Genomic DNA, 57,671 nt, shown 5'->3' on the forward strand with positions numbered 1-57,671 from the left:
CGGTCCCGGCGGCCACCGCTCCCACCGCCACGGACCTCCGAGCAGGGTCGGGAGCACTCCCAGCGACGTCCCGTGATGCACGAAACTCACGGCCTCGTCGCGGGACGGGACGCGCATGCCCGTCTCGGCGACGGAGAGGTACACCCCCGCCCACACCGCGACGACGGCCGCCGCCGGGAGCCACAGCCGACGACCGGTCCGCCACGCGGTCCGCAGCGGCGCGGCGACGCCGTCGACCCGCGACACGAGCGCCACGACCGCGAAGGCGACCAGCGGCACCAGTACCGACTTCTCGAAGAAGGCCAACGCGACCGCGGTGACGACCGTGCCGCTCAGCGCGTACCGGCGCCGGCCGGTCCGGGCGAGGAGCAGCGCGTCGCCGGCCACCCAGGCGAGCGCCGCCTGCATCGGCAGCGAGTTCAGCCCGGCCGCCCACCACGCGAACGACGGCACGGTCAGCGGCGCGAAGAGGTACAGCGCCAGCACGGCGAGCACGGCGGGCCGCGGTCCGAGCAGCAACCACAGCACGCGCAGCACGGCCAACGCCGCCACCACCTGCAGGACGATCAGGGTCGTCGCGGCCGCCCACCACTGCAGCGGTGCGAGCGCCGTCGTCACCCCGGCTGTCAGGAATGCGGCCGGCATGAGGTGGCCGTCGTGGTTGTAGAGGAGGAACTCGGGCGAGAGCAGCGGCAGCGCCGCCGACCGCCCGGTCAGGATCAGGTCGTCCCAATACAGGTCGCCGCCGAGCGCGAGCACGCCCCGTACCACCGTCTGGACGGCCACCAGGATCACGGCGGCCGCCAGGATCCGGCGCGCGTGTCGGGAGGTCGGACGAGGTGACGGGTCGGCGGCAGCGCTCGCGCGGTCCGTCCCCACCGCCACCACCGTGTCCACACCACCTTCCGTACCGGACGGCGTCCACCGCCGGATCGTGAGGGAGCCTAACGTTGATCGTCGACGGGTTCCGTGAACACGGGAGCGGCCCGGTACCCCTCGAGTCGCTCGACGAGTTCGTCCGGCCGGGCCAGCGCGGGCAGGTGGCCGCAGTCGATCTCGTCGGGTTCGATGCCCAGGCGGTCCCGCACCAGCCGACGCAGGAAGTCGGCGGGAAACATCCGGTCCCGGGTGCACAGCAGGAACCGCGTCGGCACGTCGGGCCACGGCGGCATCGGCAGCGTCTGCTCGAACGGCGTGTTCGACTGGCGACGGGCACCGGTCATCGCGAGGGCCCGGGTCTCGGGCGGAAGATCGTGCAGGAACGTCACCATCGGATCGAACTCGGCGTCCGGGTCGCGGCCGTCCCGCTCGTCGAGGGCGCGCTGCGCGGCCGCCTGCTCGGTGTTCGCCCACCAGTCGCCCGCGGATTCGCCGGCGGTCGGCACCATCGCCGCAACGAGCACGACGAGGTCCACCGCGATGCGCGAACACACCAGCGGGACGAGGAAACCCGCCATCGACTGCGCCACCAGGATCACCCCCGGGCGGTCGCCGACCGCGGCCACCACGACGTCGGCGTACTCGACCAGCCCGGCCGAGTCGTCGTCGCTGGGCAGGTCGGGTGCGATCACCTCGTGCCCGCGCGCACGCAGGAGCGGCGTCACGAACTGCCAGTACGACGAATCCGATCCGGCGCCGGGAAGCAACAGGTACGTCGCCATGCGCCGACGCTACCGCGGCTGCGCCGCCCGTGAGTCCTTCTGGCCCGTACGGGGGCCACGAGAACTCACGGGCGCGGAGCGCCTACACCGCCCGGGCCGAGCCCTCCCAGTACCGGGCGCGCAGGGCCTTCTTGTCCAGCTTGCCGATCGGCGTGAGCGGCAGGCTGTCGACGAAGTCCACCGACTTCGGGGCGTGCACGGCGCCCTTCGCCTCCTTCACCATCCCGGCGAGTTCCTCCGCGGACGCGGTCTGTCCGTCGCGGAGCACGACGCACGCCTTGACCGCCTCGCCCCACTTCTCGTCCGGCACACCGACAACCGCGACCGACGCGACCGCGGGGTGCGCGGAGATGACGTCCTCGATCTCGCGGGGGAAGACGTTGAAGCCGCCGGTGACGATCATGTCCTTCTTGCGGTCGACGATGAACAGGAAGCCGTCGGCGTCGGCGCGGGCGATGTCGCCGGTGTGCAGCCAACCGCCGCGCAGCGCCTCCTCCGTCTCGGCGGGCTTGTTCCAGTACTCCTTCATCACCAGCGGGCCGCGAACGCAGATCTCGCCGAGTTCGCCCTGCGGGACCTCGTTCAGGTCGTCGTCGAGCAGCTTGACGTTCAGCCACGGCACCGGCCGACCGCACGACGCGAGCCGATCGAGGTCCCCGCTGTTCGACGATTCCACGACGTGCTCCTCCTTGCGCAGCACGGAGATCGTCATGCCGCACTCGGACTGGCCGAAGTACTGGAAGAAGATCGGCCCGAGCTTCTCGATGCCCTCCCGCAGTCGCGCAGGCGACATCGCCGAGGCGCCGTAGTAGAGGGTCTGCAGGCTGGAGACGTCGCGGGTCTTCAGGTCGGGGTGGTCGAGCAGCATGTAGATCATCGTCGGCACCAGCATGGTGGCGGTGATCTTGTGCTTCTCGATGGCCTCGAGCACCGCGCCGGGCTCGAAGGCGGGCAGCACGACGAGCGAGCCGCCCCGCATCAGCGTCGGCACGAAGAACGCCATGCCCGCGTGCGAGAGCGGGGTGCAGGCAAGGAAGCGCATCTCGTCCGGCCACTGCCATTCGGCCATCTGGATCTGCGGCAGCGTCACACCGGACGCGAAGGTGTTCACCACGCCCTTCGGCTTGCCGGTGGTGCCGCCGGTGTAGACCATGCTCGACGGGTCGTCGCCGTCGACGTCCGCGGCGACGAGACGGGTGGGCTGGAATCCCTCCGCGAGGGCGAGGATGTCGGTGCCGACCTCGGACGGGCCCAGGGAGAAGAAGTTCTTCAGGGTGGGGACGGTGGCCTTGAGCTCGGCGGCCCGCTCCTCGAATGCGGTGGGGTCGAAGATCAGCGTCTCGATCTCCGCGTCGCCGAGGATGTAGGCGTGGTCGTCGATCGACCCCATCGGGGCGAGCGCGGTGTTGCGGCAGCCGAGGATCATCTGCGAGCCGACGCTGATGAGCACCTCGGGCCGGTTCTTCGACAGCATCGCCACCGTCGACCCCTTGCCGACACCCTGCGAGGCCAGCGCCTGGACGAAGCTGCTGATCTGGTCACGCATCTGTCCGCCCGTCAGGACGACGTCACCGAGGTACAGCGCCGGACGGTCGGCGTTGCGCTCGAGCGCCGTGATCAGCAGATCCGCAAGGAACTGCGGCCGATGCAGGACGTCGGTGGTCATGAATGCTCCGCTCTCGTGGGCGCCGGTGCGCGTGGTGTGCCTCACACAGTAGATCGAAAACTGACACATGTTCTAGTGCCAGTTTCGTTTGTGCTGAGCGGGGCCACGATCCGACTACCCTGAGACCTCATGCAGACCGCGGACGAGCAGCAGGTGGAACTGACTACGGTGACAGTGGTGCAGCACCACCGGCTGCGTGAGGACCTGGCCGTCATCCGCCTCGAGGGCGAGTTCGTCCCGTTCGCCGCGGGCCAGTCGATCGGCGTGATCGTGCCGCAGAACCCGAACCTGGGCCGGCGCTACTCCCCGGCCCTGCCGCCGTCGCTGGACGGCAAGCTCGAGTTCCACGTCCGGACCGTGCCCGCCGGATGGCTCAGCGGCGCGATCGTCGCGGACACCGCCGTCGGGGACGAGTGGCAGGTCGGCGCACCGAGCGGACGACTGTCGATCGACCCCGATGCCCGCGAGGTGATCATGGTCGCGGGCGGCACCGGCCTCGCCCCGCTGCGGGCCCTGATCCTCGACCTCACGCGGCGCCCGCAGCCGCCGCGGGTCTTCCTGTTCATCGGCGGCCGGTACCCGCGTGACCTGTACGCCTCGGACATGCTGTGGCTGCTCGACGAGCAGCTCGAGTGGCTGACCGTGATCCCGGTGGTCGAGGAGATCGTCGACCCCGCCTGGGCCGACCAGTGGTACGAACGGGTCCGCGGCGCCGCCGGGTACGGCGAGGACCACTACATCCAGGGCACCCTCGCCGAGGTGGTGAGCTCGTACGGCGCCTACGTCGACCACCAGGTTCTCGTCGTCGGGTCGCCCGCGATGGTCCGCTCCACCGTCCGTGCCCTCGTCGACACCGGCACCCCGGCCGGCGCCATCCAGGTCGGCTGACCCGCCCCCCGCCCCGCGGACGATCAGAAGAGCGGATCGTGCCGGATGTTCTCCATCGGCGTTCCCTTGGCCTGCAGCCGGTACTTGACGGTCTTCACCATCGACGGCGATCCGACGATCTGGATGTCGCGGTCCTCCCAGGCCCCGAACTCCGCGACGACCTCGCCGAGCTTGCCGGTCAGGCGCTGGTGCATGCCCGGCGGTGGCGTCGGGACCGGGTCGAAGTGCCACCACGGGTCGGTGTCCTGCTCGGACACCGGGATCACCGTCAGCCACGGGTTGGTCCGCGCCAGCTGCCAGAGGGTTTCCAGGTCGTACAGGTCGCAGGGGTAGGTGCCGCCGACGAACAGGTGCACGCGGGGGTTGCTGCCCCGCATCGCCATCTCCATCACCTGCGCGCGCAGGGGCGCGATGCCGGTGCCGGAACCGATCATCAACTGGTCGCGCCCGGACGCCCGGTCGATGCCGAGCGCGCCCAGCGGCGAGGCGATCAGCCACTCGTCACCGAGCGCGGTCTGCCCCACCATGGCGGGGCTGACCCAGCCACCGGAGACGCGGCGGATGTGGAACTCGATCTGGCCCTCGTCGTTGGCCGGGATCGACGGCGACAGGTACCGCCACATCCTCTGCCGTCCCGGGACGCTGACGCTGACGTACTGGCCGGCGCTGTAGTGCATCGGCTGGTCGAGTTGGAGCCGGACCACGGCGACGTCCCGAAGCACCTGGTTGTGCTCGACGACCCGACCCACCCAGGTCCGCGGTCCCGACTCCGAGTGCGCGGCCTCGATCATCACGGACGCGATCAGTGCGATCGCCTCGCGCCAGGCCTGGTCGACCTCCTCGGTCCACAGCTCGTTGCCCGCGAAGTCCTCGAGCGCGGTGATCAGCGCGTTGCCGACGGCGATGTAGTGCTCGTCGGTTACGCCGTACTTGCGGTGGTCGCGGCCGAGCTGGGCGAGGAACGGCACGATCTGGTCGGTCTCGTCGAGCTTGCCGACGACGTAGCCGATCGCCCGCAGCAGCCGGTCGCGCTGGACGTCCATCGCCGCGGGAAAGAACTCGCGTGTGCCCGGGTAGTGCGAGAAGAGGATCGCGTAGAACGAGCGGGCCAGCCGCTCGGGTCCGTCGTCGACCGCGGCGACTGCCTTGAAAGTCGTCCGGACTAGCGAAATCTTCGTTGCGTCCACCGCACTGTCCCCGTTCCGCGCGCGAACGGCGACCGTCGGCGTCCTGACAGAGCGCAGACTCGGCGGCCGCCGATTGGGTTTGAGTGATTCTATGCGGCGGATCTCACAAAATCGAAGGGGCCCCCACGCTGGATCGACGGTTGTGAGCGATCCCACTAGGCTGCGCCCGACGTTGTTTCGGACAGCGTAAGAAAGGAGCTTCGGGGTCGTGGCCATTGCCGTTGGGGACGAGTCACTGAACAGCGAACGAACAGCGATCGGGACGCAGGCCGTACAGGAGTCGGAACGCCGGCTGCGTGAGTGCGCGGAGTTCTACGCCCTGCCCGAACTGTCCCATCTGCCCGCTACGCGGGCGCGGGAGGCGATCAACGAGTTCACGCTGACCGGACGCTACGAACACACCACCGAGGAGCTGCTGGTCGGCGCCAAGCTCGCCTGGCGCAACCACGCCCGCTGCGTCGGCCGCAAGCACTGGCGCACGCTGAAGCTGATCGATGCTCGCGACGCGGCAACGGCGGAGCAACTGGCGGAAGCGTGCTGGGAGCACCTGCGCGTCGCGACGAACGGAGGTGCGCTGCAGTCCGTCATCACGATCGGACCGCGCCCCCTCGACGACGGCCGCGAATACCGCATCCTCAGCCCTCAGCTGATCCGCTACGCGGGCTACCGCCACGCCGACGGTTCCGTGACCGGCGATCCCGCGCACGTGGAGCTGACCGAACTGGTCACCCGGCTCGGCTGGCGGGGCGAGGGCACCCGGTTCGACGTCCTCCCGCTGCTGATCTCCACACCGGACGAACCGATGCGCTGGTTCGACGTGCCCCGCGAGCTGGTGCTGGAGGTGCCGCTCACCCACCCGAACTACAAATGGTTCGCCGACCTCGGGCTCAAGTGGCACGCGGTGCCGGCGGTGTCGAACATGGACCTCGAGGTCGGCGGCCTCACCTACCCGTGTGCACCGTTCAGCGGCTGGTACGTCAACACTGAGGTCGGGGCGCGCAACTTCTCCGACACCTACCGGTACGACATGCTGCCGACGATCGCGGCCAAGCTCCGCCTGGACACGAGTTCGCACCGCACGCTGTGGCGCGACCGCGCCCTGGTCGAGCTGAACCGGGCCGTCATCCACAGCTACCGCGAGGCCGGCGTGATCATGGTCGACCACCACACCGTCGCCGAGCAGTTCCTCGACTTCGTCGGGCGGGAGGAGGCGGCCGGTCGAACCTGCCCGACCGACTGGTCCTGGATCAATCCGCCGATGTCGGCATCGCTGACGCCGACCTACCACCGGCTCTACGACGCGCCGGACCTGGACGTGCGGCCGAACTTCGTGACCCGGACGGGCGCCTCGGGCTGCCCGGTCACCGGCGGCTGACGGCGCGAGAGGGCCTCGTCGGTCCCGGGTCGGTTCACCCGCCGCCGTCGGGCACCCGCACCTCGACGCGTGTTCCCGCGCCGGGCGCAGACACCACGTCGAGAGTGCCGCCGACCGCCTCGACGCGCAGTGCCGCCGACGCGAGGCCGATGTGTCCCTGTCCCACCCGTTCCGGGAGGACGGCGGGGTCGAATCCGACGCCGTCGTCGGCGACGACCAGTCCGATCGAGTCGGCATCCCGGGTCAGGCGCATCTCGACGGTGCCGGCACTGGCGTGCCGCTCCACGTTCGCCAACGCCTCCCGCGCGGTGCGGTAGAGCAGCGCCTCGCCTTCCGGGTGGCGCCCCACGTCGTCGAGGTCCAGGCGCACGGCGTGTCCCGACCGACGGGCGGACGCCTCCCCCAGCTCCCGGAGCGCGGCCGCCAGTCCCAACTGCTCGAGCACCTGGGGATGCAGCGTGGTGACCGTGGAGCGCAGCTGCCCGGCCGCCACTCGCAACGCCGCCTCCGCCGTGGCCACCGCCGGGTCCGCGGTCCGTTCCAGCGCCTCCTCCAGATCCATCCGGGCCGCGAGCACCGTTTGCAGCGGACCGTCGTGCAGGTGCTCGGCGAGCCGCCGACGCTCGCGTTCCTCGGCATCCATCGATTCCGCCAGCAGTCGGCGACGGACGTCGAGCAGCCCCACCACGGTCCCGGAGCGGTGCACCAGCACCGTGCAGAGCGCGGTCGTCGCGGCGGTCAGCCACAGCAGGAACCCGACGTAGAGGTAGACGACGCCGGGCAGGTCGACGGTGTCGTCGCGCACCGCGTAGAACAGCCACACCACGTAGAACCCGGCGGCCGTGCACAACCCGAGCGCCGCGGTGAGTCCGGGGCGGTACTGGAACGCCACCGCCACCGGCAGCACGAAGAACACCGGCAGCAGCTGGGCGGTCCCGGCGCCGGACGCCACGCACAGCGCAAGCAGCGCGGTGATGTCGACGGCCGTCGAGACCCAGCCCGCCCAGGATCCGACCCGCCCACGCCACACCATCGCCAGCCACACCACCGCCACGACGGCGTAGCAGGCCAGCACGGTCCAGAACACCGCCGGCATCCAGTGCTCCACCGGGACAACGGGACCCAGCGTCGCGATCAGGACGATCAGCGGCAGCCGCAGCACCGCGGCGACCCGGACGGTCTGCGCCTCGTACCGTCCGATCACCCGGTCCGCGAACTCGGTCACTCCAGCAACCCTCGACGCATCGCCTCGGCGACCGCAGCGGCCCGATCCGAGACGCCGAGCTTCTCGTACAGCCGCTGCGCATGGGTCTTGACGGTCGAGGGGGCCAGGAACAGGTCGGCGGCGATCGCGGGGAGGCTCTGCCCACGGGCGATGCCGGCGAGCACCTCCCGTTCGCGAGCACTCAGTGCCGGCCCGGACGGCTCGGCCCGACGGTGCACCTCGCCGACCAGGCCCGCGGCGACATCCACGGGCAGCACGTCGCGGCCCTTCGCGCAGTCGAGGACTGCGGTGACGATGTCCGCACGGGTCGATTCCTTCGGCAGGAACCCGGAAGCCCCCGACTGCAGCGCGTGATAGACGATGGCCGACTCGTCGTGCGCCGACAGCAGCAGCACCCGCGTGCCGAGCTCGTCGCGTCGGACCGCCGCCGCGACCTGCGCGCCGTCCAGGTGCGGCATCCGGTAGTCGAGCAGTGCCACCTGCGGGTGCTCGGCGCGGATCAGGTCCAGTGCCGCGATGCCGTCGTCCGCCTCCCCGACCACCTCGACCAGGCCGCTGCCGGTCAGTGCCCGCACCACGCCCTCACGGAACATCGGGTGATCGTCGCCGACGACCACCCGCACCTTCGCGACGTTCGTTCCCGCGGAGCCGGAACCGGCCATGGCTCACTGTCTCACGGTCCCGTCGGACAGGCACCCGATTGGACGGATGCTCGTCCTCCCCCGATCGGGGGACACCGATGTCGTCCCGAACGTGGACCGGACGGCGGACGCGCCGGGCGCGCGGTCCGGCGCACAGTTGGTCACATCGCCGGGAACGACAGTCCGGCACCAACCAAGAGACCACGGCACCACAGGAGCTGTCATGAAAACCACCACCGGTCGGGTCACCCGATTTCTCACCCAGCCCGCCGCCGCGCTCGCGGCCACCGGCGCCGCGGTCGCGTTCGGTGGGGTCGCGACCGCGAGCACACGTCCGACGATCGCGATGGCGATCACCAACCGCTCGGCGGTCCCGATCCACCTCGTGGACCGGTCACCGGGGTTCGGCTGGTGGCGCTCCGCCCCGCCCGACACGATCCCGCCCCACACCACGGTGGTCGTCACGGCACTCACCCAGGATCCGGGCGGCGCGATCTCGGCGACCTACCAGCTGCCCGGGAATGCGCGGGCCACGTTCGCCGCCAACAACTTCGGGACGGGCGTCGACCTCGACGGCACCGAGGTCACCGGCGGCGACCGCTGGAGCCTGGGCCGCACGGTGCATGCCGGTCACCCCGACATGTCCGCCACCTACACCCTCGTCGGGACGCCGTGACGACGAGACAGACCAGCAGGCCGGAGGGGGCGGCCGTGCGACGCAGGTGCGCGCGGCTGCTTCCTCACCCCTCGATCCCGAAATCCTCACCACTGCAAAGGAAGAAGACATGATCAGCACCCCGTCCCGCCACCTCGCCCGCTATGCGGTCCTGCCGTTGGCCGCACTCGTCGCGGTCGGCACCGCCGTCGCCGTCGGCGGCACCGCAACCGCGGGCACCCTCCCCGCCACCGGCCCGACCGTCGCGATGACCATCACCAACGACACGAACGACCCGATGATCCTGCAGGGGTCGGACAACCCGTACGGGCGGTGGATCAACGGGCCGCAGGCGATCATTCCGGCGCACTCGCAGTCGATCGTGACCGCGGCCAACAGCGATCCGGGCGGCATCGGGGTCGACGTCACGTACTCGGTGCCGGGTGGTGACGCGGTCTTCATGGCCAACAACTACTCGTACAACGGCGGGGACCTGAACGGCACCCGGCTCGAGGGGCAGGCCGCAGGCCGCTACCGCCTCGACAGCCGGATGGACACCGGCTTCCCATACCTCAACGCCGGGTACACCGTCGGCCCGCGTCCCCTCTTCGGTTCCAGCTAGCCGCCACCCCTATCCAAGAATGACCGAATGTGGGATTCGATCAGTTGGACTGATCGAATCCCACATTCGGTCATTGGTGGGCGGTGGTGTCAGCGCTCGTGGCGCGGCTTCCAGACGACGATGGAGTTGTTGCGGGGCACGGGCACCAGGTCGCGGCGGTAACCGGTGGCGAGCCGGGCGATCTCCGCGGCCATCTCGGTGACGCGGCTCTGCAGTGCCTGCACCTCGTTGGTCAGTTCGATGATCCGCTTGATCCCCGCGAGGTTGACGCCCTCGTCCTGGGACAGCCGCTGCACCTCCCGCAGCAGGGCGACGTCCCGCGGCGAGTACCGGCGTCCGCCGCCGGTGGTGCGGTGCGGGGTGACCAGTCCGAGCCGGTCGTAGTTACGCAGCGTCTGCGCGTGCATCCCCGCCAGTTCGGCCGCCACCGAGATGACGAAGACCTGTGCATCGGGGTCGAGCGCGCCGTCCTGGTTCTGATCCTTGGCCATGACTCACCTCCGCACGGTCCTGGGTGTGGTGTCGGTACGGTACCGGGCCATCAGGCACCGGCCCAGCCTGCGCGCGGATCGAATCCGCTCGCCTTCTCGACCTCGAGGTACGAGGCCAGTGCCTCGGTGGCCTTCTCGTCGAGATGCGTGGGCACCGCGACCTTGACGGTCACCAGCAGGTCGCCGGCGCCACCGGAGCGCTTGGGTACGCCGCGCCCGCGGACCCGCAGGATGCGGCCGTCGACGGTGCCGGCGGGGACCTTCACCCCGACGCGTCCCTCCAGGGTCGGGACCGACAGCGTGGTACCGAGCACCAGTTCGCCGTAGCTGACCGGCACGATGACGGTCAGGTCGTCGCCGCTGCGGCCGAACACCTTGTCCGGGTTGACGTGCACGGTGACGTACAGGTCGCCGGACGGTGCGCCCCGCATGCCGGCCTCGCCCTGGCCGGCGAGGCGGATCTTCTGCCCGTCGCTGACGCCGGCGGGGATGCGGACGGTGAGGGAGCGGGTGCGGTTCTGCACGCCGGTGCCGTGGCAGTCGGAGCACGGGTCGTCGATGATCGAGCCGGTGCCGCGGCAGTCGTCGCAGGGCTCGCTGAATCCGAAGGCGCCCTGGTTGCGGCTGACGATGCCGGAACCGTTGCAGCGCGGGCACACTCGCGGGCTGGTGCCCGGCTTGGCGCCGCTGCCGTGGCAGGTGGTGCACGACGCGGGGCTGGTCAGGCGCAGCGGCACGGTGACGCCGGTCGCCGCCTCGCGGAAGGGCAGGGTGGTCTCGGCCTCCACGTCGGAGCCGCGTTGCGGCCGGGCCGCGGTGGTGCGGGTGCCCCCGCGCCCGCCGAACAGGCCACCGAACAGGTCGCCGAGGCCGCCGTCACCGCCGGCGCCGCCGCCGAACAGGTCGCCGATGTTGAACTCGCCGCTGAAGCCGGTACCGCCGGTGGTGTATTCGCCGCCGGGCGCGAAACCGCCGCGACCGAAGCCGCCGCCACCGCCTGCGAACAACCGGCGGGTCTCGTCGTACTCCTTGCGCTTGGCGGGGTCCGACAGCACGGCGTTGGCCTCGCTGACCGCCTTGAAGCGTTCCTCGGCGGCGGTGTCACCGGGATTGGCGTCGGGATGCAGGTCCCGCGCCAGTTTCCGGTAGGCCTTCTTGATCTCGTCGGCCGAGGCGTCGGAGGAGACACCCAGGTCCTTGTAGAAGTCCTTCTCGATCCACTCCCGTTGGCTCACCGGGTGCCTCCTCCTCTCACTGTTACTTGTGTGATTACTGTGCGGACTCGTCCGCGGCGGGCTCGCCGTCGGTGACCGTCACCATCGCGTGCCGGAGCACGCGATCGCCGAGCTTGTATCCCTTGCGCAGCACCGTGCCGAGCACCGGGTTGTGGCCCTCGCCCTCCATCTGCACGGCCTCGTGCAGATCCGGAGCGAAGACGTCGCCCTCCTGCCCGAACGCGATCAGCCCGATGCCGTCGAACACGCCGGACAGCTTGTCGGACAGTGCCTTCAGCGGACCCGACTCGAGGTCGCCGTGGGCGCGGGCCCGGTCGAGGTCGTCGGCCACGTCGAGGAACTTGGTGACGATCGCGACCTTGGCGTTGTCCACCGCCTCGGCCTGACGGATCTTGAACTTGCGCAGGTCGTTGGCGTGATCGGCCTTCGCGTAGCCCAGGTCCTTGACAGCCTGGTCCCGCTCCACGATGGCCTTGGCCAGCTCGTCGACCTCGATCTCCGCCGCGGGCCCGGCCGCCGCGTCAGCGGCGGCCGGGGTGGTGTCGGCGTCGACGACGGGCGCGTCGGCCGACTCGCGGTCGGGGTTCTCCGCCGTCACTTCTTGTCCTGGTCGCTCGGCTCGTCCACGACCTCGGCGTCGACGACGTCGCCGTCCTGGGCCGGGCCGGCACCGTCACCGGCGGCGGCGGACTCTGCGGCCTGCGCGTCGTAGATCGCCTGCCCCAGTGCCTGGGACTCGGTGGCGAGCTTCTCGACCGCGGACTTGACTGCGGCGATGTCGCTGCCGGCCAGGGCGGTGTTGGCCTCGGTGATCGCGGCCTGCACCTTCTCCTTGACGTCGGCCGGGACCTTGTCCTCGTTGTCCTTGATGAACTTCTCGGTCTGGTGCACCAGCGACTCGGCCTGGTTGCGGACCTCGGCCTCCTCGCGGCGGGCCTTGTCCTCCTCGGCGTGCGCCTCGGCGTCCTTGACCATCCGGTCGATCTCCTCCTTGGACAGGCCGGAGCCGTCCTGGATCTTGATCGTGTTCTCCTTGCCGGTGCCCTTGTCCTTCGCGGTGACGTGCACGATGCCGTTGGCGTCGATGTCGAAGGTGACCTCGATCTGCGGCACGCCGCGCGGGGCCGGCGGGATGCCCGCGAGCTCGAAGGAGCCGAGGAGCTTGTTGTGCGAGGCGATCTCGCGCTCACCCTGGAAGACCTGGATCTGCACGGACGGCTGGTTGTCGTCGGCAGTGGTGAAGGTCTCGGACCGCTTGGTCGGGATGGTGGTGTTGCGCTCGATGAGCTTGGTCATCACGCCACCCTTGGTCTCGATGCCGAGGGACAGCGGGGTGACGTCGAGGAGCAGCACGTCCTTGACCTCGCCCTTGAGGACGCCGGCCTGCAGGGCGGCGCCGACGGCGACGACCTCGTCCGGGTTCACGCCCTTGTTGGGCTCACGGCCACCGGTCAGCTCGCGCACCAGGTCGGACACGGCAGGCATGCGGGTGGAGCCGCCGACGAGCACGACGTTGTCGATGTCGCCGACGGAGATGCCCGCGTCCTTGATGACGGACTGGAACGGTGCGCGGGTGCGGTCCAGCAGATCGGAGGTGATCTTCTGGAACTCGGCGCGGGTGAGCTGCTCGTCGAGGAAGAGCGGGTTCTTGTCCGCGTCGACGGTGATGTAGGGCAGGTTGATGGAGGTCGACTGCGAGGACGACAGCTCGATCTTCGCCTTCTCCGCGGCCTCGCGCAGACGCTGCAGGGCCATCTTGTCCTTGGTCAGGTCGATGCCGCTGGACGCCTTGAACTTGTCGACGAGCCAGTTGACGACGCGCTCGTCCCAGTCGTCGCCGCCGAGGTGGTTGTCACCGGAGGTCGCGCGGACCTCGACGACACCGTCGCCGATCTCGAGCAGGGACACGTCGAAGGTGCCGCCACCGAGGTCGAAGACCAGGATGGTCTGCTCCTTCTCACCCTTGTCGAGGCCGTACGCCAGCGCGGCCGCGGTGGGCTCGTTGACGATGCGGAGCACGTTCAGGCCGGCGATCTGGCCCGCTTCCTTGGTGGCCTGTCGCTGCGCGTCCTCGAAGTAGGCGGGGACGGTGATGACGGCGTCGGTGATCTCCTCACCGAGGTACGCCTCGGCGTCACGCTTGAGCTTCATCAGCGTGCGCGCGCTGATCTCCTGCGAGGTGTACTTCTTGTCGTCGATGGCGACGGTCCAGTCGGTGCCGATATGGCGCTTGACCGAGCGGATCGTGCGGTCGACGTTGGTGACCGCCTGGTTCTTCGCGGGCTGGCCGACGAGCACCTCGCCGTTCTTGGCGAAGGCGACGATCGACGGGGTGGTGCGCGAGCCCTCGGAGTTGGCGACCACTACGGGCTCGCCGCCTTCGAGCACTGCCACGACCGAGTTGGTGGTCCCGAGGTCGATACCGACCGCACGAGCCATAGTGATTCCTCCTACGTGTTGCAGCACTCCGGCCAGGGTTCGGCCGGATTGTCGTGCTGGCGTTTCTCAGCTTCCTCACCCTAAGTGAGTGGCACAGGCTCAAGTTTGCAATGCCCGGTTTCGGGAGTCAAGCAAAACTTGAGTCATCCACACTCAAGGCTGTCGAGAGGGTCAACGGGCACCCCCGCAGGTTTGTTCCCGGACAGGGCGCTTCATCGCGATGTGATCCCCACCACTCCAGGGGAGGTCGGCGGGAGCGCGGCGCGTGGCCGGATCGGCGGGCGCCCCGGCGTGGATCCTCCGGGACCCGCAGGGCGGACGCCTACGATCCCGGAATGGACAACACAGGCGAGCAGGACCCGGGCGCGACCGGCCACCCCGGGGTCTCGCACCGCCCGCCTCCCCCGCGACCGGAGTTCCACGTCGAACCCCGCCGCCCCGCCACCGGCGACGCGACACCGCGACCGTTGCGGGCGGCGGTCGGGTGCTGGATCGCCTCGCTCGCGGTGCTGATCGGGATCGCCGCCGCCACCGCCCTCGACCTCGCCGACGTCCGCGAGGCCCTCGAGTCGTCGCTCGCCGGGGAGAGCCCGGACACCTCCAGCGCGGACATCGCGGACGCGGTCTCGCTGACGCTGCTCGGCTGCGCGGCGGCAGGCGCGGTGCTGTTCGTGACGGCCCTGATCGGGCTGCAGGTGTTGCGCGCACGGCGGGCCGCCGGCCGGATCGTGCTGGCGGTCGTCGGCGCGGCGTCGGTCGCTGCGGCGTTCGTGTTCTGGTCGCTGCTCGCCGACGCGACGGACGCGACGGGCGGTGTGCTGCAGTGGGCGCCGACGGTCTACGTGCTGCTGGTGATCGCCGGCGTGGCATTGCTCTTCACCCCCGCCGTCACGGACTGGCTGCGCGGGCGGCGCTGACGGTCACACCGACAGGTGCAGTTCGGTGTGCCTGCGCACCAGCAGGCTCGGCGCCCTGGCCGCGTCGACCAGCTCGATGCGATCGCTGCGGTCGAGCAGCATCCGGATCGCGATCTGTGCCTCCGCGCGGGCCAGCGCCGCCCCGACGCAGAAGTGGGCGCCCTTACCGAATGCCAGATGCGCCTTGAGGTTCGGCCGGTGCAGCCGCACGTCGTCCGGATCCTCGAACACCGCGGGGTCGCGGTTGGCCGATCCCCACAGCAGCAGCAGATGATCGTCCGCGGCGAGCCGGACGCCGCCGAGCGTGGTGTCGCGGGTGACATGCCGGTGGTGCCCGCGGAACGGTGACTCGAACCGGAGCACCTCGTCGAGGAACGGGGCGATCAGGTCCGGGTCCGCACGAAGCCGCGCCTGCAGGTGCGGACGGTCGGCGAGCAGGCGGGCCGACGATCCGATCAGCCCGGCGGTGGACTCGCCTCCGGCGCCGACCAGTTGCACCAGGATCAGGACCGCCACGTCCACGGTCAGGGCGCCGGCCGCGCACGCCCCGGCCAGGTCGCCGAGCAGACAATCACGGTTGCCGTGCGGATCATGCTGCGCCCGTTCGAAAGTCGTGTACAGGTGGCCGGTCAGCCGCGCCGCCGCGGCCGTCAGCCGGGGCAGTTCGGCCTCGCCGATCACACCGCTGAGCATCTCCGTGCTGTCGTAGGACCAGGTCAGCAGCTGCGGCACGTCGTCCTCGGGCAGACCGATCAGCCGCGCGACCATGGTCATGGGCAACCGGTCGGCGACCGCGGCGGCCCAGTCGATGCGGCGGCCGTGGAGTCCCTCGTTCCACAACCGGTTCGCGAGTGCGCGCATCTCCGGCTCCAGCGCACGGATCCGCTTGGCCACCAGTGTCGGCAGCACGAGTTTGCGGTGCGCGGCGTGGGCGGGGTCGTCGGCGGTGGCGAGGACGTGAACCGCGCGACCGTCCCCGCTCATGTCGAAGGGCGCCGGCCCGATCGGCCCGTGCGCGAGGGCGCCGGTCAGGTTCGACGAGAAGTCGTCGGTGCGAGTGGTGGCGTCGGCGACCAACTCCGCGGTGGACACCAGGTGGAAGCGGGTACCGGGGATCCGGAACACCGGAGCCTCCCGCCGCAGCCGCGCGTACAGCGGGTACGGGTCGTCGAGCGTCTCCGGGGCGAACACGTCGATCGTCGGTGCGTCGGTCACGTCTGCGGCCCTCCCGTTGTCCTGCGGTTCCGGGCCACCGTGGCAGCCACGGATCGGCACCGTCAAGACCTCGACGGAAAGTGAGAATCCGCGGGACAGCAGGGGCCGCACTGCGTCTCACCGCGGCCGGCGTCCGCGCAGGCCGGGCGCGAACCGGGCTGGACGAATCGGTGCCTGGCGTCTCACACTGAGACGGTTTCGGCACCCGGGTTTCAGGAGATTTCGATGGCGGATCGCACCGACTGGCTCACCGGATCGACCCGGCGGACCGCCGCCACCGAGCGCATTCTCGTCGCCGCGGCGGCGGTGCTCGCCGAGCGTGGATTCGACGCGGTCACGGTCGACGCCGTCGCGGACCGGGCCGGCTGCTCCCGCGCGACGCTGTACCGGCACGTCGGCGGCAGGCAGGCGATTCTCGACGGGGTCCTCGCCCGCGCGGCGACCGACGTCGCGCGTCAGGTGTCCGCGGCGGTCGCCGGACTGGACGGGGCGGACCGAGTGGCGGAAGCGATCCTCACGTCGGTACGGGCGGTCCGCGGCGACGCGGCCCTGCACGGCTGGTTCAGCGGATCGCGCACCCGCGACGTCGACGACCACCTCGCCGGTTCACCACAACTCGAGTCCCTGTCCGCGACACTCAGCGGACTCTCACCGTCCGACGAGGGTGTGCAGTGGACGGTGGGGGTGGTGCTGATGCTGCTGTCCTGGCCGGTGCCCGACCCGGACGCCGAACGCCGGCTGGTGCGGCGCTTCGTGGCGCCGGCATTCGCGTGAGGTCCTGACCGGAAAGGTCATGTTCCTCGCCGGGCAACGAAAGGACGTCGAACGGCGCAACGACGACTACCGGTGCAGTCGACGCGGACCGGCTACATCCGCGCGGGCGTCTCCCACTCGGCGATCTGCGTCTCGAGATCGCGCTCCTCCTGCGTACTGGCAACCATCAGCGCAACGGTCACCGCAGCGAGGACCACCATGCCGATGCCGAAAGCGGGAAACAGCAACGTCGTCACCGACATTCCGGTCGGTTCGGGCGCGCTCGGGTCCACGTGCACCCGCACACCGGCCATCCCGGTGTAGTGCAACGACACCACCGCCAGACCCATCACCAGCGCCGCAGGCACCTGCAGGAACCATCGATTCGCCACCTGCGAGAACCACAACGCCGCGGTCGCGGCGACCACACCTATCACGATCGACGCGATCACCAGGCCCGAATCGTGGTCGATCGAACCCTGGATACGGATCGCCCACATCCCGGTGTAGTGCATCGCGCTGACCGCCGCGCTCATCACGACGCCTGCGAGCACCAGTCGCACGCCCCGACCGCCACGACCTCCCGCGGCGGACCCGACCACCACCAACCCGAAGGAGGTTGCTCCGACCGAAAGGCCAGAGTTCACGAAGATCAGCCACTCGACAGCGAACCCTGAATTGGCATGTGAAACGCTTATTTACCTGAGTGGCAACTGAATTCGGCTGCAGAGTAACACCCATCGCGAGGTAAAGGGTGTGCCACGTTTCGTCCAGGGCGGCGGCTGCTCGACACCCGTCCGGCGCCCTCGGGCAGGACGCGGTCACCGCAGGTCGGCGAGGACCCCTTCGGCGCTGCGGGCGGCGACCGCGCAGGCACGTGCGGTGAACCGGTCGACGAGGGGGTGCTCCGCCCGGGTGCGCCAGTAGCGGACGGCGCCGAGCGCGAGGTCGCGTTGTCGGGCGACTGCGGCATCGGGTTCGAGCCCGAGCCGCGCGGAGGCCGCGATGCCGTACCCGCCGATCAACCGTTGCAGGTGCACGGCGTCGTCCTCCGACAGGGTCAACGGCGTGGACCGGAGCCGGCCGAGGAGGCGAATCTCCTGGAACCCGTGCGCATCCGACAGGGTGCGCTTGACCGCGTCCAGGACCCGCCCCGCGTCGACGCCCGGTTCGACGGCGAGCACCCGCTCGACCGCGAGCAGCGCCGAGTGCGCCTTCAACTGGTCGGCGCGCTGCCCGAACTGGACGTCGATGACCTGGCGCAGTTCGTTCAGTCCGCTGCGTTCGACGAGTTCGGCGGCGAGTGACGGCGAGTCCGCGGTGCCGAGCTTGATCAGCGCGACCGCCAGCCGAATACCGAACAGCCCGAATCGATGTGCGAGCTGGGTGCGGAGTTCGGCGGAGACGGGAAGCGGGCTGTCGGGGCGGGCGAACCGGTCCGCGGACAGCATCGCGACCTGGAGGTCGTCGGCCGGAACGGAGGCGAGCGCACGGAATGCCTCGTACTCGCTCTGCCTCAGGGTGCGGGCACCGAGCGCGAGCAGTCCGGCGACGGGGACGACGGCCTGGCACAGTCCGGTGCGTTCGAGTTCACCGGCGAACCGGGCCGCGACGTCCTTCGCGGACGTCATCGCGTCGATCCGGCCCGCGCCGACCTCGTCGGCCCGGGACACCACGCCGACGACGCCGAGCGGGCCGGACTCGCCGCCGACGTGCGCGCCGATCTGCCCGAGGAACTGCACGTCGGACGCACCGAGGTTGCGCAGCAGGTACACCACCGCGTCCGCCCCGGACGCCCCGCCCTCCGGGGTCAGCATCCGCAGGGTGCGGGCGGAAACGTCCTTCGACAGCGACGAGGTGCCGGGGGTGTCGATGATGGTGGTGTGCTGCAGCGCCCGCGCCGGCCATTCCACCTCGAGCCGGTCCACCTCGGACGCGGTCAGCTCGCCGAGGTCGAAGGTGAGGCTGCCGTCGCGTCGCTGCACCGGCACGTTGACGGTGTGGTCGTGGCCGTACCGGGCGGTGACGGTGGGGGTGGCGCCGCTGCGGTACCACGTCACCACCCGGGTGCACTCGGTGGCGTCGGTGGGAGCGATGTCCTGTCCGACAATCGAATTGAGCAGCGTTGACTTCCCGGCCTTCAGCGAGCCGGCCAGCGCGACCCGCAGCGGCTCCTCCAGTCGGCGGGCGCAGTCGTCGAGTTGGGCGCGCGCACCCGTGCCCGAGACCCCTCGGGCGGCGCCGATCAGGTCCCGGGCAGTGGCCAGCGCAGTGGCGCTCACGCACCGACCTCCGCGACTGCCGCTCGGACGTGGGCGAGGACGCGCATCTGTTCCTCGATCTCGGCGATCCGGCGGGTGCGCTGCGCACTGGCCAGGTTCGCGGCCTCCTGAGCCCCGCGCAGCGACTCGCCGAGCGAGCGCAGCGTCTGTTCCGCGATCGCGGAGAAGTGGTCGCGCAGTGCCCGTTGGATCAGCCGCAGGCGGTCCTTCGACTCCTTGCTCACCTGGAAACTGACGTCGTCGACGAACCGGCGGATGGCCATCTTGGCCTCGCTGCGGCGCTTGAGGACTCGGCCCTGGCGGTCCTCCCGGTACGCCTTGGTGCCGAGCAGCAGACCGGCGCCGACCGAGATCGGGTTCACCAACGCCATGCCCATCATGGTGGTGATCAGGCCGAACATCAGCACACCGCCGTACGAGCCGCGCATCCCCACCAGCACCTTTTGGGTTATGCCGATCCGACCGGACTCCAGATCCGACAGTGCGGCAACGGGTTCGAGCACACCGTCGAGGTCGGCGACGTCGAGGTGGGGCAGCGCGACGGCGCCGGAGTCGGCGAAGTGCCCGGCGACCACCTCCGCCAGCCACACGGAACGGTCGTGCGCCCACACGAAGTTGTCGCCGATCGAGGTGGCGACCTGCTGCTGCAGCCACTCCCCCAACTGCGGCCAGTCCTTGCCGGGGTCGCCGTCGTCGACGGTCTCCTCGGCCTCCCTCGTGACGCGCCGCAACCGGTCGCGCAGGTCGTGGTCGATGTCGGCCGCGAGGTCCGCGATGCCGTCGGCGAGCGTCTGCTGCCACAGCGAGGACTTCTTCTGCAGTTCCTCGGCCACCGCCTTCGCCTTCTGCAGTTCCGCGACGGCCGCGGCGCCCTTGGCCGGATCCCGCAGGGCCGCAAGCTCGCTGCCGAGGGTGAGGGTGAGATGCTCGGCCGCGGACCGGACGTCGAGAGCGACGGACCGGCGGGTGGCGGCCTCCGTGCGAGTGCGCACCTGCTCACGCAGGAAGTCGTACAGTGCGGCGAACCCGGACTCGGCATTCAGGTCCGCATCCTGCAGCCGCAGCGCGTGCGTGCGCAGCAGGGACGACACCGGGATCAGCGGCACCTCCAACCCGGCCCGGTCCAGGTGCCCGTGGTCGGCGTCGACGATCTCCCGCCAGTGCGGGTACAGGTCGGTCTTGCTGACCAGACACGCGACCGCCGGGCACAGTGCACGGACCTGCCGGAGGAACGCCAGTTCGGGTTCGGTGAACTCCTGGCTGGCGTCGGAGAGCACCAGCACCGCGTCGGCCGCGGTGAGCAGGCCGAGTGTGCTTGCCGCGTGCGGATTTCCGTGTCCGCCGACGCCGGGCGTGTCGACCAGGACGAGACCGTCGGCGAGCAGTGGACTGGGCACGTTCACCTCGACCCGCAGCACCTCCCGGCCACCGGCGAGGGGGGTCGTCGGTGTCAGCGCGGCGAGCTCGTCGATCGGGACCGGCACGCGCACCGGGTCGAGTCCGGGTTCGGCGAGTACCAGTTCGGCGGACGGGGACTGCGCGTTCTGCACCACCGTCGCGACGGCGGTCGTCTCGTCGTCGCCGACCGAGCAGATGTTCAGGTTGAGCAGCGCGTTCACGAGCTGACTCTTGCCCTGCTTGAGCTGTCCGACCACGACGACGCGCATCCGGGGGTCGACGAGGCGGCTGCGGGCACCGGCGAGACGGGTGCCCAGGTCTGCGCGGCCTGCGGCGCGGGCTATCGCCCCGACCTCGTCCAGCAGGCCGACGAGCTGCCCCGCAGCAGCGGGGGCCTCGGTGGGCGGCATCGTCGTACCGGATGCGTTGTCCATGAACCCGACTCACACTTCTCTCCGCGAAGACCGGCCCCGCACAACTGTCTACCGTGTGCGGGGCCGATTCCGTTACAGGGACGGGTGCGGGGGCACTCAGTGGTGCAGCGGGTCCACCAGCGAGGTGCCCTCGTCGACGTGCGGGTCGACGACGGTGTGGTCCTCCCCGAACAGGCTGTCGCCGGTGTTCGAGAACAGGCCGCTGTCGGTGGCGGAGGTCTCGGCCCCGAAGGCGTGCGAGGCGTCGAGCGACGTCCACGCGTTGGACGCCCCCGTGGCCGCACCGTGCAGGCCGGAGGTGAGGTCGCCGACGAGGCCGGAGTCGGCGCTCGCGCCGGTCGTCGAAACACCGGATGCAGCAGCGGTTCCCGATCCGCCGGCGTCGACACCGCCCGAACCGGACACCGCGCCCGCACCGGACGCACCGCCCGTCACGTCGCCGGCGAACCCGCCACCGAGGCCCGCGGCCACGTCGAGTCCGGAGGTGAGACCCGCGCCCGCGCCGGCGAGCCCGGACACCGCGCCACCGAGCCCCGCACCTGCGCCGGCGAGACCGGAGACCGCACCGTCGAGCCCCGCGCCCGCGTCGGCGAGACCGGACACCGCGCCACCGAGCCCCGCACCCGCGTCGGCCGCGGTGTGCAGCGTCCCGGAGAGGTCGGTGCCGAGCCCGGTGCCCGCGTCGATCAGTCCCCCGAGGCCGCCGCCGAGGCCGGCGGTGAGCCCCCCACCGAGCCCGGCGAGGGTGTCGATTCCGCCGTTCGCGGCGCCGGTGAGCGCGGTGTTCAGGTCGGCGCCTGCGGTGCCGCCCGCCTCGACCGTGCCTCCCAGCGCGGTGCCGAGGGATCCGGCGAGACCGGTACCCGCGTCGACGACGCCGCCGACGGTCCCGGTCGCACCGAGCAGCCCGTCCAGTCCGGTGGTGAGGCCGCCACCGAGGCCAAGCACGGATTCGAGCGCGGCACCGAGACCGGCCCCGGCCTCCCCGCCCGCGCCGAGGGCGCCGCCCAGCGCGGCGCCGAGGTTCACCCCGGCACCACCTGCGAGATCAAGGTCGGTGGCGAGGTCGCCACCGAGGCCGGCACCGAGCACCCCTCCGAGCGCGGCGCCGAGATCGGATCCGGCCTCGCCACCGACGCCGAACGCGCTCTCGAGCACGCCGACCAGACCGCCACCGGCGGCCGCTTCCAGGTCGACGACGTCGAGGGCACCGTTCAGTGCCGCCCCCAGGTCGCCGGTCAGCGCGCTGTCGACGCCGAGCGCCCCACCGAGCGCGGAGCTGACGGCGCCGCCGAGTCCGCCCTCGGCCCCGAGCAGGCCACCGAGGCCCGCCTCGCCGCCGAGGGCGCCGTCCAGTGCGGTCCCGAGGGCCGCACCGAGCTGGCCGCCGAGTGCGCCGTCCGCGCCGAGCGCGGCGCCGAGAACACTGCTCAGGTCGACACCCACACCGGCGTCCAGGCCGCCGCCGAGCAGACCCGACAAGTCGAGCTCGGTCAGCCCGCCTGCGCCGAGCGCACCGCCGAGGGCCCCACCGAGGTCGCCGACGAGGGTGCTGTCGAGATCGAGCGCACCGCCGAGAGCGGTGCTCAGCGCGCCACCCAGATCGAGGCCGCCCCCGAGCGCGGCGTCCAGCGCGCCGCCGAGTCCGCTGCCGGCACCGAGAGCCCCACCCAGGACGCCGCCGAGTGCGCCACCGAGGTCCGCGCCGATCCCGCCACCGGCACCGAGCGCGCCGCTCAGCGCCGTGCTCAGGGTCGCGCCCAGCCCACCACCGAGGCCGCCGGCTAGGTCCAGCAGTCCGCCTGCGCCCAGTGCCGCGTCGAGTGCCGTCCCCAGCTCCGCGGTCACGCCGCCACCGAGTCCGAGGGCACCGCCGAGCGCACCGGCCAGGTCGCCGCCCAGCCCGAGGGTGCTGTCGAGATCGAGGCCACCGCCCGCGTTCACCAGCGCGCCGAGCACGCCGCCGAGCGCACCACCGAGGTCCGCGCCGATCTCGCCGCCGGCACCGAGCGCGCCACCGAGTGCGGTGCTCAGTGCGGCGGTCAGGTCGCCGCCGAGCGCGCCACCGAGGTCACCCGCGACGTCGAGGACCCCACCGACGCCGCCGCCGAGCAGGCCCGACAGTTCGGCACCGAGTCCGCCGCCCAGGCCGAGGGCGGTGTCGAGCGCACCACCGAGGACCGTGGACAGCTCGCCGCCGACGCCGAGCGCACCCCCGAGAGCCGCCCCCAGTCCGGCTCCGAGGTCGAGTCCACCGGTCAGTGCGGACGCCAACTCGGCGCCGATCCCGCCGCCGACGCCGACGGCCCCGCCGAGGACGCCACCGAGCGTGGCACCGAGGTTCGCGCCCAGGTCGCCGCCCACGCCGAACGCGGCTCCGAGCACCGAACTCAGGTCCAGATCACCACCGAGACCGAGATCGATGTCGGTGACCGCACCGAGCGCGCCACCGAGGGCCGCGCCGAGGTCGGCCGTCAGGTCGCCACCGACACCGAGGGCGCCGCCCAGGGCGGCGGCGACGGAGGTTCCGAGGTCGAGGGCGCCGCCCACGTCCAGACCACCACCGAGCCCGCCGGACACGTTCAGGGCCGCACCGAGCGCGGCACCGAGATCGGCACCGATCTGGCCACCGATCTGCAGGGCCGCGCCGAGCGCCGCGCTGAGCGCGGCACCGAGATCGGCACCGAGGTCGAGACCGCCACCGAGGTCGCCGCCGACCGCCGCACCGAGGCCGAGCCCCGCGCCGGCACCCAGCCCAAGGCCGCCGCCGAGGCCGGCTCCCAGACCGCCGCCCAATCCACCGGCGAGGGCCCCGCCGAGCGCGCCGCCCGCGTCACCGCCGGCAGCGAGGATGCTCGTCAACTCGGTGCCGGCGCCGGCGAACAGACCGGACTCGGCCACCAGCGGCGCCACCGCGGCGATGTCGGCGTGGCAGACGTCGCCGAGGCCGGCGGCCGCGAGCACCGCGTCGGGGTTCGCGCAGTACGCGGCCCGCGCCTCGTCGTCGCGCAGCAGGCTGAGGATGAAATCGAGCAGCGCATTCGTGGCCATGTCGGACTCCTGACGTGTCGGTGGAGCGACAGCGCGATCCACATGGAAAGTGACCCTTCCGACGCTAGGCAGCGGCCTGCGCCTGCCCAACGGGGTCAACTCCCCCCTTTGCGCGGGCCGCCTGGGGGCGGGGGACATAGGGGATCTCGACGGTATAGGGGAAAGGTCCCTCAACTGCGGATATGGGCGTGCAATCGGTAACGGAACCGGCTTTTCTTACGACAGAGCAAACATCGGCGACCCCGTGTGGCCGCCCCCTGGGACCCCGGAATCGGCCCCCTCGGGGGCGCACGGACGACCGCCCCAACGACACGGGAGAAGACCATGGCGACAGGACTCGGACTGACCGTCGGTTCGATGCATGCGGTGGCCGTCACCGACATCACCGCACACTCGGACGGCACCGCCGCCCACCCGGACGGCACCGCCGTCGTGCACTCGGACGGCACCGCCGTCGTCGCGCCGACCGCACTGGTGCTCGCCGACGACGGTGCGACCCTGCTGCCTGCTTCGGGCCACCCGCACGGGGCCGTGGTCACGGGGTACGCGAACCGCGTCGGTGACCCGGTGGCGTTGATCTCCGACGACGGCACCGCGCACACCGGCGAGGACCTGGTCGCCGCCACCATGCGCAGCCTCGCCGATTCGCTCCCGGCCGCGGATGCCGTCGTCGCCGCGCACCCGGCTGCGTGGTCCGGCTACCAGGCCGACGTCCTCGCCGCCGCTCTGGACCGCGCCGGCCTGCCGGACGTCACCCTCGTCCCCGAGCCGGTAGCGGCGCTGGCCTGGCTGCAGCGCACCCGCCCGGGATCGGCCGACGCGCCGGTCGTGGTCTACGACCTCGGGGCGGGCTCGCTCGACGTGACGGTGCTCGGGCCGGGCGAGCACCCCGAGATCCTGGGCACCCCGCTGCGGTCCGAGGACTATTCGGGAGCCGAGTTCGACCACGCCACAATGCGTTACGTACTCGATGGGATGGCGGGCGGCACGGACGGTCTGGACCCGTTCGACCCCGCGTCGGTGGCCGCGCTGACCGAGCTGCGGTCCCGGTGCCGGACCGCGAAGGAGGCGCTGTCGTCGGACACCGCCACCGTCATCACCGTCGACCTGCCCGGGATGCACAGCGACGTCCGGTTGGTCCGCGAGGAGCTCGAGGACCTGATCCGCGAACCGCTCGCCGATTCGGTGAACCTGGTGCACGAGGCAGTACGCGGCGCCGGCCTCGAACTGTCCGACATCGGGCTGGTCCTGCTCGTCGGCGGCAGCTCTGCCATCCCCCTGGTCACCGAGCTGCTCTCGGCGGCACTGCGATTGCCCGTGGTTGCGGATACGAACCCGGTGTCGACCTCCGCGGCCGGGGCGGCGATGCTGGCATCGGATCGGGCCGCCGCGACGCCGGCGGCCCGCGACACGGCCGCGTTCGCTGTGCTCGGCGCGGCGCTGGGCGACGAGGTCGCCGCCCCGACCGCACCGACGCCCGTCCCCGTCGCCGCCTCCCGCAGTGCCGGGGGGCTGAGCACCGCGAAGAAGGCGGGACTGGTCTCCGCGGCCGCCGCAGCGATCGTCGCCCTCACCGCAGGCGGCTTGTCGCTGGGCACCGGCACATTCTCCTCGACCGCCGATTCGCAACCCACCAGCGGCGTCACCGCCCCCCGGACCTCCGCCGGAACCGGTGTTCCGGAATCGGTTTCGAACAGCACCACCTCCGGGGCCACCCCCGGATCGGTCGCGGCGGACCCGACCGCCGCGACCGCGAACGGCTCCACCGCCGCCCCCCGCGCGGCGCAGGCGGTCACCGTCGCCGGCACACCCGGCGCACCGGCCCCGGCACCCGCGCCCCTCCCCGGTGAGCAGTCCGCGGCGGCCGCGTCGCCCGCACCGGCCCCCGCTGCTCCCGAGGCGCAGAGCCCCGCGCCCGCACCTGCTCCGGCTCCCGCACCCGCCCCCGGGGGTGGCGGCGGTGAGGTCGCGACCGGTGTCGGCCAGGGCGTGGGCGAAGCCGCCAGCGGCGTCGGCGCGGGCGTCGGAGAAGTGGTGGGCGGAGTCGGCCAGGGCGTCGGGGGCGTCGTGAACGGTGTCGGGGGCGTGGTCGGGGGTGTCGGCAACGCCGTCGGCGGCGTCGTCGGCGGACTGCTGGGCAACTAGGACACGGCGAGTACGAGAGAAGACGTGAGGGAGACGAGAATGCCGGCCCAGTTGACGCGTCCCGCGCCCGCTGTCGCGACACCCGCCGTCCGGGCCCTGCTCGACGGCATCCGAACCGGACACCCGCACCTGCTGGTGCGCGGGGTCTCGGGCACCGGGAAATCGGCCCTGCTTGCCCTGGTGCGCGAAAGGGTTCCGGGGCCGGTCCTCACGACCACGACCGTCGATCCGGATCCGGGCAGCGCGGTGGTCGTCGACGACGCGCACCTGTTGCCCACCGCGGCGCTGGATGCACTGACCGCGCTGGCCGCCCGCCCGGACGTGACCGTCGTGGTCGCCGCCGAGCCCCGTACCGCCAATCCCGCGCTGCGCACCCTTACTGCGGCACTCGACGGCACCGTGCCGTTGGGAGTCCTGACCACCCGGGAGATCGCGGCACTCGCGGAAACCGTTCTCGGAGCGTCTCTTCCGAACCAGCTCGTGGGTCTGATCCATCGCCTGACCGGGGGGCTGCCGCGCTACGTGGACGCGACCCTGACGGCCCTGAGCGGCGCGCCGGCCCCGACCGGGGCGGACCGGACGATTGCGTCCGCCGTCGCCACCTGCCACGCCGAGGTGCTCGCCGGGCTCGACCCGGACCTGCTGTGCGCGTTGACCGTTGCAACCGTCGGCGCCGGACTGGACGCCTCCGAGTTGTCCCGAACGCTCACCCTGAGCGCGGACGCAGGGCGGGACCTGGTGGACCGGGCCCGCGGCTGCGGCCTGCTGCAGCAGGCCGACACGCTGCTGGCCTCGGCGTGCGAGCCACTGCGGACGGCACTGGGACCGCAGCGGGTGACCGCGCTGCACGTGGCGGCGTTGCACGCCAAGTGCGACCTCGGCACCCTGGACGTGGCGGCGGCCCGCGCCTTCGCGGCTGCCGGCGTCAGCGACCCCGTGCTGGCCGAATTCCTGTGCGCCCAGGGCGACCTCGCCCGGCCACGGTTGGCCACCGCCCTCTACGAGGAGGCGGTGTGGGCGGGCGCGGACGCGGATGGGCTGGCACTGCGCCGGGCCGAGGCCGCAGCCCTGGCGGGCGACCTCGACACCGCCGCCCGCCTCGCGGACACCCTGCTCGAGCGGGCAGCGGTCACCCCGCCGGCGGACCTCGCCGCCGCCGTCCGCGTCGCGGCCGGCGTCGCCGCGCACCAGGGCATGCTGGTGCGCAGCGCCGACCTGTACGAGTGGTTGGGCCCGGACCGGATGGGCACCGACCGGCCGATCGCCGAGATCGTGCTGCTCGCGGCCGGACGCCCCGAATCGGCGGCCGCCGCCGCACGCGGGGTCACGGACGCCCCTCCCACGTCGTCGACGGCCGCGGAGGCCCTGCTCGCGCAGGGGCTGCGACAGTCACTCGACGGTTCCGCCCCGATCGCGCTGAACTCCCTCACCCGCGGGGTGTCCCTGTCCGCCAACGTGTCCCGCGCCCGCCTGCTGCCCGACAGCGGCGCGGCGCTGACCGCGCTCGCGGCGCTGCACTGCGGCGAACTGGGCCGCGCCCGGTCCGTGCTGGCACGCGCGGTGGAGACCGACGTCGACGGAGACCTCGTCCGCGACCGCCACCTGCTGTTGACGGCCTGGGTGTCGATGCTGCAGGGCGACCTGGATGCGGCCGCCCGTACCGTCGACACCCTCGACGCGACCGGGTTGCGCCCCCGCGACGCGCTGTTCGCGGCCGCGCTGCGGGTCGGCATTGCCCGCCGCACCGGCGACATCGGCTCGCTTCGCCAGTCCTGGGACGGCGCCCAGACCGTGGTCGCGGAGCACTCGGTGGACCTGCTGAGCCTGCTTCCGCTGGGCGAACTGTGGCTCGGGGCAGCACGACTCGCGGAGACCGACCGGGTGGCGCACCTGGTGGACCAGGCGCGGGACCTGCTGACCCGACTCGGCGAGCCGACCCTGTGGGGCGCCCCGCTGCACTGGTACGGCGTACAGGCCGCGATCCTCACCGAGTCTCCCGCCGACCTCGTGCCGCACGCGCACGCACTCGGTGTCGCCGCCGAAACCAGTTCCCATGCCGCGGGACTCGCTCGCGCGGGCCGCGCCTGGCTCCGGGTGCTGCAGGGCGAGACCGACGCCGAGGAGGTGGAGAAGGCGGCCGTGGCACTCGGGACGATCGGGCTGCCGTGGGACGGCGCGCGACTCGCCAGCGAGGCCGCGTTGCGGGTGACGGACACCGCGACAGCGACGGCGCTGCTTCAGGTGGCGCGGTCACTGCGACCAGTTCCCGCACCGGTGGGCGCCCCGGCGGCCACGCGGGAGATGGGTGCCACGCTCACCGAGCGCGAATCCGACGTCGCGCGCCTGCTGGTGACGGGGTTGACCTACCGGGACATCGGGGCACGGCTGTTCATCTCCGCGAAGACCGTCGAGCACCACGTGGCCCGGATCCGGCGCCGTCTCGGTGCGCAGTCGCGGGCGGAGATGCTCTCCATGCTGCGGGCGATGGGGCACGGCGCGTAGGCTCGGACACCGTACTGAAGGTGGTATCCGAAGTTCCCGACGTGATCGGCGAAAGGCGGCCCCGATGTCGTACCAGGTTGGCGTGTTCATCGGCAGTCTGTCCAGGGTGTCGATCAACCGCAGGCTCGCCAAGGCGCTGCACCGGCTCAGCACCGACACCAACCTCGAGCTGCAGGAGATCCCGATCGGGAATCTGCCCCTCTACAACCACGATTACGATGCCGACTACCCGGCGGAGGGTGTCGCGTTCAAGAAGTCGATCGCTGCGGTCGACGCGCTGATCTTCGTCACCCCCGAGTACAACCGGTCCATCCCCGGGTCGCTCAAGAACGCGATCGACTGGGGGTCGCGGCCATGGGGCCAGAACTCGTTCGCGCACAAGCCGTCCGCGGTGATCGGCACCTCTCCCGGCAAGATCGGCACCGCCGTCGCCCAGCAGCACCTGCGCAGCGTTCTGTCGTTCGTGAACTCCCCGGAACTCGCCCAGCCCGAGGCGTACATCCAGTTCACCGAGGGCCTGATCAACGAGGACGGGGAGATCACCGACCAGTCCACCGCGGCGTTCGTCACCGACTGGCTGAAGAAGTTCGAGGACTTCGTCTGCAAGGTCGTGAGCGTCAACCCGAAGTAGGGCCACCGTCGCCCACGAACTCGAGCACCATCACGGGGATCCGGCGGCCTGCGGCCCGTTCGGCGTAGTGGGCCCGGCCCGGATAGACCTCGAGGTCGCGCGCCCAGAGCCGCTCGCGTTCGGCTCCCTCGACCTGGTGGGCGCGCACCGGCCGCGGCGACCCGCCCACGACCGTGACCGTTGCGGCGGGCTGCTTGCGGAGGTTGCGGTACCAGGCCGGGTTCCCGGGCCGGCCGTAGTTCGATGCGATCACCACCAACCGGTCCCCGTCCGGCACTCCGAGGAGCGGCACGGTGCGCGGGGCGCCGGTCCGGGCACCCGTGGCCGTCAGCATCACCACCGGCAATCCGGTGAGCAGGCTGCTCAATGTCGTTCGCCCGTGGGTCATTCGGAACACCGGGCCGTCGATGCGGTGGAGCGTCCGGGCATACAGCCACGACATCGGTGCCGTCGCGCCGGACGCGCGCACGGCCCGCTGGAAGAGGTTCGCGTCCCGATAGGTGCGCGCCATCATCCGACGCTAACACCGTCCCGACCCGATCTGAAGACCACAGCCCCCTCGCGCACGGTGTCGGCCCGTGGCCTCACGGGGCGAGCACCACCGCCGCCTCCGCCGTCAGCGACGAAAAGGTCAGCGACTCCTCGAGATACAACGTCACCTCGGTGGCGGTGTGACTGTCGTAGCCGATGGACAGGTCGACGCCGAGGGTCAGCTGGTTGTCGCCGCCGCGGGTGGACAGGACGTACCCGCCCTGGACGGCCGGCGCCCAGACGATGTCGTCGACGAGGTCCTTGAGGTGGTGGAAGACGGGATGTCCCTCGTCGCGGGTCTCGCTGACGGCGGTGTACGCGTCGGCGTCCAGCACCACCGCGTACGGTCCCTCGACGCCGGCCAGCCGCAGCGCCGTCAGCGCCGAGACCACCGCGTCGGGTACCGCCAGCGGGTCGGTGGGGAGGGCGAGCACCGGGTTGGACGACGACGGTCCGAGTCCGCGGATCCCGGCCTCCTCGTATCCGGCGAACACCGCGCGGTCCTCGGCGAACGCGATCGCCTTGGCCGCGTCCTTGACCGGCTGCCAGTCCGAGTCCAGTGCGCCGCGCTCGACGTCGTCGATCTCCGCGCGGCTGAGTGTGAACGGGAAACGCAACTCGACCAGCGGGTGCACCTCGCGCAGCTGCGCGCGAATCCGCTCGTCGGACACACTGATCGACCTGACCCTGCCGAGGTTGTGCGCCGAGTACGCGTAGCCGTGCGGCCCTGTCACGTCCACCACGCGCCGGCCCGCGACGTGGCGTTTGAACGTGCGGGACGCCTCCTCCCCGATCTGCTGCCACGCGGCCGCGGTCACGGGGGCGAGCTGGCGGTGGAGGTTGGTCGAGTCGGTCATTGGGTCACTCCTTTGAGGTCTCCGATGTCGAGGGAGAGTGCGTACCGGGTCGGGGTGTCGGCCGGCACCGCCTCCGCGGCCGTGGGCTCGGAGGTGGCCAGGGATTCGAGAAGATCGACGCTCGGCACGAAGAACAGCGCCCCGGTCGTCGCCACCGAGAAGTCGAGGATGCGGTCGTGGTTGCCGGGCGGGTCGCCGAGGAACATGTGCCGCAGCATCTCCTCGGTGACCGCGGGCGAGCGGGCGTACCCGATGAAGTAGGTGCCGAACTCGCCGTCGTCGAGACTGCCGAACGGCATGTTGGCGCGCAGGATCTCTCGTTCGGTGCCGTCGGCGTCGACGAGCGTGTTCAGTGCCACGTGCGAGTTCGACGGCTTGTCGTCCAGTTCGACGTTGTCGAGCTTGGTCCGGCCGATCACCCGCTCCTGCTCGTCGGAGGACAGGGCACCCCATGCGTCGAGGTCGTGCAGGTACTTCTGCACGATGACGTAACTGCCCCCGGAGAATTCGGGATCCTCGTCCCCGATCAGGGCCGCGGCGACCGCGCCCGTGCCGCTGGGGTTCTCGGTGCCGTCGACGAAGCCGAGCAGGTCGCGGGCGTCGAAGTAACGGAATCCGCTGACGGCGTCGACCACCGTGGCCGAGCTCCCGAGCGCGGAGCGGATGAGCCGCCCCAGTTCGAAGCACAGGTCGGCCCGCGACGCCTGGATGTGGAACAGCACGTCCCCCGCGGTCGCGGGGGCCTGGTGCACGGGACCGCACAGCGGAACGAACGGGTGCAGTTCCGCGGGCCGGGACGAGCGCCCGAGCCGGTCCCAGAACTCGGAGCCGACGCCGACCACGCAGTGCAGCGAACCCTGCTGGTCCCGAAATCCGACCGCGCGCACCAGCGCTCCCACGTCGGCGGCCACCGCGGCGACCGCATCCGCGTCGGCCCGGTCCGGTCCCGCGGTGATCATGAGGAACAACGCGGCCACGTCGAGCGGCCGCAGAAGCTGCTGGGGAACAGGCACACTCATCGATGCTCCAAGGTCGCGGGCCCCGCTTCCTCCCACGCGCGTACGACGGGTGCATCAGAGCCTAGGCCCGCGGACCGGTCCCCGCTTCCCGAAGCAAGCGCGGTGGAGCGGGATTCAGAAGAGATCGATCGGCATTCGGGACGGTCGGCACCGTCACTCCGGCGCCCGACCGCCGACCGACTCGAGCACCATGATGGGTATCCGCCGCCCGGTGACCTGCCGCTCGTAGCGGGCCCACGGCGGAAACGTCCGCACGCCGAGTGCCCACAGGCGATCGCGTTCGGCGCCGACCGCCTCGTGGGCCCGCACGGCCCGCGGCGGGCTGCCCGCGAGGGTCATGGTGGCGTCGGGGCATGCGCGCAGATTGTGGTACCAGGACGGGTTGGCCTGGCGGGCATAGTTCGATGCGATCACCACCCACCGATCGCCGTCCGGCAGCCCGAGCACGGGCACGGTGCGGCGGACCCCGCTCCTGGCGCCGGTGGTGGTGAGCATCAGCAACGGAGATCCGCTGAGCGCCCCGGACACCGTCTTGCGGCCGTTGGTCAACCGGAAGACCGCGCGGTCGATGTGGTGCCATCGCAGCACCCTGGTGTTCGCCCACGCCACCAGCCGGGTCTCGGAGGTTCTGCGCATCAGGCGCTGGAACGCGGTCACATCCCCCTGGGAACGCGTCATCATTCAACGCTAACGCGGTGACCTGCACCGGGGAACCCTCGGCCGCTACTCTGACCCGTCGGGCACACGGACAGAGGGGACACGAGAAATGGCGGTCGGGCACGGTATCGGCCTCGGCGTCGGCGACACCGAGGCGATCGCGGTCGTGCAGTCCTCGGACGCGCCGCTGACCGATCCGCCGGTGCTGGTGGAGCCGGCGACCCTGCGGGTGTCCGCGACCGCGGCGACGCTCGGCGCCCCGGCCGGCGAGCCGGGCGTGCTGAGCGGGTTCGCCTCCCGCGTGGGCGACCCCGACGGCGTCACCGCCGCCGACGGCACGGTGTATCTGGCCGAGGATCTGGTGGCGACCGCGACGGCGAGCCTGCTCGCGACGGCGGTCCGGCAGTTCCCGGGCCTGCCCGCCGACCCGACCGTGGTCGCCATCCACCCGGCCCGATGGGACGACACGACCGTCGCCGCACAGCGTGCCGCGTTCGACCGGGCCGGGCTTGCTGCGGTGTCGCTGACGCCGGACGCGGTCGCGGCGGTGCGCTGGTTCGAGGCGGCGCACGGCGCGACGGGAGAGTCGGTGGTCGCGGTGTGCGATTTCGCCGCCGCCGGGCTGACGGTCTCTCTGGTTCGGACGGGCGCCGAGCCGCGGCTGCTGCCGCCGTCGACCTTCTCCTCTTTGTTCGGCGGTGACAGCTTCGACCGCACGATCGCCGAGCACGTCCTCGGCACCGCCGCGGCGGACCTCGGCCCGCTCGACCCGGCCGATCCGGGCGTCCGTGCCGACGTCGAACGGCTGCACGTGGGGTGTCGCACCGCGAAGGAACAGCTGTCGACGATCGACGAGACGACGATCGACGTGACCGTCGGCGGTGCGGCAGCCGCGGTGACGCTCACACGAGCCGACCTGGACGAGATGTTGCGGGGGCCGCTCGAGGGTGCACTGTCGCTGGTCGAGGAGACGCTGCGTGCCCACGAACTCGCGCCGTCGGCACTGCACACCGTGCTGCTGACCGGCGGGGGCGCCGCGATGCCCCTGCTGTCCGAGTTGACCGGTGCGTTGCCGGCGCCGGCGACGGTCGCCCCGCACCCGAATGTGGCAACGGTGCAGGGCGCGGCGATTCTCGCCGCCGGCGGTGCCGGTCGGTCGGGTACCGCGGGCGGTGCCGGCCAGTCGGGTACCGCCGGCGGTGCCGCTCTCGGCGCGGCCGCTGCGGTCGCGTCGGCGGGCCCCGGTGTCGACGTCAGCGGGGATGCGGACACCGACTCACTGCCCGTGGTACCTACCCCGGCGACGCCGACGGCGTTCACCGAGGCCGGACCCGGCAGCACGGTGCAGCCGGCGGCGGCGGTGACACCGGCCGCGCCGGCCCCCGCACGCAATCGGCTGGTCATGGTTGCCGCCGGGGTGGGCGCGGCGCTCGTCGTGGCGGCGATCGCCGGTGCGGTGACGATGTCGCGCTCGGGTGACACCCCGGGCACCCCGCTGCCGCATCTCGATCCGCTCACCACGTCGGCGCGGGCCGTCACGACGACGCGGGCGACGACCCCGCCGCCGGTCGCGACCACCACCGAGATCGAGGTCGACACCGTCACGCCGACCACGGCGCCGCCGACCCGGACCGCCGCGCCGGTGACGACGACCGTGGCTCTCCCGCCGCCGGTGGCGACCACGACGCGTCCGGTGACGACCACGAAGACCACAACCGAGCCGGAGGACACCACCCCGCCGGAGGAGACCACCACGACGGACGACACGACGACGACCACCACCACCACGACCACCGAGCCCGAACCGGAGCCGGAACCGGAGACCGAAGGCACCGAGAATCCCTGACCAGGAACTCTGCCACCTGCGACTAAGGACACGACCCGACGGTTTCCCCTATGGTGGGGCGCGCTCCCCCGACCGAACCGCCTCCAGAAGGGTTTTCATGCGTCTGCCGCTGGCGCTGCGCGCCGCCATCCTGGCCTCTGTCTCACTGCTCCCGGTCAGCGCGCTCGCGCACGCCGCGCCGCGTGAACCCCTGGTGACCGAGAAGCAGGTGCAACAGCTTCCCCCCGAACTCGTCGAGGCCATCGGCCGGGACCTGAAGCTGACGCCGCAGCAGTACCTCGAGCGCGCCGAACTCGCGCAGCGGCTGGGCACCTACGCAGACGAGCTGAGGGCATCGACGCCGCACACCTTCGCCGGGACGTGGATCGCGGCCGACGGGCGGCCGGTCGTCGCCGTCACCTCCACCGAGGCGGCGCGGAAGGTGGCCCTCGACGGGTACGACACGCACATCGCGGCGGTGTCCGAGCAGCAGCTCGAGGGTGCGCGGGCGCAGCTGAACCAGTGGATCACCGCACTGCCGAAGGACGTGTCCTCGCAGATCAACTCCACGTCGATCGACGTGCTGAACAATCAGGTCGTCATCGACGTGGTGAACAGCCCGGTCGGACAGGCGCTGAACCTGCCGACGCTGCTCGCCGGCCTGAAGGTGATCCTCTCCCCCGACCGCGGCGGCCCGGTCGATCCGCGCCCGCAGGGCGGCGACACCTACGTCACCACCGCACGGCCGCTCACGGCGACCACACCGCCGGAGGAGATCGGGGTCTGCTCGTTCGGCTTCAACGCCGTGGGCGGCGACGGCGCCTCCTACAACCTCAGCGCCGGGCACTGCGACCCCAGCCAGGAGCAGGCCGGCGTTGGCGCCGGGTCCCCGGTGTACGTGCCGAACGCGACGGAGGTGGGCCGCAGCCCGCAGGTCGGCACGTTCGAGCACTCCGAGATGGGCATCGACGCCGACGGCCTCGACTACTCGGTGATCAAGCTGAACCGCGCCGGGGTCGAGGCGGGCCTCGACCAGCCGACCGTCCGCGGCGCGAACGGGACCACCGTCAAGGTCACCGGCACCGCCCGCCCGGTGGTGGGCGCCCCGATCTGCAAGTCGGGTCAGTCGTCGACGTTCACCTGCGGGATCGTGCTCGCAGACTCGGTGGACGCGCCGCTGGAGATGATGGACGGGTCCACCCGCCTGGTCCGCGGCTTCGCGGGGTCGACCTGCACACTCAGCGGCGACAGCGGCGGCGCGATCCTGACCGGCACCCGCGCGCTGGGCATCACGTCCGGCTCGAACGCGAGCGGCGCCCCGAACTGCACGGAGGCGAACCTGGTGCTGGCTCTCGACGGCGGTACCGCGAGCATCGGCATCCCGATCGAGAGCATCGTCGACCGCGCCAACGCCACCCTCGGCCACGACCTGCGGGTGCGGGTGGAGGCGGCCTGACCCGCAACACCCACGCACGGCACGAGCGGCCGCACCGGATCGATTCCGGTGCGGCCGCTCGTGGTTTCGCCCCTGTCCACGGCATTTCGGACATCTGATCCGGACATCCCGGCCGAATTGGGTGAGACGGTGCGGCGACCCCGTCGCAGGCCATATAGTCATGGGCATTCGACTCGGCCGCCGAGCGCGATCGGGTCGTGTCCTCATGCCCAACGGCATGCCCGCGTGCCCCGACCCGGAAGGTCCCCATGCGCAGCATCCGCGCGCGCCGCGCCGCGATGATCGGCTCGGCCGCCCTGCTCCTGCTCGCTCCCGCTTTCGCTCACGCCGACCCGGCTCCCGAGCCGGTCACCGCCCTCCCCGAGGATCTGATCACGGCGGTGCAGCGCGATCTGGGGCTCAGCCCGCAGGAGTACCTGGCGAAGGCGGAGGCCGGCCAGAAGCTGGTCACGTTCGCGAACGAACTGCGCGCCAAGTTCCCGGACACCTTCGCCGGTGCCTGGCTGGATCCGAAGGGCACCCCGCTCATCGGTCTGGCGTCCGGCCCCGACGCCGACGCCGCCCGCAAGGCCGTCGAGGAGGCCGGGTACACGGTCAAGGACCTGCCCCGCAGCGAACGCGCCCTGCAGGATCAGCTGACGAAGGCGCAGGACTGGATCTCCACGCTGCCGCAGCCGCTGTCCGGACTGGTTAGTGGTGCCGCCGTCGACGTCGTGAACAACAACCTCGTGCTGCGGGTGTCGGACACCGTCAACGTCGCGGGCTTCGAGATCCCCGACTTCCTGCAGGGCGCGGTCCTCGCGCTGCAGCCGGCGCTCGGCTCGGTGGCCCCGGCGGCCGCGGACAACGGCGGTGCCCCGGCGGACGCGATGTTCGGTGGCGACTCGTACGCCGCGGAGAACTCGGCCGGCGCGTTCCGCTGCTCCCTCGGCTTCAACGGCACCGACGGCTCCGGCAATGCGGTGAACATCTCTGCCGGGCACTGCGACCCGAACCGCGGCGCACCCGGCACCAACGTGTTCCAGATGCCCAGCGAGGGCGTCTTCGGCGCGCACATCGGCACATTTGCCCGCACCAACCTCCAGGGCCTGGACTACTCGATCATCCGCATCGACAACGACGCCGCCCCCCGATTCCAGAACAACCTGGTCCGCGTCCCCGGCCGCTCCCCGCTGCGCATCACCGGCACCGCCGACCCCGTCGTCGGCGCCCCGGTCTGCAAGTCCGGCCTGACCACCGGCTTCACCTGCGGCACCATCAACGCCGTGAACCAGACCGTGGACGTCGGCACCCGCACCCTGCGGGGCGGCTTCTCCGCGAACATCTGCGCCCTGCAGGGCGACAGCGGCGGCACCATCGTCACCGGCGACCGCGCCCTCGGCATCTCCAGCGCGTCCAACGTGGGCGACCTGAAGTTCTGCGAGCTCGCCGCCGTCGTGACCACCGTCCTCGGCGACAGCCCGCAGCTGTTCGCGACCCCGGTCAACGCGATCCTCGGCGCCAACCCCGGGCTGAAGGTCCGTACGAGCTAGACGCACCTCTGCTCCCCCTGTGCGGGGCTGTCGTCCGACCGGACGACAGCCCCGCACAGTCGTTTTCGGCAGGGTTGCGGGGTAGCGCCACCGGCACCGGATCACGCACGGTAGGATGCTCGAAGTTGTTGCTGGGGAATCTTTTTCGCACCGACAACAAACGAGGGACGAACTGACTGGGGGGATCCAGTCGGGCAAGCCGCCGGCCTCCTGGTCGGCCTACACGACGAGGAAGTGCCATGCTCGCAGACATCGCCGACGCCACCACCCCCGACGCCGGAACCGGATCCGATTCCGGAGCCGTCCTGGGGCTCGTGATGAAGTCGGTCGGCTACATCTTCACGATCGCGACGAACGCCGGCGGCGCCGGACTCTCCTGATCCACCCCGTCGGGGCCGGGATGCGAACGTCGCGTCCCGGCCCCGACGGCGTTCCGGGCGCCGTTGTCGTGCCCTGGAACGTCCCGGCCCCGACGGCGTTCCGGGCGCCGTTGTCGTGCCCTGGAACGACGAGCGGCCCGTCACCTCCATGAGGTGACGGGCCGCTCGATTTGCCTGTGTGACTACTTGGCGTAGACCGTGGTGCCGGGCTCGGCCATCAGGGTCTGACCCAGGCCGATACCCGCGGCGATCAGGGTCGGGCCACCAACGATCACGGTGCCGGCGACGCCGCCGATACCCGCACCCGCGACAGTGCCGACAGCCGGCATCACGAAGGTGCCGACGATCGCGCCGACGATCGTGCCGATGAGTCCGCCGGATGCAGTGGCGACGGCGAGCTGCGAGTTGAAGGTCTGCTGCGCGAGGAGGTTCTCCTGGGGCGAGGCGATGTCCTTGATCGCGAGGCCGCCGCCGTTGATCGGCTGCGCGGTCGCGCTGGCAGCAATCGGCTTGGCCTTGCCGAGGTCGAAGACCGGGGTCAGGGTGACGGTCTTGCCGTCCTCGCTGATCTTCTGGTCCATCGGGAACTGGAGGGTGTTGAGCTGGAAGGCGAGCGGGAGGCTGACCACGGCGTTGCCGTTGCCGTCCTGCAGCTCGATGTTCTTGCCGTCACCGGAAACCTTGAAGGCGCCGGCGTCGATGGTGGTGACCACGGACGCGCCGTCGATCTTCGAGTTCCAGTCGATGGTCTCGGGCGCCGGGTTGGCGTGCGAGGTGCCCGCGCCGATCCCGAGTGCGGCAACCGCCAGCATCGAGGTGACGGCAAACTTCCTGAGCTTCATTCGATGAATCCCCTCCAGTGAATCTCGCAGCACGAGTGAATCCCGCAGCGCGAGCCAAGACACATAATCACGCAGACCCTAGTCTGTGAACCCACTGAGAACAATGTCCCTGAGCACGGGTAAGGACACCCTCATAGTCGCAGGCTAAGTTACTGGTCAGTTGCCTAAGTTAGGCTCACCTGCACTGAACGCCCGATAGGCCAGGATTTACGGTGAGCGGAAGAACTACTGCGTGACCGGAGCAACACCGGCGCACGCAGCATCTGATGCCACGTTGAAACGCGACGCTACCGGCGGGTAACTTACGGTGACTTACCCTTGTTGCCGTTGCCGTTGCCGTTGAAGAAGGAAAGGCCGTGACATGAACGCCCTGACGATCACGTTGGGCACGATCGGCGTACTGCTCAGTCTCGTGTGTTGGGCCTCGTTCTTGAGCGGGGCCTGGACCATGGGCAAGACAGTCATGATCGGGCAATCTGCTCCCGACCGCTGGCACCCGTTCTTCCCCCGGTTCAAGCAAATGATCGTCGAGTTCATCGCGCACACCCGGATGGCGAAGTTCCGCACCGTCGGCTGGGCGCACTGGCTCGTCATGATCGGCTTCCTCGGCGGCTTCCTGCTGTGGTTCGAGGCGTACGGCCAGACGTTCAACCCCGAGTTCCACTGGCCACTGTTCGGCAACACCTGGGTCTGGCACCTGTGGGACGAGATCCTCGGCATCGGCACCGTCGTCGGCATCGTGACGCTGATCGTCCTGCGGCAGCTGAACCACCCGCGCGTCCCCGAGCGGCTCTCCCGCTTCAGCGGCTCGAAGTTCGGCCCGGCCTACTTCGTCGAGATCGTCGTGCTCGTCGAGGGCCTCGGCATGATCTTCGTGAAGGCCGGCCGCATCGCCATGACCGGTCACTCGAACCCGTGGACCGACTTCTTCACGATGAACGTCGCGAAGCTGCTGCCCGCCAGCGCCGTCATGGTCTCCGTCTTTGCGTTCATCAAGCTGATGTCCGGCATGATCTGGCTGTTCGTCGTCGGCCGCAACATCACCTGGGGCGTCGCGTGGCACCGCTTCTCCGCGTTCCCGAACATCTACTTCAAGCGTGAGGACGACGGCGGCGTCGCCCTCGGCGCGGCCAAGCCCATGATGAGCAAGGGCAAGGCGCTCAACATGGAGAACGTCGACCCCGACACCGACACCCTCGGCGCCGGACGCATCGAGGACTTCTCCTGGAAGGGCTGGCTGGACTTCACCACGTGCACCGAGTGCGGTCGCTGCCAGTCGCAGTGCCCGGCCTGGAACACCGGTAAGCCGCTGAGCCCGAAGCTGCTCATCATGTCGCTGCGCGACCACGGCTACACCAAGGCGCCGTACCTGCTGGCCGGTGGCCGCAAGGACATGGGCGGCGACGAGGTCGGTCTGGTCGACGCCGAGGGCAACGTCAACGAGGCCGCCCTCGCGAAGATCCCCGAGGCCGCCCGCCTCGAGGCCGAGCGCAAGCTGGTCGGCGAGACCGCCGAACTGGTCGCCGCCGGCGAGCAGGCCCCGGTCATCGACCTCGAGACCCTGTGGTCGTGCACCAACTGCGGCGCCTGCGTCGAGCAGTGCCCCGTCGACATCGAGCACGTCGACCACATCATCGACATGCGCCGCTACCAGGTGCTGATCGAGTCGGAGTTCCCGTCCGAGCTGGCCGGTCTGTTCAAGAACCTCGAGAACAAGGGCAACCCCTGGGGCCAGAACTCCAAGGACCGTCTCAACTGGATCAACGAGATGGACTTCGAGATCCCGGTGTTCGGCAAGGACGCCGAGACCTTCGAGGACTACGAGTACCTGTTCTGGGTCGGCTGCGCCGGCGCCTACGAGGACCGCGCCAAGAAGACCACCAAGGCGGTCGCCGAACTGCTCGCCACCGCGGGCGTGAAGTTCATGGTCCTGGGCGCCGAGGAGACCTGCACCGGCGACTCCGCCCGCCGCGCCGGTAACGAGTTCCTCTTCCAGCAGCTCGCCATGCAGAACATCGAGGTCCTCGACAACCTCTTCGAGGGCATCGAGGAATCGAAGCGCAAGATCGTCGTCACCTGTGCGCACTGCTTCAACGCGCTCGGCAACGAGTACCCGGAGGTCGGCGGCCGCTACGAGGTCGTCCACCACACCCAGCTGCTCAACCGCCTCGTGCGGGCCAAGAAGCTGATCCCGGTCGCGTCCGTGCAGGAGGACGTCACCTACCACGATCCCTGCTTCCTCGGCCGCCACAACAAGGTGTACGACGCGCCGCGTGAGCTGATGGCCGCGACCGGCTCCACCCTCAAGGAGATGCCGCGGCACGGCGAACGGTCCATGTGCTGTGGCGCCGGTGGTGCCCGCATGTGGATGGAGGAGCAGCTCGGCAAGCGGATCAACATCGACCGCGTCGACGAGGCCCTCTCCACGGATCCGAAGAAGATCGCGACCGGCTGCCCGTTCTGCCGCGTCATGCTCACCGACGGCGTCACCGCGCGCCAGGAGTCGGGCCAGGGCGAGGGCGTCGAGGTCGTCGACGTCGCGCAGATGATGCTCGAGTCGATCACCCGACTCGAGCCGGCGGCGCTGACCGAGAACCTGAAGGTCGTGCAGCGGCCGAAGGAGAAGGTCGCTGCCCAGGCCGCACCCGCCGCCCCGGAAGCACCGGTCGAGGCCGAGGCTCCGGCCGCTGCCGCTGCCGCGCCGGCGGCCCCGAAGGCCGGCGGACTGCAGATGAAGGGCGGGCTCAAGGCTCCCGGCGGCGCTCCGAAGGCCGGTGGGCTGCAGATGAAGGGCGGCCTGAAGGCTCCCGGTGGCGCTGCCGCCGCCGAGGCTCCGGCTCCGGCGGGTGCTCCGGCCGCGAAGGCGGGCGGCTTGCAGATGAAGGGCGGCCTCAAGGCTCCCGGTGCGAAGGCCGCCGCGCCTGCCGCGCCCGCTGCCGAGGCTCCGGCCGCGCCTGCCGCTCCGACCGCCAAGCCGGGCGGACTGCAGATGAAGGGTGGTCTGAAGGCTCCCGGTGCGAAGGCCCCGGGTGCGAAGGCCGCGGCACCTGCCGCTCCCGCAGCCGAGTCCGCGGCCCCGGCTGCCGAGGCTCCGGCCGCTCCGGTCGCCAAGCCCGGCGGACTGCAGATGAAGGGCGGCCTCAAGGCTCCCGGCGCGAAGAAGGCCGCCGCTCCGGCTGCCCCCTCCGCTCCGGCGGCCGCCCCCGCCGAGACCGTTGCCGAGGCTCCGGCCGCCCCCGTGGCCGAGGCTCCGGCGCCGCCGCAGCCGAAGGCCGGCGGGCTCGGGTTCAAGGGTGGGGCGAAGGCCCCCGGCGCCCGCAAGGCCGCCGCCCCGGCTCCTGCGGCTGCCCCGGCTCCGGTCGAGGAGGCCCCGGTCGACGAGGCTCCCGCTGCGGAGGCTCCCGCGGCGGAGGCTCCCGCGGCACCGCCCGCCGAGGCTCCGGCACCGCCGCAGCCCAAGGCCGGCGGGCTGGGCTTCAAGCCCGGCGCCAAGGCCCCCGGCCGCAAGTAGCAGCGCAGTACCGAACGCGCCCCCACCGAATCCGGTGGAGGCGCGTTCCGTTCTTCCGGTCCCCTCCCCCGCCGCGCAAAACCTCTGTGCACACACCCCTTCCCGCAGCCACACACGAACTACACGCCGAATCCCCGTGTGCACCCCCGAAAACCTGTGTGCATCCACCGCCAGACGCGAGGCCGACACCACCGCGCCCCACACACCCCTCACTCCCCGCCGGTCACCCCACACCGGCGCTGCCAACCCACGCGCCCCCTCGCAAAACCTCTGTGCACACACCCCTTCCCGCACCCACACACGAACTACACGCCGAATACCCCTGTGCACCCCCGAAAACCCCTGTGCACACGGCGGCTGCACAGGCTCGACCTTGCAACCGACGCCCCGCACTCCCGCACCTCCAACACCCCTGTGCACACCCCCGATGCAGCGCCCACACCCCTGCTACACGCCCAACACCCGTGTGCACCCCCGAGAACCTTTGTGCACACCCCACGCGCCAGCCAGTCGACGCCACCGCGAGCGCAAAACCCGTGCACAAACCCCTTCCCCCACCCACACACGAACTACACGCCCAACACCCGTGCGCACCGCCGAAAACCCCTGTGCACACCCCATCTGCCGACCGGGTGAATCGGCACGGCGCGTGCCCGCGGTGCGGAGCGAAATCGGTTGTCCACAGCACCGCCCTTCATCCACAGGGCGCGGAATCGTCGGCTCGTCCGAGCGCGGGCGTCGGGCACGATGCGGTCATGGGGGAACACATCATTCGACGTGCCGAGGCATTGCGACGCGGCGCGACGGACCGCGAGCTTCAGCGACAGTGCCGGACGGGCGTGTGGAACCGACTGCACCCCGGCCGGTTCACCCACGCATCGGTCTTCCTGGACCTGGACGCCGAGGCCCGGCACCGTCTCCTCGTCGAAGCGGTGCTCGACGTGGCGTCACGGGAGGCGGTGCTCAGCCACCAGTCGGCCGCCGTGGTGCACGGTTTCGACCTGTGGAACACCGCGCTGTCGCGGGTGCACCTGACGCGGAATCGAACCTCCGGCGGTAGCTGCACCTCGTGGCGTCACGTGCATTCAGTCCCGCTGCCACCGGAGGACGTCACCACGGTCGACGACCTGCGCGTGACGACGCCTGCGCGCACCGTCGTCGACCTGGCGGCGACGCTGGGTTTCGAGCAGGCCCTCGTCGCGGCGGACCACGCGGTGCACAGCAGGTCCGTCAGCCTCGCCGGGATCGCGGCCGCGCTGGCGTCCGACCGCAAGCACGCGGGCCGGGTGCGCCGGGTGCTCGACCTCGTTGACGGCCGCGCCGAGAGCGTCGGCGAATCCCGCAGCCGTGCGCTGTTCATCCGTGAACAGTTGCCGCTGCCGGACCTGCAGGCGACGTTGCACTCCGAGAAGGGTGTCCGGCTCGGCCGCGTCGACTTTCTGCTCGACGGAGTCGTCGGCGAGTTCGACGGTCGCATCAAGTACGGCCGACTCGTCCCTGCCGGCGAACTCTCCGAGGAAGTGCTGTGGGCGGAGAAGAAACGGGAGGACGCGATCCGCGACGCCGGCTGGCAGGTGGTGCGCTGGACCTGGGACGAGCTCGCGACACCCGCGGTGATCGTCGACCGGGTCATGCGCGCCGTCGCCCGTGCCCGCAGATCCGAACCGCCACTCGGTCACGTGGTCCGGATGCCGCGGATCGGGTGAGCACACACCCGTTCCCGCGTCCACACACCCGTCCCCGCGATCACACCCCTACTGCGCGCCCACCACCTGTGTGCACCCTCGAAAACCCCTGTGCACCGCCTTTTTCCCAGACCGGGGAGCAGCTACTTCGCGGCCAGCGAGGGGTGGACGTTGATGCGCGACAGGTCGCCGTCGTAGTGCTCGAGGAGCAGTGGGTCCATCACCCGCCGCCACAGCGGCGGCACGAACGCCAGCAGGATCAGTACCGCGTACCCCGCGGGCAGCTGTGGCGCGTTGGGCATCGATCGCAGGGTCTGGTAGCGGCGCAACGGGTTTGCGTGATGATCGCTGTGCCTCTGCAGGTGGTAAAGGAAGAGGTTGCTGCACACGTGGTCGCTGTTCCAGCTGTGTTCCGGTGCGACACGCTCGTAGCGTCCGTCGGCCCGCTTGCGCCGCAGCAGACCGTAGTGCTCGAGGTAGTTCGCGGCTTCGAGGAACGTCACCCCGAGGACGGCCTGCACGACGAGCCACGGTGCGACGCTCCACCCGAATGCGGCGATCAGCACCGCGAGCAGCACCACACTCATCGCCCAGGCGTTGAGGACGTCGTTGCGGATGCTCCACGTGCGTCGACCACGCCGGGCCAGTCGAGTCTTCTCGAACCCCCAGGAGGAGCGGATGCCCCCGACCACCGACCGCGGCAGGAACGCCCAGAACGACTCGCCGTAGCGTGCGGATGCCGGGTCCTCGGGGGTCGCGACGCGCAGGTGGTGCCCGTGGTTGTGCTCGACGTAGAAGTGCCCGTAGAAGGACTGGGCGAGCGCGATTTTCGCGAACCACCGTTCGTGCCGGGGACGTTTGTGGCCGAGTTCGTGGGCGGCGTTGATGCCGACGCCCGCGACGACACCGACGGTGGCGGCCATCGCGAACCGTTCCGGCCAGCCCATCGGTGCGGTGGTCCACATGTAGCAGGCGAACACCAGGCCGGCGTACTGCAACGGCAGGAACAGATAGGTGCACCAGCGGTAGAACCGGTCGGCTTCCAGCGCGGCCATGACGTGCTCGGGCGGGTTGGACTTGTCCAGCCCGGAGACCAGGTCGACCAGCGGAACGATCACCACCAGCAGGATTGCACCTGCGGCCCAGAACAACCCGAGCCCGAACAGCTCCACCAGCGCCCACGCCGCGAACGGACTCAGCGGCGCCAGCAGCCCGAGCAACCAGAGATAGCGCCTGGAATCCCGCCACGGCACCCCAGGCGTCGTCGGCGTGAGGTTCCCACCCACTGCACGAAGATCCGACGTCACGTCACTCCATCCCCCCGATGTCCGCGCGCTGTGCTTGTTTAACGCGGCGGTAAGTATCGCTAACCGCGGCGGACCCCACAAGCCGTCCAACCCGACGAATGGGTCACAGCGCGGGCAGCCAGGCCCCGTGCAGCCCGGAGGGCACGCGGATCGGCATCCGAACCCTGGCGATGGGCCCGGATTCCGGGGCGTCGGCGGGCAGGATCACGAACCACGAAGTGACGGTGCCGCGGTCGGTGCCGAGCATGCCCCAGTAGTCGTTCTCTGCGCCGGGGAGGAAGATCGGCTCACCGACGGACAGCGCACCCGCGTCCCAGGACGTCTCGGTGCCGGCGTCGGGGTCGAAGAACCACAGCGAGTCCATGTGCCCGTCGCGGGAGCCGCGCTTGCCGATCGACGCGAGCGGCCCGGCGGCCCGCGTCAGCGTCCGGTCGTCGACGCGCGGAAATTCGATGTCGCGGTCGCACACGACCTCGCGGTCGACGCGGCCGCGGTCGGGGTCGATCCGCGCGCGCACCAGGCCGCCGCGGCACTGCGCCTCCGCGGTCGTGAAGGCGGCCGGGTACTCCCAGTGCGCGTAGTCCACCTGCACCCGGCCGTCGGGCAGGTCCCGGGCGCCGGCGAAGTGCCACACCCAGAACGCCTCGCAGCTCGCCCACCGCACCGGTCCGCCGTCCCGCGGGATCAACGCGACGCGGGTTCCGTCGTCGGGCCGCCAGTCCAGCAGTGAGCCGCCGGTGAGGATGCCGGCCATGTCGAACACCAGGGGGCACAGCACCAGCACCACATACCGTTCGGTCAGGGCCATGTCGTGGATCATCAGCGGCCGGTCGAGGCCGTCGACGACGGTCGGCGGACGCGACAGCGACCCGTCCGCGGCGACCACCGACCACGTCAGGTACGGCGCCTCGAGGAGGTAGTTGAACAGCACCAGCTCGCCGGTGACGGGGTCGATCTTGGGGTGTGCGGTGCTGCCGATCGGCATCGCCCCGTCGCAGGTGTCGGGGCCGAGGGTGGTCAGGTCGTCGGGGTCGAGCCGGTACGGCCGGGTGGTCTCGGCCATCGCGAGCAGCCGGCCGCCGTGCCGGACGACGTTGATGTCGGGAAGTTCGCGTGCGGTGCCCGCGAGCGCGGGCCCGACCTCGTCGGCGTCCGGGGTGTAGAGGTCGGTGGCCCCGCCCCAGATGGCGTGCCCGGCACGTTCCTCCGCGACGACCATCGGGGTCCGCACGAACCGGTTCGTGTAGCGGGCGTGGCCGTCCTCGAGTTCGATCCGGTGCACCATGCCGTCGCCGTCGAGCGGGTACACGTACCGGCCGATCGGGTCGAAGCGCGGGTTCGGCCCGTTCCGCAGGTAGGCGCCGTGCAGGTCCGCGGGGATCTCGCCGACGACGTCGAGGTCGTGGACGTCGACCTCCTCGCGTTGCGGCGCGAACACCCCGGTCAGGTGGGTGTGGTGGGCGAGGTCGACCGGGGCGGGACGGGGAATGCCGGGTGCACTCATGGGATGGCCGCTTCCGTGTGGTCCGTACGTGGCGCCACAATCCAGAATCCTCCTCCGCTGACCGCCGGTCACGCGGAATAGGCCAAGATGTCGGGCATGGGGGGAACAGGGAACACGATCGTGCTGCCGATTCGAGCGCTCGCCGGGCGGGGGGTGCCGCCCGAGGGACCCGAGCACGGCAGGGGCCCGTACTGGTACGTCCTTGCCTGTCCGACGCCGAAGGTCTGCACGGCACACGGACTTCCGCAGGTTCGACGGATCTCGGTGGGCGCGCGGACGAGGCCGGTGGCCTCGCGTACCCCGGCGCGGCGTTTCGGATTCGCCGCCAACATCTTCTCGACCGCGGCCGGGTTCTCCGAGGACGCGCAGCGGGCCGTCGTCGTCAGAACGCGCTGGCCGGTGTGCCGAGCGTGCGACCGTCGTCGCCGCGGCTACTTCACGCTCTTCCTGGCCATGCTCGTGGGCGCGTTGCTGGGCTGGATCGGCGCCGCGGCGGTCGCGGTCACGTCCGGCCCGAACCCGGCGTTGGCATGGCCGTTCGTCGCGTGTTTCGCGCTGGCCCTGGGTTCGGTCGTCCCGTTCGTCGTCGGATCGTTGCCGCGGCTGCTGCGCATTCACGCGGCGCCCGACGGCTCGGGTCTGATCGTGGAGGATCCGGACCCGAAGTTCGTGGCCGCGCTCGCCTCGGGTGGATCGACTCGATCCGAGCGTGGACCGGTCACCAATCCGAGCTGAGGATACCTCGGATCGGGCGGTCGCCGTCGTCGTCGGACGTGGCCGCGTCACGACGCCGGTCGAGTGTTCGCCCGAGCTCGTCGAGCCTGCGCTCTCCTTCGTCCGCCAACGCCTCCCGGACCGACTCGTCGAGCTGCCGGTACTGCTCGGCGAACGATCGAACCAGCGGACCGAGCACCTGATCGAAGACGGGCGACGCGGCGAGGTCGCGAAGGCTGCGCCTGCCCGCGACGACCTCCGCGGTCGCTGCCGTGAAGTCCGCGTCACGGCTCTTCGCCGCCAGCAGCTTCAGACTCGATGCGAGGTGAGCGGACACGGCGCGGTCACCACGCGCGACATCGAGCGGAGTCTCGTCCGGCGTTGTCATCTAGACCCCCGGATGGTCGTAGGAACGGACCGGAAGCCGGTTGGCATCGAGATCGTGGAGGCCCCCGAGCGTGCCCGCGATCACGCCGACGCCACCCTGGACCGCGTTCCAGGTGTTCGAGTGAAGGGTCAGCACCTCACCCCACACACCCATCGCCCTGGTGATCGTCACCGCGGCAACCGCGCCCACCAGCAGGGGCCCGATCACCGTCGTCCCGGTCGCCGCCGCGGCAGCCATCTCCACGGCAGCCTGGATGAGGAGGTCCATCAGGAATTCCCACAGCCCCTTGAGCCCCTGCGCGGCCTCGTACATGCCGGTCGCCATGGCCGTGAGCTGGTCGCCGATCTGCTCGACCACCCTCGCCTGGTCGTTGACGGCAGCACCGAGCTCCGCGAAGTAGGCGGCCGCCGCATCGGCGGCGTTGCCGTCCCAGGTGTGCCGTACCCCGTCGACACCGCTGCGGATCACGTCGGCGCAGGTGCGGTTGTACTCGGCGAGGTTGGCCAGTGCGTGCCCCGCCTTGCTCACGACCTCCCAGTCGCCGGCGAACTGTTCGGCGACCCACTCCCACGGGTTGGTGCCGCAGACGAGGTCCGCGACCTGCCCGACCCAGTACGACGCGCTGATGTACTGCGATCCACCGATGATGTTCTCGACGAGGTCCGGCACCGGATCGGTCGCGGTGGGGTCCGTCAGGTGCTCGAGCGGGTTCGGCGCCATCAGGCCACCTCGTACGCGGCGTCGAGGTTCGCCGCGTTGGCGGCGTCCATCTCGCGGTAGGACCGCGCCGCGCGGTTCAGTTCGGCGCCGGCGTCGGCGCTCAGCGTGGCCAGGCCGGTGTACGCGGGGTCGAGCTCAGCGAGCACGTCGGAGACCTTCTCGACGACGGGCGCGAACATCCGCCCCTCCGCGTAGCCGATCTGCAGCCATTTGTGCAGGTAGTCCTTGGCCTGCTGGGTCTGCGACGCGAGTGTTGCCAGCGTCGCCGCGAACGAATCCACGTCGTCCGGGTCGACCTTGAATTCCGACATGTGTGTCCCCCTGCTACATCCCCCAGCGCGCGAGCCCGCGCACTCCCGCGCGCAATCCATCACCGGCGCGGCCCCGTTTCGCCTGGTGCGGAACCGCCCCGCAACCACGCCTGAACTGCCCCGATCGGCCGTTTCGTGCCGCCCGCGACGCTCCCCCGGCCAAAAATCGCTTTACCGACAGTGGCACGATGGTCGGGTGACCGCATCGGAGCCCTCCCACCACGCCCACATCCAGCCGCGCGTCCTGAACCAGTCCGCGAAGCTGCAGAACGTGCTGTACGAGATTCGGGGCCCGGTACACGCGCACGCCGCACGGCTGGAGTCGGAGGGGCACCGCATCCTCAAGCTGAACATCGGCAACCCCGCCCCGTTCGGGTTCGAGGCGCCGGACGTGATCATGCGCGACATGATCGCCGCGCTGCCCACCGCGCAGGGCTACTCGGAGTCCAAGGGCATCCTGTCGGCGCGCCGCGCGATCGTCACCCGCTACGAGCTGGTGCCGGGCTTCCCGGATCTCGACGTCGACGACGTCTACCTGGGCAACGGCGTGTCCGAGCTGATCACCATGACGATGCAGGCGCTGCTCGACAACGGGGACGAGGTGCTGATTCCGGCACCGGACTACCCACTGTGGACGGCGACGACGTCGCTCGCGGGCGGCACCCCGGTGCACTACCTGTGCGACGAGGCCGACGGCTGGAACCCGGACATCGCGGACATCGAGTCGAAGATCACGCCGCGCACCAAGGCGATCGTGGTGATCAACCCGAACAACCCGACCGGCGCGGTGTACTCGCAGGAGGTGCTCACCCAGATCGTCGCGCTGGCGCGCAAGCACTCGCTGCTGCTGCTGGCCGACGAGATCTACGACAAGATCCTCTACGACGACGCCAAGCACATCTCCCTGGCGACGCTCGCGCCGGACCTGCTGTGCCTGACGTTCAACGGCCTGTCGAAGGCGTACCGGGTGGCCGGCTACCGGTCCGGCTGGGTGGCGATCACCGGCCCGAAGGATCACGCCACCAGCTTCCTGGAGGGCCTGAACCTGCTGGCGTCGATGCGGCTGTGCCCGAATGTGCCCGCGCAGCACGCGATTCAGGTGGCGCTCGGCGGCTACCAGAGCATCGAGGATCTGATCCTGCCCGGCGGCCGGCTGCTCGAGCAGCGGGACGTGGCGTGGGAGCGGCTGAACATGATCCCGGGTGTCTCGTGTGTGAAACCCCGTGGCGCGCTGTACGCGTTCCCGCGGCTGGACCCGGACGTGTACGAGATCCACGACGACGAGAAGCTGGTGCAGGACCTGCTGCTGCAGGAGAAGATCCTGATGGTCCAGGGCACCGGATTCAACTGGATCGACCACAACCACCTGCGGATCGTGACGCTGCCGTGGGCCCGTGATCTGGCCGTCGCGATCGAACGATTCGGCAACTTCCTCGCGAGCTACAGCCAGTAACGATTCCGCAGCGGATTCACCGTGAGTCCGCGCGTCGGACATTCATGCGCATGGTCCCGACCGTAGGGTGTTTCGCGAACCGCCCCCTACCCAGTACGGAGCGCTGCACGCATGACAGTTCGACTCGTGCCTCAGATCGTCGTCGCGGGGGTGGCTGCCGCAATGGTGGCAGTCGTCCCGCCGACGGCACAGGCCGCCCCCGTCCGGCAGGACGCGTCGCTGCCCCTGTCGACGGTCAGCGGCGTTGGAACACTGAGTTTTTCGGGCCGCACCGACGAGGTGACGCTCCAGATCCCGGTCCCGCAGGGGCTCAGTCCGGCAGCCCTCCGCGGCACACTGCAGGTGCCGGCGGGTGCCGGTCGCGGGTGGGTCGACGTGCTGTCGGGCGGCCGGGTGCTCGGGCGGGTCGAGGTGCCGTCCGGCGAACCGACGGCACAGGTCACGCTGCCGCTGGCGGGTGCCGCGGTCGTGAACAACGCTGCGCAGGTGACGCTCCGCTCGTATCTCGTACCGGTGGACGACTTCTGGTGCGCGGACGACTGGTCCGACGGGTCGCTGTCGATCGTGAACGCCACCGTCGACTACACCGGTGACGAGGCGCCGCCGACGGTTCTCGCGGACTACCTCCCGCCGGTGCTCACGCGCCTGTCGATATACGTGCCGCCGGAGCCGACGCACGACGTGACCGCGGCCGCGCTCGAGTTCGGCGCCGCGATCGCCGCCCGCTACGCCAACCAGGACCCGGCGATCGAACTGCGGGCGCTGGCACCCGGCGCGGCACTGCCCACCGATCCGGTCGGCCGGCTGGAGCGCCAGGTCGTGGTGACCGAGTCGGACGTCAACTCCACCACCCTGACCACGTCACCGGCCGGGGTTCCGGTGCTGACACTCACCGGTAGGGCCGACGGACTGCTCAATCAGACGCGGCTGCTGACGAGCAACCTCTCCACGATCACGGTCGCCACGGAGGCCACCGCGGGTTCCCTGGCCGCAGCGCCCGGCATCGCACCCTCCCTGACGACGCTCGGCGACCTGGGCGCCAGCAAGCTCACAGCGACGTCGACCGGCCGCGTCCAGGTGCGGATCGGGATCGACCAGACCAAGCTCGGCCGACCGGCAGGCCCGGTGGACGTACACCTGATCGGCAACTACACGCCGCTGCCGAACACCCAGAACGGGCAGATCACCATCACCGTCGGCGACACGACCCTCGACCGGTGGCCGGTGGACGCGGACGGCCGCATCGACCGCTGGGTGACGATTCCTCCGGAGTCGATGTCGCGGTACACCGAGCTCGTGGTCACGTTGCAGGTGGCGGGCGCCATGACCTGCGGTTCGACCCAGCCGGTGACGCTGAGCCTCGATCCCGCGGGCGCGGTGCGGAGCGAGACCACCCTCCCACCGCAGCCGGGAGGCTTCCAGGCCCTGCCCCAGTCCCTGATGCCCACCACCCAGATCGGGTTGCAGGACGGCACATTCGCCGATGCGCGGCGGGCGATGACGATCGTCACCGGCCTGCAGGGGCTGACCGTCACCCCGTTCCGGCCCGAGCTGGTCGACCTCGACACGGCCGTGAACTCCGACAGCCCGGCGATCCTGATCGCCGCGGACGGCGGTCTGCCGGACTCGGTCCCGCTGCCGCTGCGGGTGACCGGCGACGACACGGTGGAACTGACGAACCTGACCGCGGACACCGCGCCCGAGACGGTGGACGTGCCGGGATTGCGGTTCGGTTCCCTCCAGGCCGCGTGGGACGACGACCACGACCGGATGCTGTTGGTGGCGACGTCCACCGACGCGCCGCAGAGCGTGGACCGAATCCTCGACTGGCTGTCGGCGGACCGGAACCGGTGGTCCTCGCTGTCCGGTGATGCGTTGTTCCAGACCGGCGACCGCGACCCGGTGACGGTGTCGGCCGAGCAACCCGCGCCGACGGTCGACGAGACCACCGGGGTGGTCCGTGGAGTGCTCGCCGCCGGTGGGCTCCTGTTGCTGGCCGGGGTGTCCGTCGCGGCGGCCCTGTTGATCCGCACCCGGCGCCGATCGAAGTCCTGAGTCGAGCGCTCGATGACGACGACATCCGTGCCCGTGCCGGTGGCGCCGGAGCCGACCGGCAGCCGGGTGCTGGGCACGATCGTCGCGCGGTTCGCGCTGATCGCGGTCCTCACGGGGATCGCGTTCTGGGAGTCGTTGACCCGCACCACCATCGACACCCTGCCCGGCGGCCTGTTCGGCTATCTGCTGATGGTGCCGCTCGTGGTGCTGGCGATGGCGATCGGGATCACGCGCCGCAAGCACGACGAGCTGCCGATCCACGATCGTGAGGTGGACGTCATCGTCGGCGGTATCGCGCTGGCGCTGTCGGTCGCGACGTACGGGCTGCTCGTGCCCCGCTACCGGGACACCTTCTACCTGCTGCGCACCGACCTGTTCGCCCTGCTCCTCTTCCTGTTCGGTGCGTGCGTGCTCCTGTTCGGGCTGCGCCCCGCCGGCCGGTTCTGGCCGATCTGGTTCCTGCTCGTCCTGGTCTCTCCCCTGGGCTACCGGATCGCCGTCACATGGCTCGGGGGAACGTGGGTTTCGGTGGCGCTGGTGTCGACGCTGCTGATCTCGATCGGCATCGGGGTTGCCGTCGCTCGTACCGATCGGCTGGGCTGGATCGGCTTCCTCGGGACATTGACGCTCTCGCTTGCGCTGCTCGCCGTCCAGCTGCTGGCCGGCCGGCCCGAACTGCTCGGCCCGTTGTCCTCGCGGCTGGCGCCGGTCACGGCCGGAGCCGTGGTGGCGTTCACGATGCTCGGCTGGTCGGTGCGGCGACGGGACGTCAACTGGTCCCTGCGCCCCGAGCGGCCGTCGCCGGTGACCCGGCCGTGGAAGACCGCCCTGTTCGTGACCGCGACGGCGGCGGTGCTGGCGATGATTCCTCTTCCCAAGGAGCTGAACATCCCGATCGCGGAAGGCCCTCCCCCGGCGGACGCCCCCGGCCTGGCGACTCCCTCGGGCTGGACGCAGACCGGTTTCGCGGGGTACGACTGGGCCGACCGGTACTTCGGCCCGGACGCGGCCATCGTCCGCCAGACCTGGACCGCGGACGAGGTCAATCCGGCCTGGGACGACAAGGGCCGGCGCCGGACGGTGGTCGTCGACTCGCTGCTCACCCACGATCCGGACTCTCTCAACATCTTTCCGGGTGAGACCCTGTATTCGACGCTGAGCGGCCGCCGGTCTCCGATCGTGCGGGTCGACCTCGGCTCGGGGGTCACCGGGTTGCTGTACACGATCGTCGATCAGGACCTGTTCCTGACCTGGACGAAGCTTCACTTCGACTGGACTCGTGGTGACGGGACGGTCCAGGTGGTCAACCTCATCGCCGTCGACAACCACGAGCCCGACGCCCGGTTCCCCGATCTCGACCCGGAGGCCGCATCGGTGGCATCTCAGACGGTGAACGTGCTGTTCCGGGGCAACGCCGTCGAGGTCGACGCGAACCCCGACTACAAGGATGTCGACCTGCTGTCCGCCCTGGGCCGCGATGTGGTCGCCCGGCAGTGGGAGGAGTTCGGATGACTCCTCCGGACGTCGGCCGGGTGCCGCCACCCGATCCGGCGACAGCGTCCGCCGAGTTCCGCGAACGCGCACTGCACGACGCCGTGCAGGGTCTGCGGGAGCGGAACCCCGACGCGTCCGCCGCGGTCCCGTTCGTGCCGTGGCAGCGGAACCTGCTGATCGTGCTGGTGGCGATCTTCGTGGTGTGCATGGTCGTGTCCCCGCTCGGCACGCTGACATTGATGACGGGCATCTGCACGATCGCGTACGTGCTCACGCTGGGCGACCGTCTGGTCATCTTCCGGAAGGGGCTGGCCGCGGACGCCATCATCCGGGTCACCGACGACGAGGCCCGCGCGATCGCGGACGAGGACCTGCCCCCGTACACGGTGCTCGTGCCCGCGTATCACGAGCCGGAGGTGATCGGGCAGCTGATCGGCGCGCTCGCCCGCCTCGACTATCCACGCGACAAGCTGCAGGTGCTGCTGCTGCTCGAGGAGGACGACGACGTCACGATCGAGGCGGCCCGCGCGGTCGGTGTCGACGAGATCGTCACCGTCGTCCTGGTTCCCGAGTCCCAGCCGCGCACGAAACCCAAGGCGTGCAACTACGGCATGCACTTCGCGACCGGCGACATCATCACCATCTACGACGCCGAGGACCTGCCCGAGCCGCTCCAGTTGCGCCGTGTCGCAGCGACGTTCGCGATGCTCGACGATCGGGCGGCGTGTGTGCAGGCGAAGCTCGCGTACCGCAACGGCTCGCAGAATCTGCTCACGGGCTGGTTCACGGTGGAGTACGGGGTCTGGTTCAGCTACCTGCTGCCGGGGCTGATGCGGCTGAAGGCACCGATCCCGTTGGGCGGCACGTCCAATCACCTGCGCCGCGCCGTCCTCGACGACATCGGAGCGTGGGATCCGTTCAACGTCACCGAGGACTCCGATCTGGGTGTGCGGATCGCCGCCAACGGCTACACGACCGCGGTGTTGGAGTCGACGACGCTGGAGGAGGCGAACAGCGACCCGATCAACTGGTTGCGTCAGCGCTCGCGCTGGTACAAGGGCTATCTGCAGACGTGGCTGGTGCACACCCGGCACCCGGTGAAGCTGTGGCGGGCGATCGGCGCGTGGCCGTTCGTCCGGTTCACCCTGCTGCTGGCGGGGACGCCGCTGATCGCCTGCCTGAACATGGTGTTCTGGTTCATCACGATCGCGTGGTTGCTCGGACAACCCATCCTGATCGGCAGCATCTTTCCGCCCGCCGTGTACTACCCGGCGCTGGTGTGCCTGGTGTTCGGCAACGCCGCCACGATGTACATGAACCTGATCGGGGCGCGCGAGACGGGTACGCCGCGACTGCTGCTGTCGTGCCTGACGGTGCCGCTGTACTGGTTGCTGATGAGCATCGCCGCGATCAAGGGGGTGTGGCAGCTGCTGTTCCGTCCGTCGTACTGGGAGAAGACGTTCCACGGTCTCGACGGCGGCGGGGTCGACGACCACGCCGGTGCGGCCGCCACGCGGGCGGGCGGGCCGACGCCATGAGGATGCTGCGCAGCCCCGCCCTGATCGTGTACGCGGCGAGTGCCCTGCTGTATCTGGTCGTCGGATACGTGCTGGCCGTGCACAACGGCTTCCTGCTCGGCGACGCGCTCAGCCGGGTCCAGTCCGCGCAGGGCGTCCTGTTCAGCCGCGACCCCCACCTGGCGAGCATCGGCTTCATCTTCACGCCGATGACGGCGCTGGTCGAGGTGCCGCTGGCCGCGTTCAACTCGTACTTCCCGAGCCTGACGCGGTACGGGATGGCCGGTGTGGTGATGTCGGCATTGTTCATGGCCGGTGCGGCGGTGCAGATCTGGGCGATCGGCGGGGACCGCGGTGTGCCGCGGTGGCAGCAGATCGTGATCACCGTGCTGTTCGTCGCGAATCCGATGATCGTGTTCTACGGCGCGACCGGGATGAGCGAGGCGCCGTTCGTGTTCCTGATGTGCTGGGCGGCGCGGCGGCTGATCCGGTGGACCACGACCGACGACGTGCACGACCTGATCGGCTCGGGTGTGGCCCTCGGGTTGGCGTATCTGACGCGGTACGACGCCGTGGTGCCGATCGCGCTGGGCGCGTGTTTCGTCGCGCTGGTGACCTGGCGGCGGGCGTCGACGCACCGGTGGCAGACCGCGCTGATGGACGGTGTGATCCTGGCGGCTCCCGGCGCGTTGGCGTTCCTGGCGTGGGCGGCGACGAGTTGGCTGCTGACGGGTCAGGCCTTCGCGCAGTTCAGTTCCGTCTACGGGAACACGGCGATCCTCGAACAGTCCGGCGGACCGGCCACCTCGGGGCCGGCGACGTTCGCGTACTCGGCCGCCGAGCTGCTGGTGCTCGCGCCCGCGCTGCCGTTGCTCGTCCCGGCGGTCGCCGTGCTCGCGGTGCGACGCAGGGATCTCGAGGTGCTGGCGGCGACGCTGCTGTTCGGTTCCGTGCTGGCGTTCCAAGTGGTTTCGTATGCGACGGGCACGACCTTCCCGTTTCTGCGCTTCTACATCTGCGTCATCCCGCTGATGTGCATCTACGCCTTCCAGGTCAGCCCCGCGCGCGGCGACCTCGGTGCGCGCCGGCCGGGCGCGTTCACGGAGCCGCATGAGATGCAGGGCCCACGTCTGCGTGCTGTCGCGGTGGCGGCGACGGTGCTGCTCGCCGTGAGCGTGCCGCTGACCGCGGTCGGCATGGAGAGCCGCGGACTGTCCGTGCAGCAGTACGCCGTCGGGGCGTTGCTGCCGTTCGATCCCCAGGAGGGAACCGAGCAGGACCGGCAGCTGAGTATCCTGCGGTCGTTCGCCACCGAACGCGAGATTGCCGATCGTCTCGACGCGATGGATCTGCCGGATGGATCGATCCTGGTGGACACGCTCTACGGGTTCGCCGTGGTCGCGGCGTCGGACTATCCCAAACGTTTCGTGCTGCCCTCCGACCGTGACTTCGTGTCCGCTCTGAGCGAGCCGGCCGCGCACGGCGTGCAGTACATCCTCACCGTTCCGAACGAGGGACGGGGCACGGCCGACGCGGTCAACCGGCGGTACCCGACGATCTACGACAACGGCGCGCAGATCGCGATGCTCGAGCTGGCGATCCCGAACGACGGTGCGGACCAACCGGACTGGCGGCTGTACCGGGTCCTGAACAACCCGACCGAACCCGAGTGAGATCAGGCGGGTGCGGGCCTCCCCGGCCCGAGCAGCCGGAACAACGGATCGCCGGGACCGATGTCGAAGGTGCACTCGGTGTGACGCGGGTCGGGCACGAACGCCCACAGCAACGCACCGGCGGTGCCCGCGGCACGCTGCCCGACGATCTTGGTCTCGATGTCGAGCGCTCGTTGCGACAGTGACAGACAGCTGCCCGCGGCCTGGCCGATCTCCGCGACGAGGAGCGGCTTGCCGAGCGCCGTCGTCTGGTCGATCCGGCGCGCCAGCCCGTTCCACTGGTCGCCGGGCAGGGGTACGCCGTCGGCGCCGTAGTCGTGGTATTGGAGCACGTCGACGTTCGGGGACCGACCGATGTACCGGTACTCGTCGCCCTGTGTCCCGCACTGGCCGCCACCGGTGAGGCCGGCGGTGATCAGCCGCTGCGGATCCAGTGCCCGCACCCGCTCACCGGCGTCGTCCATGAAGGTGCGCAGGACCTCGGCCGCGTCGGGCGGGCACACCCGGTTCCCGAAGTCGCAGTCGCCGCCGGGGCACACGCTGGTCTCGGGTTCGCCGACGAGTTCCCAGGCGGCGAGGGCCGGCGACGTCCGCCACCGCCGCACGGCGGTGCCCACCCAGTCCGCGAACGACATCGTCATGCCGGGCGCCTGCTGCTGCCAGCCGGTGGCGTACCAGTCGCGTTGCTTGAAGACGTCGTCCTCGCAGGCACCGTCCTGCGCGGTCAGCACCGGGACGACGAGTTGCCCGTGCCGCTCCGCCGCGGCGAACACCGCGTCGATGGGCGCGAAATCCACTGCACCGGTGAACTTGTTGGTGGCGAGCGC

The 57,671-nt window shown here is 70.8% G+C and carries 47 protein-coding genes (2 of these 47 cut by a window edge); 21 read left to right on the forward strand and 26 right to left on the reverse strand.

Going from position 1 to position 57,671, the window contains the following annotated elements; genetic code table 11:
• The 3 genes from ACWEPG_RS22125 to ACWEPG_RS22135 all read right to left on the reverse strand — a co-directional run.
• Window positions 1-810, reverse strand: the 5' end (the start) of a protein-coding gene (locus ACWEPG_RS22125; RefSeq protein WP_452595377.1) for a hypothetical protein. 960 nt of this gene lie to the left of the window's left edge; 810 of the gene's 1,770 nt are visible here — the first part of the coding sequence; the start codon lies at window positions 808-810; its stop codon lies beyond the left edge, outside the window.
• 134 nt (window positions 811-944) lie between these two features.
• Window positions 945-1,661 carry an alpha/beta hydrolase gene (locus ACWEPG_RS22130; RefSeq protein WP_450117137.1) on the reverse strand — a complete coding sequence of 239 codons (717 nt, stop codon included), beginning with the start codon at window positions 1,659-1,661 and terminating at the stop codon, window positions 945-947.
• A gap of 82 nt (window positions 1,662-1,743) precedes the next feature.
• Window positions 1,744-3,327, reverse strand: coding sequence for an AMP-binding protein (locus ACWEPG_RS22135; protein ID WP_452595325.1), 1,584 nt, complete (start codon window positions 3,325-3,327; stop codon window positions 1,744-1,746).
• A 129-nt stretch (window positions 3,328-3,456) separates the two neighbouring features.
• On the opposite strand from ACWEPG_RS22135, the gene ACWEPG_RS22140 reads away from it, so the two are divergent.
• On the forward strand, window positions 3,457-4,215 hold the full coding sequence (locus ACWEPG_RS22140; RefSeq protein WP_450117135.1) for an FAD-binding oxidoreductase: 759 nt from the start codon (window positions 3,457-3,459) through the stop codon (window positions 4,213-4,215).
• 23 nt (window positions 4,216-4,238) lie between these two features.
• Here the strand turns inward: ACWEPG_RS22140 and ACWEPG_RS22145 are convergent, their stop codons facing one another.
• Window positions 4,239-5,402: an FAD-binding oxidoreductase gene (locus tag ACWEPG_RS22145; RefSeq protein WP_450117134.1), complete on the reverse strand. Its 1,164-nt coding sequence runs from the start codon at window positions 5,400-5,402 to the stop codon at window positions 4,239-4,241.
• Window positions 5,403-5,637: 235 nt separating this feature from the next.
• On the opposite strand from ACWEPG_RS22145, the gene ACWEPG_RS22150 reads away from it, so the two are divergent.
• Window positions 5,638-6,777 carry a nitric oxide synthase oxygenase gene (locus tag ACWEPG_RS22150; protein ID WP_452595378.1) on the forward strand — a complete coding sequence of 380 codons (1,140 nt, stop codon included), beginning with the start codon at window positions 5,638-5,640 and terminating at the stop codon, window positions 6,775-6,777.
• 34 nt (window positions 6,778-6,811) lie between these two features.
• Here ACWEPG_RS22150 and ACWEPG_RS22155 read toward each other — a convergent pair whose 3' ends face one another.
• Together ACWEPG_RS22155 and ACWEPG_RS22160 are read right to left on the reverse strand one after the other, a co-directional pair.
• Window positions 6,812-8,002, reverse strand: coding sequence for a sensor histidine kinase (locus ACWEPG_RS22155; protein WP_452595326.1), 1,191 nt, complete (start codon window positions 8,000-8,002; stop codon window positions 6,812-6,814).
• Complete coding sequence (locus ACWEPG_RS22160) at window positions 7,999-8,664, reverse strand: response regulator (RefSeq protein ID WP_450117132.1); 666 nt, start codon at window positions 8,662-8,664, stop codon at window positions 7,999-8,001. The genes ACWEPG_RS22155 and ACWEPG_RS22160 overlap by 4 nt, the downstream gene beginning before the upstream one ends.
• Window positions 8,665-8,866: 202 nt before the next feature.
• Here ACWEPG_RS22160 and ACWEPG_RS22165 point away from each other — a divergent pair, with 202 nt between their 5' ends.
• Window positions 8,867-9,319, forward strand: coding sequence for a hypothetical protein (locus ACWEPG_RS22165; protein ID WP_450117131.1), 453 nt, complete (start codon window positions 8,867-8,869; stop codon window positions 9,317-9,319).
• A gap of 109 nt (window positions 9,320-9,428) precedes the next feature.
• Window positions 9,429-9,920, forward strand: coding sequence for a hypothetical protein (locus ACWEPG_RS22170; RefSeq protein WP_450117130.1), 492 nt, complete (start codon window positions 9,429-9,431; stop codon window positions 9,918-9,920).
• Between the two features lie 89 nt (window positions 9,921-10,009).
• Here ACWEPG_RS22170 and ACWEPG_RS22175 read toward each other — a convergent pair whose 3' ends face one another.
• The 4 genes from ACWEPG_RS22175 to dnaK are packed head-to-tail and all read right to left on the reverse strand — an operon-like array spanning window position 10,010 to window position 14,085.
• Window positions 10,010-10,411: a heat shock protein transcriptional repressor HspR gene (locus tag ACWEPG_RS22175; RefSeq protein WP_450117129.1), complete on the reverse strand. Its 402-nt coding sequence runs from the start codon at window positions 10,409-10,411 to the stop codon at window positions 10,010-10,012.
• 50 nt (window positions 10,412-10,461) lie between these two features.
• Window positions 10,462-11,646 carry a molecular chaperone DnaJ gene (gene dnaJ, locus ACWEPG_RS22180; protein ID WP_450117128.1) on the reverse strand — a complete coding sequence of 395 codons (1,185 nt, stop codon included), beginning with the start codon at window positions 11,644-11,646 and terminating at the stop codon, window positions 10,462-10,464.
• 34 nt (window positions 11,647-11,680) lie between these two features.
• A complete protein-coding gene (gene grpE / locus ACWEPG_RS22185) occupies window positions 11,681-12,244 on the reverse strand; it encodes a nucleotide exchange factor GrpE (protein WP_452595327.1) in 564 nt (187 codons plus the stop codon).
• Window positions 12,241-14,085, reverse strand: coding sequence for a molecular chaperone DnaK (gene dnaK / locus ACWEPG_RS22190; RefSeq protein WP_450117008.1), 1,845 nt, complete (start codon window positions 14,083-14,085; stop codon window positions 12,241-12,243). The genes grpE and dnaK overlap by 4 nt, the downstream gene beginning before the upstream one ends.
• A 335-nt stretch (window positions 14,086-14,420) precedes the next feature.
• On the opposite strand from dnaK, the gene ACWEPG_RS22195 reads away from it, so the two are divergent.
• A complete protein-coding gene (locus tag ACWEPG_RS22195) occupies window positions 14,421-15,002 on the forward strand; it encodes a hypothetical protein (protein ID WP_452595328.1) in 582 nt (193 codons plus the stop codon).
• A gap of 3 nt (window positions 15,003-15,005) precedes the next feature.
• On the opposite strand, the gene ACWEPG_RS22200 is transcribed toward ACWEPG_RS22195, so the two are convergent.
• Window positions 15,006-16,217 (reverse strand): cytochrome P450, encoded by a 1,212-nt coding sequence (locus tag ACWEPG_RS22200; protein WP_452595329.1) that lies wholly within the window; start codon window positions 16,215-16,217, stop codon window positions 15,006-15,008.
• Window positions 16,218-16,442: 225 nt separating this feature from the next.
• Between ACWEPG_RS22200 and ACWEPG_RS22205 the strand changes: the two genes are divergently transcribed.
• Window positions 16,443-16,991 carry a TetR/AcrR family transcriptional regulator gene (locus ACWEPG_RS22205; RefSeq protein WP_452595330.1) on the forward strand — a complete coding sequence of 183 codons (549 nt, stop codon included), beginning with the start codon at window positions 16,443-16,445 and terminating at the stop codon, window positions 16,989-16,991.
• A gap of 92 nt (window positions 16,992-17,083) precedes the next feature.
• On the opposite strand, the gene ACWEPG_RS22210 is transcribed toward ACWEPG_RS22205, so the two are convergent.
• From ACWEPG_RS22210 to ACWEPG_RS22225, 4 genes are all read right to left on the reverse strand, one after another.
• Complete coding sequence (locus ACWEPG_RS22210) at window positions 17,084-17,533, reverse strand: MHYT domain-containing protein (protein WP_450117012.1); 450 nt, start codon at window positions 17,531-17,533, stop codon at window positions 17,084-17,086.
• A 258-nt stretch (window positions 17,534-17,791) separates the two neighbouring features.
• Window positions 17,792-19,252 (reverse strand): dynamin family protein, encoded by a 1,461-nt coding sequence (locus ACWEPG_RS22215; RefSeq protein ID WP_450117013.1) that lies wholly within the window; start codon window positions 19,250-19,252, stop codon window positions 17,792-17,794.
• A complete protein-coding gene (locus ACWEPG_RS22220; protein WP_452595379.1) occupies window positions 19,249-21,060 on the reverse strand; it encodes a dynamin family protein in 1,812 nt (603 codons plus the stop codon). The genes ACWEPG_RS22215 and ACWEPG_RS22220 overlap by 4 nt, the downstream gene beginning before the upstream one ends.
• 120 nt (window positions 21,061-21,180) lie before the next feature.
• A complete protein-coding gene (locus tag ACWEPG_RS22225) occupies window positions 21,181-24,135 on the reverse strand; it encodes an IniB N-terminal domain-containing protein (RefSeq protein ID WP_452595331.1) in 2,955 nt (984 codons plus the stop codon).
• Between the two features lie 324 nt (window positions 24,136-24,459).
• On the opposite strand from ACWEPG_RS22225, the gene ACWEPG_RS22230 reads away from it, so the two are divergent.
• The 3 genes from ACWEPG_RS22230 (at window position 24,460) to ACWEPG_RS22240 (ending at window position 29,413) form a co-directional block, all read left to right on the forward strand.
• Entirely contained in the window at window positions 24,460-26,280 is a 1,821-nt protein-coding gene (locus ACWEPG_RS22230) for an Hsp70 family protein (protein WP_452595332.1), read from the forward strand.
• Between the two features lie 39 nt (window positions 26,281-26,319).
• Window positions 26,320-28,782 carry a LuxR C-terminal-related transcriptional regulator gene (locus ACWEPG_RS22235; RefSeq protein ID WP_452595333.1) on the forward strand — a complete coding sequence of 821 codons (2,463 nt, stop codon included), beginning with the start codon at window positions 26,320-26,322 and terminating at the stop codon, window positions 28,780-28,782.
• Window positions 28,783-28,846: 64 nt separating this feature from the next.
• Window positions 28,847-29,413: an NADPH-dependent FMN reductase gene (locus ACWEPG_RS22240; RefSeq protein WP_450117017.1), complete on the forward strand. Its 567-nt coding sequence runs from the start codon at window positions 28,847-28,849 to the stop codon at window positions 29,411-29,413.
• Here the strand turns inward: ACWEPG_RS22240 and ACWEPG_RS22245 are convergent.
• From ACWEPG_RS22245 to ACWEPG_RS22260, 4 genes are all read right to left on the reverse strand, one after another.
• A complete protein-coding gene (locus tag ACWEPG_RS22245) occupies window positions 29,400-29,924 on the reverse strand; it encodes a nitroreductase/quinone reductase family protein (RefSeq protein ID WP_452595334.1) in 525 nt (174 codons plus the stop codon). The genes ACWEPG_RS22240 and ACWEPG_RS22245 overlap by 14 nt on opposite strands.
• A 73-nt stretch (window positions 29,925-29,997) precedes the next feature.
• A complete protein-coding gene (locus tag ACWEPG_RS22250; RefSeq protein ID WP_450117019.1) occupies window positions 29,998-30,801 on the reverse strand; it encodes a family 1 encapsulin nanocompartment shell protein in 804 nt (267 codons plus the stop codon).
• A complete protein-coding gene (locus tag ACWEPG_RS22255; RefSeq protein ID WP_452595335.1) occupies window positions 30,798-31,820 on the reverse strand; it encodes a Dyp-type peroxidase in 1,023 nt (340 codons plus the stop codon). Before ACWEPG_RS22255 ends, ACWEPG_RS22250 begins: the two co-directional genes overlap by 4 nt.
• Window positions 31,821-31,973: 153 nt before the next feature.
• On the reverse strand, window positions 31,974-32,498 hold the full coding sequence (locus ACWEPG_RS22260; protein ID WP_452595336.1) for a nitroreductase family deazaflavin-dependent oxidoreductase: 525 nt from the start codon (window positions 32,496-32,498) through the stop codon (window positions 31,974-31,976).
• Window positions 32,499-32,586: 88 nt separating this feature from the next.
• Between ACWEPG_RS22260 and ACWEPG_RS22265 the strand changes: the two genes are divergently transcribed.
• The 4 genes from ACWEPG_RS22265 (at window position 32,587) to ACWEPG_RS22280 (ending at window position 37,670) form a co-directional block, all read left to right on the forward strand.
• Window positions 32,587-34,323: an Hsp70 family protein gene (locus tag ACWEPG_RS22265; RefSeq protein WP_452595337.1), complete on the forward strand. Its 1,737-nt coding sequence runs from the start codon at window positions 32,587-32,589 to the stop codon at window positions 34,321-34,323.
• Window positions 34,324-34,420: 97 nt separating this feature from the next.
• A complete protein-coding gene (locus ACWEPG_RS22270) occupies window positions 34,421-35,758 on the forward strand; it encodes a S1 family peptidase (RefSeq protein ID WP_450117023.1) in 1,338 nt (445 codons plus the stop codon).
• Window positions 35,759-36,006: 248 nt separating this feature from the next.
• Window positions 36,007-37,290: a S1 family peptidase gene (locus tag ACWEPG_RS22275; RefSeq protein WP_452595338.1), complete on the forward strand. Its 1,284-nt coding sequence runs from the start codon at window positions 36,007-36,009 to the stop codon at window positions 37,288-37,290.
• A 239-nt stretch (window positions 37,291-37,529) separates the two neighbouring features.
• On the forward strand, window positions 37,530-37,670 hold the full coding sequence (locus tag ACWEPG_RS22280; RefSeq protein ID WP_450136171.1) for a hypothetical protein: 141 nt from the start codon (window positions 37,530-37,532) through the stop codon (window positions 37,668-37,670).
• Between the two features lie 182 nt (window positions 37,671-37,852).
• On the opposite strand, the gene ACWEPG_RS22285 is transcribed toward ACWEPG_RS22280, so the two are convergent.
• Entirely contained in the window at window positions 37,853-38,512 is a 660-nt protein-coding gene (locus ACWEPG_RS22285) for an ammonium transporter (RefSeq protein WP_452595339.1), read from the reverse strand.
• Window positions 38,513-38,873: 361 nt separating this feature from the next.
• On the opposite strand from ACWEPG_RS22285, the gene ACWEPG_RS22290 reads away from it, so the two are divergent.
• On the forward strand, window positions 38,874-42,023 hold the full coding sequence (locus ACWEPG_RS22290; protein ID WP_452595340.1) for a (Fe-S)-binding protein: 3,150 nt from the start codon (window positions 38,874-38,876) through the stop codon (window positions 42,021-42,023).
• A gap of 755 nt (window positions 42,024-42,778) precedes the next feature.
• Window positions 42,779-43,729: a hypothetical protein gene (locus ACWEPG_RS22295; RefSeq protein WP_452595341.1), complete on the forward strand. Its 951-nt coding sequence runs from the start codon at window positions 42,779-42,781 to the stop codon at window positions 43,727-43,729.
• Window positions 43,730-43,851: 122 nt separating this feature from the next.
• Here ACWEPG_RS22295 and ACWEPG_RS22300 read toward each other — a convergent pair whose 3' ends face one another.
• Window positions 43,852-44,994, reverse strand: a complete 1,143-nt coding sequence (locus tag ACWEPG_RS22300; RefSeq protein ID WP_452595342.1) for an alkane 1-monooxygenase — start codon at window positions 44,992-44,994, stop codon at window positions 43,852-43,854.
• Between the two features lie 124 nt (window positions 44,995-45,118).
• Window positions 45,119-46,519 (reverse strand): carotenoid oxygenase family protein, encoded by a 1,401-nt coding sequence (locus ACWEPG_RS22305; protein ID WP_452595343.1) that lies wholly within the window; start codon window positions 46,517-46,519, stop codon window positions 45,119-45,121.
• 96 nt (window positions 46,520-46,615) lie between these two features.
• On the opposite strand from ACWEPG_RS22305, the gene ACWEPG_RS22310 reads away from it, so the two are divergent.
• The gene (locus ACWEPG_RS22310; protein ID WP_452595344.1) at window positions 46,616-47,254 is read left to right on the forward strand and encodes a hypothetical protein; all 639 of its coding nucleotides are present in this window, start codon (window positions 46,616-46,618) and stop codon (window positions 47,252-47,254) included.
• On the opposite strand, the gene ACWEPG_RS22315 is transcribed toward ACWEPG_RS22310, so the two are convergent.
• The 3 genes from ACWEPG_RS22315 to ACWEPG_RS22325 are packed head-to-tail and all read right to left on the reverse strand — an operon-like array spanning window position 47,238 to window position 48,652.
• Entirely contained in the window at window positions 47,238-47,621 is a 384-nt protein-coding gene (locus tag ACWEPG_RS22315) for a hypothetical protein (protein ID WP_452595345.1), read from the reverse strand. The two genes, ACWEPG_RS22310 and ACWEPG_RS22315, sit on opposite strands and share 17 nt — an antisense overlap.
• A complete protein-coding gene (locus ACWEPG_RS22320) occupies window positions 47,622-48,341 on the reverse strand; it encodes a WXG100 family type VII secretion target (RefSeq protein WP_452595346.1) in 720 nt (239 codons plus the stop codon). It lies immediately after the preceding gene.
• On the reverse strand, window positions 48,341-48,652 hold the full coding sequence (locus ACWEPG_RS22325; protein WP_452595347.1) for a type VII secretion target: 312 nt from the start codon (window positions 48,650-48,652) through the stop codon (window positions 48,341-48,343). The genes ACWEPG_RS22320 and ACWEPG_RS22325 overlap by 1 nt, the downstream gene beginning before the upstream one ends.
• A 196-nt stretch (window positions 48,653-48,848) precedes the next feature.
• On the opposite strand from ACWEPG_RS22325, the gene ACWEPG_RS22330 reads away from it, so the two are divergent.
• The 5 genes from ACWEPG_RS22330 (at window position 48,849) to ACWEPG_RS22350 (ending at window position 56,844) form a co-directional block, all read left to right on the forward strand.
• Entirely contained in the window at window positions 48,849-50,105 is a 1,257-nt protein-coding gene (locus ACWEPG_RS22330; protein WP_450113935.1) for a pyridoxal phosphate-dependent aminotransferase, read from the forward strand.
• 111 nt (window positions 50,106-50,216) lie between these two features.
• Window positions 50,217-52,160: a hypothetical protein gene (locus ACWEPG_RS22335; protein WP_452595348.1), complete on the forward strand. Its 1,944-nt coding sequence runs from the start codon at window positions 50,217-50,219 to the stop codon at window positions 52,158-52,160.
• A gap of 12 nt (window positions 52,161-52,172) precedes the next feature.
• Entirely contained in the window at window positions 52,173-53,672 is a 1,500-nt protein-coding gene (locus ACWEPG_RS22340) for a hypothetical protein (protein WP_452595349.1), read from the forward strand.
• Complete coding sequence (locus ACWEPG_RS22345) at window positions 53,669-55,192, forward strand: glycosyltransferase (RefSeq protein WP_452595350.1); 1,524 nt, start codon at window positions 53,669-53,671, stop codon at window positions 55,190-55,192. Before ACWEPG_RS22340 ends, ACWEPG_RS22345 begins: the two co-directional genes overlap by 4 nt.
• A gap of 2 nt (window positions 55,193-55,194) precedes the next feature.
• The gene (locus tag ACWEPG_RS22350) at window positions 55,195-56,844 is read left to right on the forward strand and encodes an ArnT family glycosyltransferase (protein WP_452595351.1); all 1,650 of its coding nucleotides are present in this window, start codon (window positions 55,195-55,197) and stop codon (window positions 56,842-56,844) included.
• A 2-nt stretch (window positions 56,845-56,846) separates the two neighbouring features.
• Here ACWEPG_RS22350 and ACWEPG_RS22355 read toward each other — a convergent pair whose 3' ends face one another.
• On the reverse strand, window positions 56,847-57,671 hold the 3' portion of the coding sequence (locus ACWEPG_RS22355; RefSeq protein WP_452595352.1) for a beta-mannosidase. The gene runs 291 nt beyond the window's last position; only the last 825 of its 1,116 coding nucleotides appear in the window; its start codon lies beyond the right edge, outside the window; the stop codon is at window positions 56,847-56,849.

The sequence above is a fragment of the Rhodococcus sp. NPDC004095 genome (assembly GCF_053604015.1).

Coding starts and splice junctions, on each gene's coding strand:
- ACWEPG_RS22205 (WP_452595330.1), top strand. CDS start 16,443: ATGGCGGATCGCACCGACTGGCTCACCGGATCGACCCGGCGGACCGCC.
- ACWEPG_RS22315 (WP_452595345.1), bottom strand. CDS start 47,621: ATGACAACGCCGGACGAGACTCCGCTCGATGTCGCGCGTGGTGACCGC.
- ACWEPG_RS22195 (WP_452595328.1), top strand. CDS start 14,421: ATGGACAACACAGGCGAGCAGGACCCGGGCGCGACCGGCCACCCCGGG.
- ACWEPG_RS22175 (WP_450117129.1), bottom strand. CDS start 10,411: ATGGCCAAGGATCAGAACCAGGACGGCGCGCTCGACCCCGATGCACAG.
- ACWEPG_RS22340 (WP_452595349.1), top strand. CDS start 52,173: ATGACGACGACATCCGTGCCCGTGCCGGTGGCGCCGGAGCCGACCGGC.
- ACWEPG_RS22270 (WP_450117023.1), top strand. CDS start 34,421: ATGCGTCTGCCGCTGGCGCTGCGCGCCGCCATCCTGGCCTCTGTCTCA.
- ACWEPG_RS22255 (WP_452595335.1), bottom strand. CDS start 31,820: ATGAGTGTGCCTGTTCCCCAGCAGCTTCTGCGGCCGCTCGACGTGGCC.
- ACWEPG_RS22260 (WP_452595336.1), bottom strand. CDS start 32,498: ATGACGCGTTCCCAGGGGGATGTGACCGCGTTCCAGCGCCTGATGCGC.
- ACWEPG_RS22285 (WP_452595339.1), bottom strand. CDS start 38,512: ATGAAGCTCAGGAAGTTTGCCGTCACCTCGATGCTGGCGGTTGCCGCA.
- ACWEPG_RS22235 (WP_452595333.1), top strand. CDS start 26,320: ATGCCGGCCCAGTTGACGCGTCCCGCGCCCGCTGTCGCGACACCCGCC.
- ACWEPG_RS22135 (WP_452595325.1), bottom strand. CDS start 3,327: ATGACCACCGACGTCCTGCATCGGCCGCAGTTCCTTGCGGATCTGCTG.
- ACWEPG_RS22170 (WP_450117130.1), top strand. CDS start 9,429: ATGATCAGCACCCCGTCCCGCCACCTCGCCCGCTATGCGGTCCTGCCG.
- ACWEPG_RS22130 (WP_450117137.1), bottom strand. CDS start 1,661: ATGGCGACGTACCTGTTGCTTCCCGGCGCCGGATCGGATTCGTCGTAC.
- ACWEPG_RS22345 (WP_452595350.1), top strand. CDS start 53,669: ATGACTCCTCCGGACGTCGGCCGGGTGCCGCCACCCGATCCGGCGACA.
- ACWEPG_RS22350 (WP_452595351.1), top strand. CDS start 55,195: ATGCTGCGCAGCCCCGCCCTGATCGTGTACGCGGCGAGTGCCCTGCTG.
- ACWEPG_RS22335 (WP_452595348.1), top strand. CDS start 50,217: ATGACAGTTCGACTCGTGCCTCAGATCGTCGTCGCGGGGGTGGCTGCC.
- ACWEPG_RS22165 (WP_450117131.1), top strand. CDS start 8,867: ATGAAAACCACCACCGGTCGGGTCACCCGATTTCTCACCCAGCCCGCC.
- ACWEPG_RS22275 (WP_452595338.1), top strand. CDS start 36,007: ATGCGCAGCATCCGCGCGCGCCGCGCCGCGATGATCGGCTCGGCCGCC.
- ACWEPG_RS22225 (WP_452595331.1), bottom strand. CDS start 24,135: ATGGCCACGAATGCGCTGCTCGATTTCATCCTCAGCCTGCTGCGCGAC.
- ACWEPG_RS22250 (WP_450117019.1), bottom strand. CDS start 30,801: ATGACCGACTCGACCAACCTCCACCGCCAGCTCGCCCCCGTGACCGCG.
- dnaK (WP_450117008.1), bottom strand. CDS start 14,085: ATGGCTCGTGCGGTCGGTATCGACCTCGGGACCACCAACTCGGTCGTG.
- ACWEPG_RS22230 (WP_452595332.1), top strand. CDS start 24,460: ATGGCGACAGGACTCGGACTGACCGTCGGTTCGATGCATGCGGTGGCC.
- ACWEPG_RS22245 (WP_452595334.1), bottom strand. CDS start 29,924: ATGGCGCGCACCTATCGGGACGCGAACCTCTTCCAGCGGGCCGTGCGC.
- ACWEPG_RS22290 (WP_452595340.1), top strand. CDS start 38,874: ATGAACGCCCTGACGATCACGTTGGGCACGATCGGCGTACTGCTCAGT.
- ACWEPG_RS22220 (WP_452595379.1), bottom strand. CDS start 21,060: ATGCCGCCCACCGAGGCCCCCGCTGCTGCGGGGCAGCTCGTCGGCCTG.
- ACWEPG_RS22295 (WP_452595341.1), top strand. CDS start 42,779: ATGGGGGAACACATCATTCGACGTGCCGAGGCATTGCGACGCGGCGCG.
- ACWEPG_RS22320 (WP_452595346.1), bottom strand. CDS start 48,341: ATGGCGCCGAACCCGCTCGAGCACCTGACGGACCCCACCGCGACCGAT.
- ACWEPG_RS22140 (WP_450117135.1), top strand. CDS start 3,457: ATGCAGACCGCGGACGAGCAGCAGGTGGAACTGACTACGGTGACAGTG.
- ACWEPG_RS22265 (WP_452595337.1), top strand. CDS start 32,587: ATGGCGGTCGGGCACGGTATCGGCCTCGGCGTCGGCGACACCGAGGCG.
- ACWEPG_RS22325 (WP_452595347.1), bottom strand. CDS start 48,652: ATGTCGGAATTCAAGGTCGACCCGGACGACGTGGATTCGTTCGCGGCG.
- ACWEPG_RS22310 (WP_452595344.1), top strand. CDS start 46,616: ATGGGGGGAACAGGGAACACGATCGTGCTGCCGATTCGAGCGCTCGCC.
- ACWEPG_RS22160 (WP_450117132.1), bottom strand. CDS start 8,664: ATGGCCGGTTCCGGCTCCGCGGGAACGAACGTCGCGAAGGTGCGGGTG.
- ACWEPG_RS22240 (WP_450117017.1), top strand. CDS start 28,847: ATGTCGTACCAGGTTGGCGTGTTCATCGGCAGTCTGTCCAGGGTGTCG.
- ACWEPG_RS22280 (WP_450136171.1), top strand. CDS start 37,530: ATGCTCGCAGACATCGCCGACGCCACCACCCCCGACGCCGGAACCGGA.
- ACWEPG_RS22305 (WP_452595343.1), bottom strand. CDS start 46,519: ATGAGTGCACCCGGCATTCCCCGTCCCGCCCCGGTCGACCTCGCCCAC.